The organism is Candidatus Methylomirabilota bacterium (genome assembly GCA_003104975.1).
Classification (GTDB): Bacteria; Methylomirabilota; Methylomirabilia; order Methylomirabilales; family Methylomirabilaceae; genus Methylomirabilis.
The window spans coordinates 115,344-173,014 of record PQAM01000008.1 but is presented as its reverse complement, the minus strand read 5'-3'; the positions used below and the strand labels follow the sequence as shown (position 1 = coordinate 173,014).

General features: G+C 60.7%; 52 protein-coding genes, 1 tRNA gene and 2 pseudogenes (2 of these 55 cut by a window edge). 44 read left to right on the top strand and 11 right to left on the bottom strand.

The genetic code is table 11. The features are described from left to right. The 4 genes from C3F12_04480 to C3F12_04465 form a co-directional block, all read left to right on the top strand. Window positions 1-1,131, top strand: the 3' portion of a protein-coding gene (locus tag C3F12_04480; protein PWB47238.1) for a hypothetical protein. 714 nt of this gene lie to the left of the window's left edge; only the last 1,131 of its 1,845 coding nucleotides appear in the window; its start codon lies off the left edge, out of view; the stop codon is at window positions 1,129-1,131. Window positions 1,132-1,365: 234 nt separating this feature from the next. Next, entirely contained in the window at window positions 1,366-1,755 is a 390-nt protein-coding gene (locus tag C3F12_04475) for a hypothetical protein (protein PWB47237.1), read from the top strand. Window positions 1,756-1,761: 6 nt separating this feature from the next. Continuing rightward, on the top strand, window positions 1,762-2,721 hold the full coding sequence (locus C3F12_04470; protein PWB47236.1) for a peptidase C14: 960 nt from the start codon (window positions 1,762-1,764) through the stop codon (window positions 2,719-2,721). Between the two features lie 381 nt (window positions 2,722-3,102). After that, window positions 3,103-3,795 (top strand): hypothetical protein, encoded by a 693-nt coding sequence (locus C3F12_04465; GenBank protein ID PWB47235.1) that lies wholly within the window; start codon window positions 3,103-3,105, stop codon window positions 3,793-3,795. A gap of 19 nt (window positions 3,796-3,814) precedes the next feature. On the opposite strand, the gene C3F12_04460 is transcribed toward C3F12_04465, so the two are convergent. Beyond that, entirely contained in the window at window positions 3,815-4,498 is a 684-nt protein-coding gene (locus tag C3F12_04460) for a hypothetical protein (GenBank protein ID PWB47234.1), read from the bottom strand. A 2-nt stretch (window positions 4,499-4,500) separates the two neighbouring features. On the opposite strand from C3F12_04460, the gene C3F12_04455 reads away from it, so the two are divergent. Then, window positions 4,501-4,803, top strand: a complete 303-nt coding sequence (locus tag C3F12_04455) for a hypothetical protein (protein ID PWB47233.1) — start codon at window positions 4,501-4,503, stop codon at window positions 4,801-4,803. A 32-nt stretch (window positions 4,804-4,835) separates the two neighbouring features. Here the strand turns inward: C3F12_04455 and C3F12_04450 are convergent, their stop codons facing one another. Then, window positions 4,836-5,351: a hypothetical protein gene (locus tag C3F12_04450; protein PWB47232.1), complete on the bottom strand. Its 516-nt coding sequence runs from the start codon at window positions 5,349-5,351 to the stop codon at window positions 4,836-4,838. An 885-nt stretch (window positions 5,352-6,236) separates the two neighbouring features. On the opposite strand from C3F12_04450, the gene C3F12_04445 reads away from it, so the two are divergent. Beyond that, complete coding sequence (locus tag C3F12_04445; GenBank protein PWB47231.1) at window positions 6,237-7,685, top strand: hypothetical protein; 1,449 nt, start codon at window positions 6,237-6,239, stop codon at window positions 7,683-7,685. 82 nt (window positions 7,686-7,767) lie between these two features. Here the strand turns inward: C3F12_04445 and C3F12_04440 are convergent, their stop codons facing one another. Further along, on the bottom strand, window positions 7,768-7,986 hold the full coding sequence (locus C3F12_04440; protein PWB47230.1) for a CopG family transcriptional regulator: 219 nt from the start codon (window positions 7,984-7,986) through the stop codon (window positions 7,768-7,770). 691 nt (window positions 7,987-8,677) lie between these two features. Then, entirely contained in the window at window positions 8,678-9,280 is a 603-nt protein-coding gene (locus tag C3F12_04435) for a hypothetical protein (GenBank protein ID PWB47229.1), read from the bottom strand. Window positions 9,281-9,753: 473 nt separating this feature from the next. Between C3F12_04435 and C3F12_04430 the strand changes: the two genes are divergently transcribed. The 19 genes and pseudogenes from C3F12_04430 (at window position 9,754) to C3F12_04340 (ending at window position 37,810) form a co-directional block, all read left to right on the top strand. Continuing rightward, entirely contained in the window at window positions 9,754-11,010 is a 1,257-nt protein-coding gene (locus tag C3F12_04430; GenBank protein ID PWB47228.1) for a hypothetical protein, read from the top strand. Beyond that, window positions 11,000-11,875, top strand: a complete 876-nt coding sequence (locus tag C3F12_04425) for a hypothetical protein (GenBank protein ID PWB47227.1) — start codon at window positions 11,000-11,002, stop codon at window positions 11,873-11,875. The genes C3F12_04430 and C3F12_04425 overlap by 11 nt, the downstream gene beginning before the upstream one ends. 421 nt (window positions 11,876-12,296) lie before the next feature. After that, a complete protein-coding gene (locus tag C3F12_04420; protein PWB47226.1) occupies window positions 12,297-15,761 on the top strand; it encodes a helicase in 3,465 nt (1,154 codons plus the stop codon). Then, window positions 15,758-16,951, top strand: a complete 1,194-nt coding sequence (locus tag C3F12_04415; protein PWB47225.1) for a DUF1016 domain-containing protein — start codon at window positions 15,758-15,760, stop codon at window positions 16,949-16,951. The genes C3F12_04420 and C3F12_04415 overlap by 4 nt, the downstream gene beginning before the upstream one ends. 659 nt (window positions 16,952-17,610) lie before the next feature. Then, window positions 17,611-18,633: a hypothetical protein gene (locus C3F12_04410; protein PWB47589.1), complete on the top strand. Its 1,023-nt coding sequence runs from the start codon at window positions 17,611-17,613 to the stop codon at window positions 18,631-18,633. A 27-nt stretch (window positions 18,634-18,660) separates the two neighbouring features. Then, entirely contained in the window at window positions 18,661-21,036 is a 2,376-nt protein-coding gene (locus tag C3F12_04405; protein ID PWB47224.1) for a hypothetical protein, read from the top strand. After that, complete coding sequence (locus C3F12_04400; protein PWB47588.1) at window positions 21,036-24,017, top strand: DNA methyltransferase; 2,982 nt, start codon at window positions 21,036-21,038, stop codon at window positions 24,015-24,017. Before C3F12_04405 ends, C3F12_04400 begins: the two co-directional genes overlap by 1 nt. Next, window positions 23,989-24,426 (top strand): four helix bundle protein, encoded by a 438-nt coding sequence (locus C3F12_04395; GenBank protein PWB47223.1) that lies wholly within the window; start codon window positions 23,989-23,991, stop codon window positions 24,424-24,426. The genes C3F12_04400 and C3F12_04395 overlap by 29 nt, the downstream gene beginning before the upstream one ends. A gap of 53 nt (window positions 24,427-24,479) precedes the next feature. Then, entirely contained in the window at window positions 24,480-27,239 is a 2,760-nt protein-coding gene (locus C3F12_04390) for an AAA family ATPase (GenBank protein ID PWB47222.1), read from the top strand. A gap of 519 nt (window positions 27,240-27,758) precedes the next feature. Then, the gene (locus tag C3F12_04385) at window positions 27,759-28,514 is read left to right on the top strand and encodes a hypothetical protein (protein PWB47221.1); all 756 of its coding nucleotides are present in this window, start codon (window positions 27,759-27,761) and stop codon (window positions 28,512-28,514) included. A 429-nt stretch (window positions 28,515-28,943) separates the two neighbouring features. Next, window positions 28,944-29,516: a hypothetical protein gene (locus tag C3F12_04380; GenBank protein ID PWB47220.1), complete on the top strand. Its 573-nt coding sequence runs from the start codon at window positions 28,944-28,946 to the stop codon at window positions 29,514-29,516. A 31-nt stretch (window positions 29,517-29,547) separates the two neighbouring features. After that, complete coding sequence (locus tag C3F12_04375; protein PWB47219.1) at window positions 29,548-29,733, top strand: hypothetical protein; 186 nt, start codon at window positions 29,548-29,550, stop codon at window positions 29,731-29,733. After that, window positions 29,730-30,890 (top strand): hypothetical protein, encoded by a 1,161-nt coding sequence (locus C3F12_04370; GenBank protein PWB47218.1) that lies wholly within the window; start codon window positions 29,730-29,732, stop codon window positions 30,888-30,890. The genes C3F12_04375 and C3F12_04370 overlap by 4 nt, the downstream gene beginning before the upstream one ends. Beyond that, window positions 30,887-32,746 carry a hypothetical protein gene (locus C3F12_04365; protein PWB47217.1) on the top strand — a complete coding sequence of 620 codons (1,860 nt, stop codon included), beginning with the start codon at window positions 30,887-30,889 and terminating at the stop codon, window positions 32,744-32,746. Before C3F12_04370 ends, C3F12_04365 begins: the two co-directional genes overlap by 4 nt. Before the next feature lie 344 nt (window positions 32,747-33,090). Beyond that, the gene (locus tag C3F12_04360) at window positions 33,091-34,935 is read left to right on the top strand and encodes a hypothetical protein (protein ID PWB47216.1); all 1,845 of its coding nucleotides are present in this window, start codon (window positions 33,091-33,093) and stop codon (window positions 34,933-34,935) included. Between the two features lie 218 nt (window positions 34,936-35,153). Continuing rightward, window positions 35,154-35,879 (top strand): hypothetical protein, encoded by a 726-nt coding sequence (locus C3F12_04355; protein PWB47215.1) that lies wholly within the window; start codon window positions 35,154-35,156, stop codon window positions 35,877-35,879. Beyond that, window positions 35,876-36,421: a hypothetical protein gene (locus C3F12_04350; protein ID PWB47214.1), complete on the top strand. Its 546-nt coding sequence runs from the start codon at window positions 35,876-35,878 to the stop codon at window positions 36,419-36,421. The genes C3F12_04355 and C3F12_04350 overlap by 4 nt, the downstream gene beginning before the upstream one ends. 608 nt (window positions 36,422-37,029) lie before the next feature. Then, on the top strand, window positions 37,030-37,338 hold the full coding sequence (locus C3F12_04345) for a hypothetical protein (GenBank protein PWB47213.1): 309 nt from the start codon (window positions 37,030-37,032) through the stop codon (window positions 37,336-37,338). Window positions 37,339-37,378: 40 nt separating this feature from the next. Continuing rightward, window positions 37,379-37,810, top strand: a pseudogene (locus C3F12_04340) (hypothetical protein). A 174-nt stretch (window positions 37,811-37,984) separates the two neighbouring features. Here the strand turns inward: C3F12_04340 and C3F12_04335 are convergent. The 7 genes from C3F12_04335 to C3F12_04305 form a co-directional block, all read right to left on the bottom strand. After that, on the bottom strand, window positions 37,985-38,356 hold the full coding sequence (locus C3F12_04335) for a hypothetical protein (protein ID PWB47212.1): 372 nt from the start codon (window positions 38,354-38,356) through the stop codon (window positions 37,985-37,987). Between the two features lie 233 nt (window positions 38,357-38,589). Next, a tRNA-Lys gene (locus tag C3F12_04330) sits at window positions 38,590-38,665 on the bottom strand. 41 nt (window positions 38,666-38,706) lie between these two features. After that, window positions 38,707-40,017, bottom strand: a complete 1,311-nt coding sequence (locus tag C3F12_04325; GenBank protein ID PWB47587.1) for an adenylosuccinate synthase — start codon at window positions 40,015-40,017, stop codon at window positions 38,707-38,709. Beyond that, the gene (hisZ, locus tag C3F12_04320; protein ID PWB47211.1) at window positions 40,005-41,309 is read right to left on the bottom strand and encodes an ATP phosphoribosyltransferase regulatory subunit; all 1,305 of its coding nucleotides are present in this window, start codon (window positions 41,307-41,309) and stop codon (window positions 40,005-40,007) included. The genes C3F12_04325 and hisZ overlap by 13 nt, the downstream gene beginning before the upstream one ends. A 115-nt stretch (window positions 41,310-41,424) precedes the next feature. Further along, complete coding sequence (locus C3F12_04315; protein PWB47210.1) at window positions 41,425-43,005, bottom strand: phosphoglycerate dehydrogenase; 1,581 nt, start codon at window positions 43,003-43,005, stop codon at window positions 41,425-41,427. A gap of 10 nt (window positions 43,006-43,015) precedes the next feature. Beyond that, window positions 43,016-44,155 carry an aminotransferase gene (locus C3F12_04310; GenBank protein ID PWB47209.1) on the bottom strand — a complete coding sequence of 380 codons (1,140 nt, stop codon included), beginning with the start codon at window positions 44,153-44,155 and terminating at the stop codon, window positions 43,016-43,018. Between the two features lie 119 nt (window positions 44,156-44,274). Next, a complete protein-coding gene (locus C3F12_04305) occupies window positions 44,275-44,625 on the bottom strand; it encodes an FmdB family transcriptional regulator (protein ID PWB47208.1) in 351 nt (116 codons plus the stop codon). 696 nt (window positions 44,626-45,321) lie between these two features. Here C3F12_04305 and C3F12_04300 point away from each other — a divergent pair. From C3F12_04300 to C3F12_04210, 19 genes and pseudogenes are all read left to right on the top strand, one after another. Beyond that, complete coding sequence (locus C3F12_04300) at window positions 45,322-45,720, top strand: transcriptional regulator (protein PWB47207.1); 399 nt, start codon at window positions 45,322-45,324, stop codon at window positions 45,718-45,720. A gap of 66 nt (window positions 45,721-45,786) precedes the next feature. Next, window positions 45,787-46,005 carry a type II toxin-antitoxin system HicB family antitoxin gene (locus C3F12_04295; protein ID PWB47206.1) on the top strand — a complete coding sequence of 73 codons (219 nt, stop codon included), beginning with the start codon at window positions 45,787-45,789 and terminating at the stop codon, window positions 46,003-46,005. A 117-nt stretch (window positions 46,006-46,122) separates the two neighbouring features. Then, window positions 46,123-46,362, top strand: a pseudogene (locus tag C3F12_04290) (hypothetical protein). 124 nt (window positions 46,363-46,486) lie between these two features. After that, window positions 46,487-46,723 (top strand): hypothetical protein, encoded by a 237-nt coding sequence (locus C3F12_04285; protein PWB47205.1) that lies wholly within the window; start codon window positions 46,487-46,489, stop codon window positions 46,721-46,723. Then, window positions 46,720-47,130, top strand: a complete 411-nt coding sequence (locus C3F12_04280; protein PWB47204.1) for a toxin-antitoxin system HicB family antitoxin — start codon at window positions 46,720-46,722, stop codon at window positions 47,128-47,130. Before C3F12_04285 ends, C3F12_04280 begins: the two co-directional genes overlap by 4 nt. A gap of 286 nt (window positions 47,131-47,416) precedes the next feature. After that, the gene (locus C3F12_04275) at window positions 47,417-48,445 is read left to right on the top strand and encodes a pyruvate dehydrogenase (GenBank protein ID PWB47203.1); all 1,029 of its coding nucleotides are present in this window, start codon (window positions 47,417-47,419) and stop codon (window positions 48,443-48,445) included. Next, window positions 48,442-49,455 (top strand): pyruvate dehydrogenase, encoded by a 1,014-nt coding sequence (locus tag C3F12_04270; GenBank protein PWB47202.1) that lies wholly within the window; start codon window positions 48,442-48,444, stop codon window positions 49,453-49,455. The genes C3F12_04275 and C3F12_04270 overlap by 4 nt, the downstream gene beginning before the upstream one ends. Before the next feature lie 215 nt (window positions 49,456-49,670). Further along, the gene (locus C3F12_04265) at window positions 49,671-50,015 is read left to right on the top strand and encodes a hypothetical protein (protein PWB47201.1); all 345 of its coding nucleotides are present in this window, start codon (window positions 49,671-49,673) and stop codon (window positions 50,013-50,015) included. A 214-nt stretch (window positions 50,016-50,229) separates the two neighbouring features. Then, the gene (locus C3F12_04260; protein ID PWB47200.1) at window positions 50,230-50,811 is read left to right on the top strand and encodes a hypothetical protein; all 582 of its coding nucleotides are present in this window, start codon (window positions 50,230-50,232) and stop codon (window positions 50,809-50,811) included. 69 nt (window positions 50,812-50,880) lie between these two features. After that, the gene (locus tag C3F12_04255) at window positions 50,881-52,224 is read left to right on the top strand and encodes a signal recognition particle protein (GenBank protein ID PWB47199.1); all 1,344 of its coding nucleotides are present in this window, start codon (window positions 50,881-50,883) and stop codon (window positions 52,222-52,224) included. Between the two features lie 27 nt (window positions 52,225-52,251). Beyond that, on the top strand, window positions 52,252-52,533 hold the full coding sequence (gene rpsP / locus C3F12_04250; GenBank protein ID PWB47198.1) for a 30S ribosomal protein S16: 282 nt from the start codon (window positions 52,252-52,254) through the stop codon (window positions 52,531-52,533). A 75-nt stretch (window positions 52,534-52,608) separates the two neighbouring features. Further along, the gene (locus tag C3F12_04245; GenBank protein ID PWB47586.1) at window positions 52,609-52,857 is read left to right on the top strand and encodes an RNA-binding protein; all 249 of its coding nucleotides are present in this window, start codon (window positions 52,609-52,611) and stop codon (window positions 52,855-52,857) included. Between the two features lie 3 nt (window positions 52,858-52,860). After that, entirely contained in the window at window positions 52,861-53,385 is a 525-nt protein-coding gene (gene rimM, locus C3F12_04240) for a 16S rRNA processing protein RimM (protein ID PWB47197.1), read from the top strand. Beyond that, complete coding sequence (locus C3F12_04235) at window positions 53,372-54,112, top strand: tRNA (guanosine(37)-N1)-methyltransferase TrmD (protein PWB47196.1); 741 nt, start codon at window positions 53,372-53,374, stop codon at window positions 54,110-54,112. Before rimM ends, C3F12_04235 begins: the two co-directional genes overlap by 14 nt. A gap of 66 nt (window positions 54,113-54,178) precedes the next feature. Then, window positions 54,179-54,526 carry a 50S ribosomal protein L19 gene (locus C3F12_04230; protein ID PWB47195.1) on the top strand — a complete coding sequence of 116 codons (348 nt, stop codon included), beginning with the start codon at window positions 54,179-54,181 and terminating at the stop codon, window positions 54,524-54,526. Window positions 54,527-54,555: 29 nt separating this feature from the next. Beyond that, window positions 54,556-55,143, top strand: a complete 588-nt coding sequence (locus tag C3F12_04225) for a ribonuclease HII (GenBank protein PWB47194.1) — start codon at window positions 54,556-54,558, stop codon at window positions 55,141-55,143. A gap of 13 nt (window positions 55,144-55,156) precedes the next feature. Continuing rightward, complete coding sequence (locus tag C3F12_04220) at window positions 55,157-55,546, top strand: YraN family protein (protein PWB47193.1); 390 nt, start codon at window positions 55,157-55,159, stop codon at window positions 55,544-55,546. Window positions 55,547-55,556: 10 nt separating this feature from the next. Then, complete coding sequence (locus C3F12_04215; protein ID PWB47192.1) at window positions 55,557-57,089, top strand: ATP-dependent protease; 1,533 nt, start codon at window positions 55,557-55,559, stop codon at window positions 57,087-57,089. 228 nt (window positions 57,090-57,317) lie between these two features. Next, window positions 57,318-57,671: the beginning of a hypothetical protein gene (locus C3F12_04210; protein PWB47191.1), read on the top strand. 405 nt of this gene lie beyond the right edge of the window; 354 of the gene's 759 nt are visible here — the first part of the coding sequence; it begins with the start codon at window positions 57,318-57,320; the stop codon falls past the right edge of the window.

The window sequence follows — 57,671 nt, the reverse complement described above, 5'->3', positions numbered from 1 at the left end:
ACCACCGCTGCTCTCCGCTCCTTCGGCGTAGGGAACAGACAAGTGCTTTACGTGCCCGGGGCGAGCATCTCTGACAGAACTGTCAGCACCAAGGACTTGCTGGAGCAATGCGTGAGCCTCGATACCCTCCTCAGAGATGTTCAGGATTCAGACCAACCTACCTTGTCCCGAATTGCTCGCCCGGTGATCGCTCACATCCTCAAGGACCCTGAAACCCCTATGATCCTAATGATCGATGGCGTTGATGAGTCAGTCTATCTCTGTCGGAGAGGCGGCATCCAGTCGCTTCTGAATCTGCTGCGAGAAGTCCGAGTGCCCATTGTGCTCCTCGCGCGCTCCGAACTCTGGCACGAGCGCCAAGGCGACTTCACAGCTTCATTCGGTGCAATAGCACGACATGGAATACCCCGACGGCAGCGCATACGACTTATCGAACTCCTGCCGTGGTCGGATGATGAGATTCGCACACTCGCCTCGCGGTACCGAACGACCATAGCCGATCCAGAGCAGAGAGCCCGCGTGGACGTTTTTATCCGCGCTATCCAGAGCGGAGACTACACGCGTTTCTATGGAGATATACCTCGCCGGCCTTTGTTTCTTCGCTTCATTCTAGAGACGGTAGCGGAGCGAGACGTTCACGAGGTTGGGCGTGCCGCGTTGTTTCAAGAGTGGGCAGAACTGAAGATACGCCGGGACGTGACGCGACCGATGAACTGGGGAGTTGTTGGCCGACCACCGGTTACCTCGCACGGCGAAAGTATTGACATGGTCGTGTACCTGGCCTTCTGCGCAATGGCTACCGCTGCCTATCGCATGACGCAGGTCCATAATGGAAGTCTCGAGTTAACGCCGTCCTGCTCCCTAGACGAAGTCCTGTCGGCAGAAAGGGGTTTTTCTGGTATCACAGATTCGACCGGACTCTTCCTGAACAGTCTGCTGGTTCCTCTTCCGAGAGCTTCGGTCGGTGAGCGTCTCAGGCTGCGCTTCGCACATCGGGCATACCAGGAATTCTTCCTTGCACGTCACCTCACGGAGCATCCGGACCTCATTGGTCGACTGCAGATACCACGGTCGATCACGATGTGGATGAGCGACATTTCTCGCTTACAGGAGGCAAGGGGGTCCTTCTAATGCGTACGGTAGTGAGTGAACGAGTGGAGCGCGCTTTTAGCCTAGGATGGCACAGAAAAGTGATTTGGAACGGACGAGCGCCTCGTCAGCAATTGATGCTCGCCGCTCAACCCGGTGATCGGCGCACTCGCCCGTCGGCGCATTACAGTGATGGCGGTAAGAGGAGAAACGCTGGTCTTCTGCAATAAAACGGCAGAACAATCGGAACTGTACTTCAATACAGGAGTGATATCAATGGCAAAGAAGCGTGTGTTCATCAGTTTCGATTACGATCACGACGAAGGCGCGAAGACGATGCTAGCCGGGCAGGCCAAGCTACCTGATAGCCCGTTCGATTTCACTGACGCCTCGGTAAAAGACCCTCTAGCCGGAGACTGGAAGGAGAAAGTTCGCCGACGGATGGATAACATTGACCTGGTGATCGTGTTGTGCGGCGAGCGGACTCATACGGCTAAAGGCGTTGCAGAGGAGTTGACTATCGCCCGAGAAAAATCCAAGGACTACTTCCTGCTCGCAGCATATGCTGACAAGAACTGCACCAAACCGACCACGGCCCAAACCTCCGATAAGGTATACAGATGGACTTGGGATAATTTGAAGGCGCTGATCGGTGGGGCGAGGTAACCAGTCATGCGGCGAGCTTTGTGTGTAGGTATCGACTCGTATTCCTTCGGAGCGCTGCGCGGCTGCGTCAGTGACGCGACGCGTATGGCTGCTCTGCTCGAAAAGCACGAGGATGGTTCACCCAACTTCGGGTGCCGCACGATGGTGGCTCCCAACGGCGGGTCAAACGACGTCGCCACACGCGCGTCGCTCAAGCAGGCAATAGAGCAACTATTCAAAGATAAATCTGAATTGGCTGTGCTCCACTTTTCCGGCCATGGCACCGAAAACAACCTCGGCGGCTACCTCGTCACTCAAGACGCCAAAAGTTACGACGAGGGTGTATCGATGACAGACATACTGAAAATGGCGAACGACTCGAAGGCGGATGAGGTTGTGATTCTGCTAGATTGCTGCCACTCTGGCAATCTCGGGAATGTACCTGCGATCGACAACACGAAGGCTCTGCTCCGCGAAGGCGTGTCGATCTTGACCGCCAGCCGTGGCGATCAAGTCTCGGTTGAGGCTAGTGGCGCGGGACTGTTTACCTCGCTCGTCGCGGATGCACTCGAAGGTGGCGCGGCCGATCTTATGGGCAACGTAACAGCACCGGCGATCTATGCGTTCGTCGAAGCTGCCTTAGGCGCATGGGATCAACGACCGCTTTTTAAGTCACACGTCTCAAAGCTCATCGCGCTCAGAAAGTGTACGCCTGCCGTGGAGACTGCGATCATTCGTGAGTTGCCGATCATATTCCCGGTGCCAGCAGAAGACCTGCCACTGTCGCCCGCGTTCGAGCCTAGTTGTGAAAAACAGGAGGCCGCCAAGACGGAAGTCTTCCGCAAACTTCAAATGCTCAGCCGTGTTCACGTAGTCGTACCTGTCGATGCGCCACACATGTACGATGCGGCTATGCAATCTAAGGCCTGCCGACTCACAGCATCGGGACGGTACTACTGGAGACTGGCGAAGAATAATCGAATCTGATGGCCACGAGTTGAGCTTGACCGACGCGCCATTTCTTAAAGTGGTGAAGGGAACGCGGCTTCTCTAATGAGCAGAAAGCTCTGCCGAACCCAATTGCCCCTTTTTACCTGATCATCTGTGTCCCTTGAGGCGATTCCTGGGGGGTGCCGGAATTTCATCTCGAACCTCGCGATCACACACGGGAAGTGAAGATGGCCAAACACATGAACTCCAAAGGAAGTCGTGACCGTTGAGGAACTGCTCCGCAGTTGCCTCTACGAGCAAGAGGCCCTCCGCCGCCTCTCGGTGCGCAAAGGCCTGCTGACGGATCAGGAGCTCCTTGACGGGCTGCAGGCCGTACGTCGAAAGCTGCCGATGCGTCGAGGACGGTAACCCTAACTGATGTGCGGACGCTTCACCCTTACGACTACCCTCGATACCGCGGCCCTGCGCTTCAAGGTCCGGACCGGCCTCGAAGAGGCCGATTACAAGCCCCGCTACAACATCGCCCCCACCCAGGCCGTCATCGTGGTGGGCGACGACGAGCAGCGTTATCTCACTCGGATGCGCTGGGGCCTCGTTCCGTCCTGGGCCAAAGATCCCGCTATCGGTAACCGCATGATCAACGCGCGCGCCGAAACTGTAGCAACTAAGCGCGCATTCCGGGCCGCGCTCCGGAAGCGGCGCTGCCTCGTAGTGGCCGACGGATTCTACGAGTGGCAGAAGCGCGACCGGACGAAACAGCCGTTTCGCATTGTGCTCAAAAACGGCGAGCCGTTCGGGTTCGCCGGGCTATGGGACACCTGGCGCTCACCGGAGGGCGAAGAGGTCAAAAGCTGTACGATCATCACCGTGGACGCCAACGAACTCCTGCGGCCGATCCACGACCGGATGCCGGCGATCCTGACGCGAGAGGCCGAGGCCGTCTGGCTCGATCCCGCGATCCAGGAGCCGGCCAGACTGCTTCCCCTCCTTACCCCTTACCCATCTGACGAGATGGAATGTCACGCGGTGGACGCTTGGGTGAACAACCCGGCCCATGAGACTCCAGCGTGCGTTGCGCCCAGGAAGGACTACCCGCCGAATAGGACGTGACCACCGGAGACCCGATCATTCATCGTATCAATTGCAGACTTGAGCGTGCCGCCTCTTCTTCAGCCTGCTTTCCCTTGACCGCAATCGGCAGCAGAAATCTCACCCGCGGCTCTGTTCTGCCTGGACCGGTCCAATACAGATGCGCATGGGCTCGGCGCATGTGAGGCCTGACCGACCGGTCTGACGAATGGGCGGCGGTCTCCCGCACCTGATCGATCTCCCATCGTTCTAGGGCCTGCCGGTATCCGACGCCGACATCCCATACCATCGGTTCCCGTATGTCGGCCCATCGTTCAGGGTCCTTGCGGCGCATCCTGGCGTCACGATGAGGTTTGGCGCCTGGGTGCATTCTTTTGACCACATCGGGCTCACCGCTCAAGTACAGCAGCAGGATCAAGGTCACACGCGCAAGGTCGGATCGGAATGGAGTACCCACGTTAAGCGATTCGGCCTGGACCTTCCGAGCCGCGTCCAAGGCCGCCGCCTGAGCCTGTTCCAGGGCCGCGCTGAGGGTCGAGGCGTTATTGTACAGGATGGCCAGGGGGACCCATCGGTTCTCATGCAGCCGCTGTAGCCGCAGCTCAAGCTTACCCGTTGCTTCCTGCCCGGTCAGCAGATCGTAACAGGCGGAGACCACGATGGGCCCGTCCGGGCCCTGCCATTCCAGCACGGGACAGCGGCTGGGCAGCCTGATGGCCGCCATGGGTGTCTCGTCCGGCCACGGGCAGAGAGGGCGTCAAGCAGGCAGGGCTCTATCCGCCAGACGGTCTTCGCGTCGCGGTAGGCCGCCCAGACCAGCAGGTCCTCGGCCATGGCAATCTGATCGAGGTCTGGGAGACCAGGCCGTGTGACGGCCAGCCAGTTGAGCAGCAGACTGCCGGGGCAGATGACCTGCGGAGGGAGGCGAGGGAGGTTGAGGTGGGACAGATAGTTCGAGTGCTGCCGCATGGCCTCCTGAAGCGTTGGGGTGATTGCATGGCGGACCTTGCGCCAAGCCGATTCGGCTAGCGGGAACGGGGAGCGGCTTGGCAGGTCGCTTATCATGGCTGGCTCAGACCGGAGAGGTCAACCCGCCACTGCTCTTCCTCAAGGTAGAAGTTGAGATTGATCGGGTACGGCCGCTCCTGTACAGACCTGGGTGAGCCCTTCGTCTCGAAAAGCAGTGTGGCCGACACGACGACATGACCAGGCGAGACCGGTGCGATCTGGAGAGCTCGAAGGCGCTTGTCGCAGCACGCGAGCTTCCACATGCTTCTTTCCATTCTTTGAGCGAGTGCGTCCTTCGAGATGGTAGCGCGGCTCTGGCTCGTACCTTGCTCCCACATCGACCACCATTCATGATAGCCCCACTGATCCAGGAGTTGCTGAAAGCGGTCCCGAACGATGTCTCCGTGGGTCGCACCCTCAGCAATGGACTGGACCGCTGGAAGACACAGCAGCCACAAGGCGAGCGCGACGAGAAAGGCGAGCTTTCGGCGTTGGCGGTAATGAATCCAGACGTGACTGCGAACTAAGGCGTATGTGCGACGCACGGGTTGGGCGGCGTGATCGTTCATGAGCGCCTTTCAGAGACTTTCACAAAAGCCACCAAGAGACCGTTTCCTGAGACAGCCCTTCCAGTTTCACTAGCCGGAAGATGAAGCGACACTATAGAAAGGTCTTAAGGGCTGTGTAGAAGATACGTGTTGTCGGGAGTATAATACCTCCCCGATGTTCAGGAAAGAGCATTACGCGAGCAGACGGATAGCATGCGTCAGGAAGGGGGTGGCAATAGTGAGGGAATCGGTGTTGCTGTTTTTGTTACCATCCTGCCGATACGAAGCCCTACAAGGAAAGAACATTCAGCGCCAGGGCGTGTGGGTCGGCCTCTTCGCTTGCGCAAGCTAAGCGCCGAACAGGATTAGGCTTTCACGTCGATCAACGGCGTCGAGGAGGCCGATCCTCGAACCACTAGATCCAAGCGAGGTAGGCGATCAGTGCCAGCAACCACCACGGCATCGTATCCTTCTCCGTCCTCTTTATAGCCTACCATACACGTTGCAGAGGTGTGGAAAGTTCCGCAGGGCTACCAAGTGGTTTACGTGGCTTGGCCCTTGCCCTTACAGGTTCAGGTGAAATGCCGTTGACAAGTCTTGGAAACGGCAGGAAAATCCCGCATGTCGTGAGGATTCTTGGACTGATGCTATACAAACCAGCGTATGCAGTTTTGTTCGGACGGAACTCGCCATCCTCGTGTGGTCTCGCAACTGTCTGCGACTTGTCTCCGAGATCGAGGCTGATGAGCTTCAACGAATGCGCAACTACCTGGCCCGCAAGTGAAAGGCTGTGGCCCGACAACGGCTTGCTGGACATCGCAAGGCTCCGATGACAAATCGGTTCGAGGACTACCTGGACCAACTCACCAAAGGTAAGGAGCTCGGCAAGGTGCGGATTATCTTGGAATGAAACCACGAATGAACGCAAATCGACACGACATGACTGGGACCGGCCAAGTCGTTACGCTCCAGCAAGTAAAGCTCCTCCTTCGCGAAGGCGAAGGACTCACCGTGGAATTCAAGGAGCGCTACACCCCGCGTATCGACGAAGACATCGTCGCCCTTGCCAACTCCAGGGGCGGCACGCTGCTACTTGGTGTGCGGGATGATGGGACCATCGTCGGCGAGCGCCTGACCAATGACCTGAAGGCCAAAATCAACAGCTTGGCGCGGAACTGCAAGCCGGCTCTGGCCGTAGATCTCTCGCAGGTCGGCGAGGTCGTGGCTATCGTCGTACCGGAAGGCATGGAGAAACCCTATTCCTGCGGTACCGGCTACTATCGACGACTCGACGCGACGACGCAGAAGATGAGTCATGATGAGTTGCGCATTATGTTTGCGGAGCACGAGCCGTTGCCGTTCGAGGAACGGACCGTCCGGGGATGTACCTTCAACGACATCTCGAAAACGAAGATCCGGGCTTTCCTTAAAGAGGCCGGGATCCGCATCGGCGGCATCGCGGTGCCTGAATTCCTGCGCAGCCTCAAGGTAGCGGATGAAGCACGAGTGAAGAACGCGGGCATTCTCTTCTTCGCCAAAGACGTCTATGAACACCTGCATCAGGCGCAGATGACGCTCCTGGCGTTCAAGGGACCGGATAGGCTCCACATCTACGACCGGCGTGATGTGCGAGACGATCTGCTGACGCAGTTCAATGAGGCCGTGGCCTTCCTCAAAAAGCACCTGAACATCCGCAGCGAAATCCGAGGGGTCGATCGGGAGGACATTTACGAGATCCCGCTCGAGGTATTACGCGAAGCCCTTGTGAATGCTCTCATGCACCGCGACTACAGTATCACCGGCACGCAGGTCAGCGTGGAGGTCTACGATGATCGGGTGGAGATCGTGAACCCCGGCGGCCTGCCGAAAGGTCTGTCGGTACGGGATCTCGGCACAGTGTCAATACGACGGAACGAGCTGATCGCGGACCTCTTCTTCCGCCTGCACAAGGTCGAGCGCATCGGCATGGGCATCCGGAAGATGAAGGAGGCCATGGTCGCGGCCGGGCTCCGCGAGCCGACCTTCGAGCCGGACGGGTTCTTCCGGGCGATCTTCCATCGTTCGCCCGAGTTCGCCTTGAAGGAGGGACCGCCCGGTTTGGAGAAAATGTCGGAAGAGATGACACTAAGGTTGGTAGATAAGTTGGCGGAAGGGTTGGTAGAAGTGTTGGCGGAAAATCAGAAGAGGCTACTACAACTGATGCTTCGGAACCCCCGCATTTCAAAGAAGGCTATGGCCGAGACTGTCGGCATCAGCTCTACTGCCGTTGATAACAACCTGTCAAAGCTGAAACAATTGGGCCTACTCCGCCGGGTCGGCCCAGACAAGGGCGGGTATTGGGAAGTGATCCGGTGATGAAGGTGAGATGTGACAACGATCACGCAGCGGGGCAGTCAGTGCGGAGCAGCGGGGGGGAAAGGATAAGCGAGGAAGACCCTCACGAGGCGTCCCGGAACACATCCTCATCAGTCACCCAACCGGCCGCCTGCGCCTTGGGTACCAGTTCTGCACGAATGGTCGTAAGCTGAACCCGAAGTTGCTCATAACGCAGCGCCTCTCGGACGACCTCACTGCGGCTCTCGCCTGTCGCCGCGCACAGCTCCTGAAGCGCCTTCTCGCTTTGGTCGTCCAGGCGGATCGTAAATGTCGTGCTCATAGGAACCCTCCAGAGGTCTGGTTTAATGCCGGACGAAGTATAACATGAGACAGCCGGAGATCCCAACACACGCGATCGACTCTCTCGGCCAATTTGCAACGTGTCCGGCGGCGAGTGATGTTCCCTGCCGTGCGACGGACAGTGATCATGCTCTGGCAGGATGAACAGGTCAGTGGGCGGGTGTTCAAGAGCGGTGAAAGCTTATCCAGAAGCAGGCCAATCAGCGATTCGGGCACTCAGTCCGTCTGCACAAACGTCTGCACTTTTCTACATCCGATCCCGAAATCTGCATGGTGTCTGCATACCTCAAGCGCCGTATGAAATAAGCTAACTATTTGACAATATGGTGACCCGTCCGGGACTCGAACCCGGGACTCCCTGCTTAAAAGTTCTGGACAGAACCTTGACGATTCAATGATGTCCGATAGTTAGCTATGCAGAATGCGGCGAATAACGGTACTGTGAAGCCCGAAAATGCAACCTCCGTGCAACCAAGTGGCAATAAACTACTGGGCCTGGCACTTCAGTGCGCATCACGCTGCATTATCGCACGGGAGTGTCAAGAACCACTTAAATTTTCTTGGGTGTAAATTATCCGATTCTCTACCCTGTAGTCTCCTGCGTCATCGCCGCTGCCCAATATGCTGGGATCTGCTGAGTCACCCGCAAGAAATTGAAGGCCGACCGCGGGTCAGACGAGACCAGGCGGATAAAAGATCCGCCACCGTGAGTCGAACGTCTTCTGCTCCATTCCATGGGCTAGGTAGAAATCGTAGTTGAGACCCATCCGTTGAAACTCGTTCAGCCAGTCAGGCGGGTAGTTCGCCTTTTCCATATAGAACCCGACGGCTTGATGGTATGGATAGACATATTCAAGCGAGTCAAGAGTATAGATGAGCGTGTGAAGCTGGATTCGGGATCTGGCGCGCTTGAAGGCGGCCAGGACCTTTAACACTCCGCCGGCATATACCGGACGCACCACTATGTCGACGAGCGTCCGTTCAAGCCCCGTCATCTCCACGAATTCCCCATGATCAGAGGGAAAGCGAACGACCCCGAGACGATCAGTATGCTTTCCGCTGAGCAGTACGAATCGCCATGCTGCGTAGCGTAGTTCGTAATTCGAGACTCGCTGCGGACGTGCGAACGCCCGATCGATGGCGTCCTGACTGAGAGCGCGTTCGCTCACATGCTTGGCTGATTGTTCGCTGTTTACATAGATCGGGCTCTTCGCTCGCGTTACTAGCCCGTGTAAAGAGGCGGCCGTTCCGTGAGACAGGTAGGCGTCCCGCACGATCGAGAGCGCAAGGGTGTACGGGGAAACGTTTCCGCGGACGAATCGGTGCCTATCGCCGTAGCTCGATTTGAGGATAACCGAACGGACGAGCCCTTGTTTGAGTAGTTGTTCTTTTACCGTATCGCGGGGCTGGCGTACTGATCGCTCCCGTGATCTCAAGAAACGACTAATCAGCGATTCGAGCTGATTGGGTAGAAGAACTGGAGAAGGCAACTGCGCAATGATGTCTCGTAAGCTGGAGGACTGTGCCACGGCTATTCCCCCGACTAATGCGTGAGCTGATTATTATGGTATGTATACCATAATAATCAGAAAGCGAGGCTCTGGAATACACATAACGGATCCCCCGATAAATCTTCTGTCTGGACACCGACCAACGCGATCATCGACTTTTTCCTGTCGGGTATATAGTTACTTGAAATATTATAATATACTTGACAAGTAATAATTATTTCGTAACCATTTGTTATATGGAAGCAGATAAGTCGAAATCTAAGAGATGGCAGCCACGGAGTTCTCTGGATGATGCATCCCTTCGCGGGACGCCGCGGATTCTTCATCTCCTGAAGAAGCGAGGATTCCGGCTACGCGAAGAAGACGTACGCCTCCAGGCCGAAGGTCTGAGTCGTGACCTGCATCTTGACTTTCTTATGAGTTGGGAGGATCGGAGTTTTGCCGTTGAGGTGAAGGAATCTCGGAAGTTCGCAGACTGGGTATTTCACTGGATGGCCCGCTCGATTCTCGCGCTCCAGGCGGCTCATCGGCTCAAGGGGTGGGAACCGATTCTCGCTATCTATGTCGAGTCCATCGACCTGCGGATTGTTCGGCGATTCAGGGATCAGATCGCTCTGTACGCACCGGGTCTGTGGTGGTTGGTGGCCGATGCGTACGGGAGTCTTATCGCGCACCTTCCAAGTGGTGACGAGGAAGAGGTCCGTGATCTTCAGGGGCGAAAAGCCCGACTCCAGCCTCGCATTTCATCTCAGCCCAGCTACGCTTCAGCAAAACTCTCCTTTGGCGATCTCGATCAGTGGCTCTTCAAGGTCTTACTGTTCGCCCGATCGCAAGCGCCAGGGTGGGGTGGACCGCGAGGTTCCATCAGGAATCTGGCCCAACTCGCCAAACTCGCCGCAGTGGCTCCACCCCTGGTCTACCGATGGGCCGCTGCAATGGAGCGCAGTGGCTACTTGGCCAAACAGATGGGAAGAGTCCCTGTTCTTGCCAACACCGACGCCCTGCTGGGGGAATGGCGCGGCCGGTATCGTATCAGCGACAACAACCAGATACCATGTAGTTCGTTATTTGGCGAGCACGCGGATGAATCGTTCTACGATGAATTCGTAAGTCGCCTTCGCCGCCTGCCGGATAACGCGCCTCCTTATGCGCTGACAGGGCACCAGGCCTGCCGACTCTACCGCCTCAAGCATTCTGAGGCTCGCTCGATCCACCTCTACTATGCCGGCGAACCCTCAGTCCTCATGGAAGCCCTGCAGTTGGTGCCGAGCGATAATCCTGCGGCCCCCGTCGTGCTCCTGCAACCGAGGCACCGCCGGAGCGTCTTCGGCGGGATCTCACGCGTGGACAATGTGCCGGTGTGCGACATCCTGCAAGTCTACCTCGACCTCTACCATCTCCCAGATCGAGGTCGTGAGCAGGCCGACTTCGTATATGAGCGGAGCCTGGGACCACTGATGCGCGACGCCATGGAGCTACCGGATGGAATTTAACTCCCCGGATGCGTTCCTGGCTCACGTCCTCTGGACCTTCCGTTCCTATCTCGACAGGATGGTCCTGGTGGGCGGATTCGCGGTACGCCTCTACGAGTTGCACCCTCGGGCGGCTCCGACAGCATTTCGCATGCTGCGGACCTTTGACGCAGATCTCGCCGTGTCGACTGGCCCCATTCCTCTGGCCGGCCAAAGCCTCGCGTCGCTCGCCGAAGCGGCTGGACTGCAGCCTGACTTCCGCGGGGATCACGTTCCACCCGTTATGAAGTTTGTCTCCAAAGGAACGCTCGGCGGGCCGAGTGGGATAAACCAGTACACGGTCGAATTCCTGACCCCAATGACCGGGGCCTCGATCCGCCGCGGCGGGAAAGCGGTCGTCACGAGCGACATCCAGGCAGGTGTGACGGCCCAGCATCTGCGCTACCTCGATCTGCTTCTCGAACGCCCATGGCATGTCCCACTGGTAGCACTTCCGGGAATCCCGGAGGAGGCTCGTACGATTGAGGTGGCCCTCCCACACCCCGGCTTCTTCATTGTGCAGAAGATCTTAATCTCCGAGGAACTCCACCGCCACGACAAGCGTCCAAAAGATATGGCCTATATCTACCAGGTGGTGAGCTTGTTCAGGCGCGAGCTCCCTGCGCTTGCCGATGACGTCCGAGTGCAAATGAGCGGGAACCCCGTCTGGCGCAGGTGGATGGCGCGGTTCCGGCGTCTTACCGACTCCCTCTTCGGTGGCCCGACTGCCCCAGGCGTCACGGAGGCCTACACGGTCCTTCGCGCCGAAATGACAGGCACGGGTTTGGATGTGCCGACTCCGGAAATGATTTACGCTGGAGTCAGTCTGTTCCTCCGGTATTTCTAAGCCTGTTGAGTGCAGACGCTCTCACAAGAGAGCACGTCACGCGCAGGAGGCGCACATTTTCTACCGCTGGATGACGCGCACTTCCTGACACTTCTGAACAACATGCCGAGTTACCGTATATAGGCTTTCTGGCTTGGCAGGCGCTGGCGTTTAGGTTACTATCAGTTTCTCTATAACACGGTGCACCGCAACAAACAGAGCGTCCAAAGTCGTTGCATGAAGAATGAATACATCCTGGGGTTATTGGGGAACTTCGCCACCTTCTCCATCTGACCCCAAAGCTGTTCCTCCGGAAGCGGCGTATCGCCTCGATCATAGTGACCCACTGGGAGAACGAAAACGTCGTCCGCAGCCCTTCCTGGTGCAACGGCTTCTTGAGTCGAAGCAAGAGGTTAGATAGCCAGAAAAGGAAGCGCTCTGAATGAGTGACAAGCAACCGCTGCGGGAGGGGCAGCTTCTCACGGGCTCCCTGTTCAGTGAGCCGATGCGGGTCGAGACCGTGAATGCGAACGGCCCCGACACGTGGGTGGCCGGATTGGTCGGCACGCAGTCGGAGCGCTTCCGCAAGGTCACCCTCACCAGTCGCGATCTCGAAGGCCTCACCATCCTCGACGCGCGGCACACCTACGACGGTGACGGGCGCCTCCTTCGGCTGGGGCTACAAGCCTACTCCCTCGGCATCGCGTACGAGTTCGATCCCTACTTCGGCCTCTCAATCTCCCGCGTCGACCCGCTCCCGCATCAGCTTGAAGCCATCTACGACTATCTTCTCAAGCTCGCCCGGGTTCGGTTCCTCTTGGCCGACGATGCCGGGGCCGGCAAGACGATCATGGCCGGCCTGCTCATCCGTGAGCTTGAACTGCGCGGTCTCGCTGAACGTATCTTGATCGTCTGTCCCGCCAACCTCTCATTTCAGTGGCAGCGCGAGCTGAAGGAAAAGTTCGACGCGAAGTTCCTCGTCCTCAAAGGCGGCGATATACGGGACCAATTCGGCGTCAACCAGTGGCTGGAGCAGAAGAAGATCATTTCCTCGCTCGATCTCGCCAAGCGCAAGGAGATCCTCCCCGGCCTTCGCCAGGTCCACTGGGACCTGGTCATCGTCGATGAAGCTCACCGCATGTCCGCCGCCGACGAGACCCACAAGAGCCTCCGCTACAAGCTCGGCGAACTGCTGAGGGACATGTCGGACCACATCCTCCTGCTGACGGCCACGCCGCACAAGGGCGATCCGCTAAACTTCAGCCTTTTCCTGCAACTGCTCGACGCCGACGCCTACGCGGACGTCCGATCGATCCGTGAGGCGATGGAGCGCCGACGTGCGCCCTTCTACCTGCGCCGGACGAAGGAGGCGATGGTCTACTTCCCGGAGCGCCGGACGGACGGGACCTGGGTGGCCGAGAAGATCTTCACGAAGCGGATCCCGCATACCGTGCAGTTCCAGATCGACGGGACGGAGTTCGACCTCTACCGCGATGTCACCCGCTTCGTCAAGCAACAGAGCTTTAAGGCAGCGGCACAGGGCGACGACCCGCGAGCCCGCGCCGTCGGCTTCTTGATGTCGCTCTACCAGCGGCGGCTGGCCTCAAGCACCTATGCGATGCGGCACTCCCTTGGGAACCGGGCCAAGCGCCTGGAGGAGGGACTCAAACGCGCCCGGGATCTCGCCCAACTGGCCCCACCTGAGCTGCCCGATCCGGAAGAGCTTGAGGAGATGGAGGAGAGTGAGCGCGAACGGCTGGAAGAAACGCTGGAGGCCATTACGCTCGCAGGTAACGCCCAGCAGGTCCAGGAAGAGATTCAGGAGCTCAGGCGACTGGCCGACCAGGCCCAGACAGTCGAGGACTCCGGTTCAGAGGCCAAGCTCTCGAAGCTGAAGGAATTACTCCAACAGGAGGGCTTCTTCGACCATCCCGAGAAGCGGCTGCTGATCTTCACCGAGTTCAAGGATACGCTCGACTACCTGGTAGAACGGCTGAAGTCCTGGGGTTTCCGCGTCGGGTACATCCATGGCGGGATGAAGCCGGGGTCGCGCGACGAGCGCGGGACCCGACTCTACACGGAGCAGCAGTTCAAGGACGGCGGTATTCAGGTCCTGGTCGCCACCGAGGCAGCCGGCGAAGGAATCAACCTTCAAGTGTGCCATATCCTCTTTAATTACGATATCCCGTGGAACCCGAACCGCCTGGAGCAGCGCATGGGTCGCATCCACCGCTACGGCCAGCGGAAGAACTGCCTGATCTTCAACTTCGTAGCCGCCAACACCATCGAGGGTCGGGTGCTGCAGCGGCTGCTGGAAAAGCTCCAGGAGATCCGCGACGCCCTCGATGACGACGCCGTCTTCAACGTGGTCGGGGAGGTCCTCCCGGCCGCGCACGTCGAGCGGGTGCTCCGCGACTACTACGCCGGGCGCCTGGGCGACGCCGACCTTGAGGAGCGGCTGCTCAGGAACGTGGACGAGCGCCAGTTCCGGGCCATCTGCCAGAACGCGCTTGAGGGGCTGGCCTCAAAGCGGCTCAACCTGGAGATGCTGATCGAGCGCCGGGCGCGGGCTCAGGAGCGACGAGTCGTACCCGAAACAATCGCCCGGTTCATCCTGGAGGCGGCCGAATACGTCCCGCTCACCCTCAAGAGCGTCTCGCGCCTTCCACACACGTTCGAGCCGGGACGGACTCCATCGGTGCTGCGCCGGTACGAGAGCGACCCAAGCTGGAAGCTACCGACGCTGGCGGCCAAATACCCCCGCTGTTCCACTGATCGGGAGACGGCGGAGACAAACAACCTGGAGTGGGTCACACCAGGCCATCCCCTCTTCGAGGCGATCCGGCGGCATGCTTATGCCCAGGCGCTCCATGCCTTCGGGAAAGGGGCGACTTTCTACTCGCTCCAGCATGAGGAACCCTCGCGAATCGACTTCTACCGGGGTCGCGTCGTCGACGGCCTCGGCCAGGTGATCCATGAGCGGCTGTTTGCGGTTGAGATGTCCGATCACGAGGAGCCCCGTCTCCGCGAGGCGAGTCTGCTCGGCAACTTCCTGCCTGTATCCCCCTCCTCGTCGCCCCCTCTCCTACTGGGAGAGGGTCGGGGTGAGGGCATTGCCGCGATTCCTGAAGCCACAGCCTGGCTCCATGAGCAGGCGCTGACGCCGTTTCTCGACGAGACCCGCAGAGATCGCCTGGCCGAGGTCGACCGGATCTCGACCCACATCGAGCTCTCGCTCACCGAGCTGCTCCAGCGGGCGGACGAGGAGATCGGCCGGGCAGCCACAGAGGTCGATCGGAGCGTTGTCGGCGCCGAAGGGCGGCTCGCCCAGGCAGAGGCCCGGCATGCCGAATTGCTTCAGCGGCGGGAACGCCGGCGGAAGGAACTCGACCAGCAGCGCTCACTCTCCCTACAAGCCGTGGAACGCATGGCAAGTGTCTTGGTCCTGCCCCATCCCGAGCGTGAGACACCCGAGGTCCAAAGGCTGCAGCCTAACCCGGCAACCGAAGCTACGGCCATGCAGGTCGTCATGGAGTACGAACTCGCGCAAGGTCGGCAGGTCTACGACGTCCACGAGAAAAATCTCGGCTACGACGTCACCAGCCTGGACGTCAATTCGGGTCAACTGCGGCTGATCGAGGTCAAGGGGCTGGCCGACGCGACGGGCACCATCCTGCTCACCCCGAATGAGCGCCGCGTGGCCGAGGACCGCCGCGACTGCTACTGGCTGTACGTCGTCACCAACTGCGGCACAAGCCCCGAGCTGCAGGAGCCGATCAAGGACCCCGCCCGCTTCGAGTGGCACGAGGTCACCAAGGTGGCCCACTACTACCTGTCAGTAGACGCCCTAACCCAACCGATGCAGATCCGGGAGGAACAGCGTCCGTATGGGGAGGAGAGCGAATGACGAAACCGGATCGTAAGCCTTCCCGGGCGGCCGCTCTCAAAGGGTATGCAGATTTTCTCAAAGAGGTGAAGGCGCGTATCCGTGCAGCGCAGATTAAGGCGACGCTATCCGTCAACCGGGAGTTGATCTTTCTTTACTGGGAGATCGGCCGCCGTCTGGATACCGCGCAGAAACGCCAGGGGTGGGGCGCTGCCGTGATTCCTCGTCTGGCGAGGGACCTTCAGAACGACCTGCCTGAGGTAAAGGGATTTTCGGAGCGCAACATCGGCAGGATGTTGGCCTTCTTCAGAGAATATCCCGAGTTGGATTCATTTTTGCCACAGCCTGTGGCAATAATCTCGGCCAACCGGTCCTTGCCACAACCTGTGGCAGAAAGTCCAACTGGCAACCGCGATGTTGCGATGATCGAGTCGTTGTTGCCTGCCCTACCATGGGGACACAACATGCTGCTCATGGAAAAAGCAAAAGACCGCGGTGTGCGTTTATGGTATGCGAAAAAGACGCTGGAAAACGGCTGGAGCCGGAACGTCCTGAGCCTGATGATCAAAAGCCGCGCCCATGAACGGCAAGGAAAGGCGACCACCAATTTCGACTTCAAGTTGCCTCCTATTCAATCGGATTTGGCCAAGCAAGCCCTGAAAGATCCTTATCTCTTTGACTTCCTCACGCTTGAACAGCCTTTCCGCGAACATGAATTGGAAACCAGCCTCGTCTGCCATCTTGAAAAATTCCTCTTGGAACTTGGCTCGGGGTTTGCTTTCGTCGGCAGGCAGGTTCGTTTAGAAGTCGGTAACGAGGAGTTCTATCTCGATCTACTTTTCTATCATCTCAAGCTTCGCTGTTTTGTGGTCATTGAACTGAAGACCGGACCGTTTAAGGCGGATTATGCCGGCAAGATGAACTTCTATCTGAATGTGGTGGATGATCGCTTGCGGCACCCGTCAGATCACCCCAGCATCGGTCTGATCCTGTGCCAGGATAGAAACAAGGTTCTTGCCGAATACGCTCTGCGCGGAATGACTAAGGCTATCGGCGTATCGGAATACCAACTTACCCGCGCCCTGCCCAAAGAGCTCAAGTCCAGCCTGCCTTCGATTGAGGAGATCGAGGCGGAGATGTCAGACGCCAGGCCGATGCGAAACCAGGCACGAAAAAGACGCAGCTCCGGTGGAACCGGGGGACGAGGATGAGGTGTCGCATGTTGGGGGTTCAGAATTGAATGCCTCGGTCGAGGCCAGAACGCCCGATGGCAGAAAACCGCCCAGTGGCAACTGGGTAATACCCAATGAATTGGGTAACGAATTGGGTAACAAGTGAGAAGGACAAGGCCGCTGTTCGAGGAAATGGTGAATTCGCTAGATGCTGTCTGGCATTTTATGTTTTTATGTACTGTGCCAGATGATTAGAAAGGCCGGGCAATTTTCGAGATGACGGCTGGACAAACTACAGACGGTGTTTGCGGAATGCGAGCCATCACAGTATCGCACGGCCCTGTCCAATGAAAGGGAACCAGCAGCGGAAATTCGAGAGAACGTCTAGTATTGGAAGATCGAAAAGATAGTCCTCTCGCTACTCACAAGAAAGCAAGCGTGAAGAGGCGATGAATCTTGAATGGCATGAGGTGACCAGGGTCGCTCACTACTGTTTAATATGGACGCGATGAGCCAGCCGATTCAGGTGCGGGAGGGGCCGCCGCCGTACGAAGGATTCCAATGACATACTACTATCACGATCGATCAGTCGGACGCCATACGGAGTCATTGTTCCGTGCGGGTCGCACAGTGAACTTCAGATGCCATTGGTACACAATGATACAGCTATGCTGTATGTCTCACCCGAAAACAGGAGAATGAAGGTGGCCCGTGGGGAACTGCTCAGAAGGCTGTTTCTTAGCCACAAGCGTGGTGACGAGGAGGAATTCCGGTCCATTGCGCTCGAAGTGATCGCGGAGGAACGGAAAAAGAATAATCATATGCTTGCGAAGGATCTCATGCGAATCTTGGAGAATGGAAGCCTTTATGTGACTAACCGGTGCCAGCCATTCGGGAACGCGGGGCAACCACCCAAGGATCGCGAACGACAGACTCTGCTCGTAGATGTACGCGAACCCGACCGGCGGCTGCAGGACATTCTTCTCAGCAAAGTAGGCTCGGCCGTTGTTGATCGGATCCTCCAGGAGTATCGGCAATCCGAGATTCTTCGACTTCACGGACTCCGGCCCTCCACCAAGCTGCTCTTCTGTGGGCCACCTGGATGCGGTAAGACACTATGCTCCGAGATCATCTCCTCCGAGCTCGGCTTACCACTCCTCTACACTCGTTTTGACGCAATTGTCTCCTCATATCTGGGCGAGACGGCAGCCAACATCCGCAAGGTATTTGACTACGCCGCGAACGGTCGATGGGTTGTCCTTTTCGATGAGTTCGATACCATAGGGAAGGCGCGGGACGACGCCGCAGAGCACGGAGAACTCAAGAGGGTCATCGCCAGCTTCCTCCAACTCCTTGATGGCTTCACCGCCCCAAGCATTTTGATTGCTGCCACGAACCACGAGCAGCTCTTGGATAACGCGCTCTGGCGGCGATTCGACGAGATTCTCATGTTCCCGCGCCCGTCGGTACATGAGATTCGTTCGCTGCTTGCGATGAAGATGAAAAACTTTCCTCACAGTGGGGTAGATCTGAAAGCAGCCGCATCCAGATTCAAGGGCATGAGTCACGCCGATGTTGAACGCGTGTGTCTCGACGCAATCAAGACCACGATCCTTCAGGACAAGGACTCAGTTGACCAGCAGACGTTTGATCAGGCGATAGAGCGCCAGAGAGTGCGTCTGGCAATCACCGAAAACGCGGTAGGGCGCGGGAAAGCGTAAGGGCTAAATGGAAGGGAAACGGACAACATGCCGAATTTGCCACATCTGATCCTGCCCCGCGCCGAGTTCGACCTTCCCCGGAAGAAAACCAGCTTCGGACGTCCGCCGGCAAGAGAGCACGGCTCTCACGGCCGGGTCCTTGCGCGGGAACTGGACGAAGTCCTCGACGGATTCCGAAGCCGCCCGAGGCCGCTAGGGATCGACCCGAGCCTCATACTTCGAGTCCAGCTCAATCCACAGGCGGGTGTGGATGAGGAAACCTGGGAGCGCTGTGGTCTTGTCCTGGTGAGTGTGGATGAGAAAAAGACACTCGTCCTGTTCTCCTCTGACACCGACTTGTCGGAGTTCAAGCGGCGCCTTGACGCGTATCAGCAAGGACCTCCTCCCGAGCAAAAGAGTGCCCCACACCAACAGATATTTGCCTCGATAGACCATATCGGCGATGTTCGTGCCGAGGATCGGATTGGGCGACTACTTCGTGCTAACGGAATAGAGGATCCGGCGGCGATAGATGACGCGACTGAGTACATCATCGACGTGGAGTTGTGGGACCTCGGCAGCCGAGAGGCAAACCGTAGCAAGGTCACAGAGGTCCGGCGCTTTATCGAAGAACAGGCCGGTCGGGTGTCAGATGACCACGTGGGAGAGAGTTTGGTTCTTCTTCGGGCTAGCTGCACCGGCAAGGTCATCAAGGACCTCCTGAAGGTTGACTACGTTGCGGTGGTCGACTTGCCTCCGAAGCCAACGCTCACGGTCAGCGAACTTCTCGACGTCGGGATCGAAGACCTCCCGGAGGTCCCGGCACCAAAGAACGGTGCGCCTGGCGTGGCGGTCCTCGACACTGGACTGACCGCAGCCCACCCGCTGATCGGCCCTGCGATCGGGGAGGCAACCACCGCACCCCGCACGTGGGGAGATGCCTCGGATGGCCACGGCCACGGAACGATGGTGGCCGGCCTGGCTCTCTACGGCAACGTGGAGGAGTGCATCGAGTTGCGATCATTCGTTCCTCGGCTCACCCTCTACAGCGCGCGCGTACTGAACGAGAATTGCAGGTTTGACGATGGGAGCCTCATCACGACCCAGATGCAGGAGGCAATCCAGTATTTCCGCGAGACCTACGGGTGCCGCGTCTTCAATGCTTCGCTCGGAGACGATCGGCTCCCATATCAAGGGGGGAAGGTAAGCCCGTGGGCATCGATCCTCGACACCTTGGCTCGGGAGCTGGATGTGGTCATCGTCGTATCCGCCGGGAACTACAAGCACGATCCCGGCGATGGGAACTCGGCCGACGGTCACGTTCAGGACTATCCCGGATATCTCCTCGACGATGCCGCGAAGATTATCGAACCGGCAACCGGATCGATCGTTCTGACTATTGGCGCTCTGGCACACACGGCGAACGTCCCTTCGGGCGCGGCCGGGAACAACGTGGCGTTTCGCCCGATCGCGCAGGAGCAGCAGCCCTCGCCGTTCACTCGATGCGGTCCAGGTCTCGGCGATGCCATTAAGCCCGAACTCTGTGAAGTCGGCGGCAACCGCGCCTATGACGGGCTAATTCACCGGGTCCGAGACGTTCATGAGCTATCGGTTGTTTCAATGAACCGGCAGTACGTCGAATCCCTCTTCACAACGGATACCGGCACATCCTTAGCCGCACCGAAGGTGGCGCATGCAGCAGCTCGGTTGTACGAGTCGTTTCCGAACGCCTCGGCGAATCTGATCCGTGCCCTCCTTGCCGCCTCCGCAAGCGTGCCGGAGCCCACCGAACGAGCTCTTCGACCGCTGGGAAACGGTGCCATGCTCCGGGTCTGTGGCTACGGCCGACCGGATCTCGATGTGGCGCGGGCGTCTGAGGAAGCGAGAGTCGTGCTCTACGCCGAATCGACACTCGCCTTCGATAACTTTCATATCTACGAGGTGCCCATTCCCGATGAACTCATCGACGAGAACGGGACGCGACGCATCACGGTAACGCTAGCCTACGATCCCCCAGTACGGCACACACGGTTTGACTACCTCGGCGTGAAAATGTCGTTCCGGCTCATTCGCGGGAAGTCTCCAGACGAAATCGCCGAGGCGTTTCGCCAAAGGAACCGTGAGGAGCAGAAAGTCGATCGGCTGACGTCCACGAGCTTCGACTGCCCGATGGAGCCGAAACCGAAAGTCAGAGAGGGTGGCACCCTGCAGAAGGCCATCTTCACGATGATGAGGAAGCCCTCTACGGACTACGGCAACACGTACCACGTCGTCGTGCGATGTGAGAAGAAGTGGGCTCGGGACGAGCACGCACCGCAACGGTACGCCGTGGTAGTCGTGGTGGAGCATTCAGCAGAGGTGAACCTCTACAACAGGATTCGCGAGCGAGTTCGAGAGCGGATTCGCGTGAGAGCGAGATCATGATCCCCAAGGAGTGCAAGCGGCTGGCGGAGGTGGACTTTCCGATTGCCGAGGTCTCGAAGCACTCGGCTCGGGAGAAGTCGATCCGGCACGGGCATCCGAGCACGCTGCACCTATGGTGGGCGCGGCGGCCGCTGGCCGCCTGCCGCGCGATGCTGCTGGGGCTGCTCTGGCCGGATCCCTGCGATCCACTCTGCCCGGAGCAGTTCAAGGAGAAAGCGCGAGCGCTCCTGTCAAGCGTTCAGGGGAAGGTCGGCCCCACGGACCAGGAACTACGCAAAGCACTGTTGAAATTTATCGGCGACTTCGCCAACTGGGACCTATCGGCCAACCGCAACTACTTGGAAGTCAGCCGCTCGTTGGTTAAAGCAGCCCACGGCGAAGAGCCCTCGCTGGTCGTCGACCCATTCGCCGGAGGCGGGTCAATTCCATTGGAGGCGTTACGGCTGGGCTGCGAGGCGTTTGCGTCGGACCTCAATCCTGTGGCCTGCCTCATCCTCAAAGTCATGCTGGAAGATATTCCTCGCCATGGCCCGCAACTTGCGGAAGAGCTGCGTCGTGTCGGCCGGGAGATCAAGACGCAGGCAGAGAAGGAGTTGGCTGAGTTCTACCCTAAGGACCCGGACGGAGCAACGCCAATCGCCTACCTCTGGGCGCGCACAGTGATGTGCGAGTCGCCGAATTGCGGCGCGGAGATCCCGCTGGTGCGATCATTCTGGCTCTGCAAGAAGGCGAATCGAAGGCGGGCGCTCCGGTATACGGTGATCCGTTCCCACAAGGGCACTCCACATGTTGAGTTCGAGGTGTTCGAGCCCGCGAAGGAATCCGACGTCCCGCATGAAACGGTTACGCGGGCGAGGGCGACCTGCCTTTGCTGTGGGAGTGTGCTTCCGCCTGAGCGAGTCCGGGCGCAACTCGCTGAACAACGCGGCGGAGCGGATGCCGTCTTTGACGCCAAGGGCCGCCGGATCGGTGGTGCACTCATGACGGCGGTCGTGACCCTGCAGCCAGGCATACAGGGGCGTAACTACCGATTGCCAACGGAACGCAACTACCATGCCGTCTGGAAGGCACACAAGGAACTCAAGGCGATTCTCGATGACTGGGAACGCAACGGCAAGAAAGGACTATCCCCCGTTCCAGATGAGCCGTTGGATATACGGGGCATTCGTCATACGTGGGTCATGACCTACGGAGTGGAGCGCTGGGGCGACCTGTTCACAGCACGGCAGAAAGTGGCGCTCTTGCGCCTGATCAAAGGATTGCAGGCTCGAGAACCATCTGTCGCCGATGCTTTGATCGCGCTGCACATTGGGAAGGGAGCAGACGGCAATTCGTCGCTCTCCCGCTGGATGGCGGGTTACGAGAATCCGGTGAACTGCTTTTCGCGCCAGGCGATTCCGATGGTTTGGGATTTCTGCGAATCCACCCCGGAGAGCCAATCGCGCGGAGTTTTCCTATCCGGTATCGAGGATGCTGTCCACGTTGTCGAGACCATGCGGGTGAGCGCGCCTGGGCAGATACAGCAAGGTGATGCTACAGAATCGCCGCTTCCGGATCACTCCGCCGGTGCTTGGTTCACGGACCCACCTTACTATGACGCGATCGCCTACGCCTACCTTTCAGATTTCTTTTTCGTATGGTTGAAACGCTCGCTTGCAGGTCGTGGGATCCTGCGAGATCCTAATGCCGAGCGGAATCTTTTGTCGCCAAAAGATCCCGAAATCGTTGTGGACCGCCCGCACCGTCTGAGCAACTCTACGAAAGATGCGGTGTCCTATGAGTCTGGAATGGCGCGTGCTTTCGCTGAGGGCCGTCGGGTTGTAGCAGCCGACGGAGTTGGTTCGGTTGTATTTGCGCACAAGACTACCGAAGGATGGGAAGCGCTGCTCTCAGGCATTATTCGCGGCGGGTGGACCATCACTGGGTCGTGGCCCGTGGCAACGGAGATGGGCTCAAGACTAAATGCGCGCGACACCGCCTCACTTGCCACGAGCGTCCACCTCGTCTGCCGTCCGCGGCCCGACGATGCGCCGGTAGGCGACTGGGCCGACGTACTGCATGAACTTCCGAAACGCGTCGGCAACTGGATGGAGCGCCTCCAGCCCGAAGGTATTCGCGGCGCAGACCTTGTCTTCGCCTGCATCGGCCCGGCGCTGGAGATCTTCAGCCGGTACAGCCGTGTCGAGACCGCCGACGGGCGCGAGGTCAAGCTCGCCGAGTACCTGGAGAAGGTCTGGGAAGTCGTTGCTCGGACAGCCCTCAGGCAGATATTGGGAACCGACTCTCCGGCTGACTTCGGCGAAGATGCACGGCTGACCGCATTGTTTCTCTGGACGCTGCGGACAACCAATGGCTCAAACGGCAATGGCAACGATGAGTACATTGACTATGATAAGGAAGAGGACAATGCAATCTCCGACGAGGACGTTGACGAAGATATTGCGGTAACACGACGTGCTCCGAAAGGCTACGCGCTCCCGTTCGACATCGTTCGCCGAATTGCGCAGCCCCTGGGTATCCGACTCGATCGTTGGAACCGCCGGCTACTTGAGATTGACAAGGGAATGGTTCGACTGTTGCCACTTTCTCGCCGCGCGGACTTTCTGGTCGAGCCAGGTGTCGCGCACGATCTGATGCTCGTGGACTCATATCAGCGCATGAAGTCGACAAAACAACTGCTTCTTTTCGAGGAACCCCTAAAGGCCGAACGTCATGCGGAGGCCGAGACAGCGCGTGGGAGGGTGGAACGGGAGACATGGTCTCAGCTTCACCTCGACTCGATTAGCACGCTGGATCATGTACACAAAGCTATGCTCCTACAGAAGCAGGGGCATACAAACGCACTGAGAGAGCTTCTCTTCTACGAGAAACATTATCGCCCTGAGTTTGTCCGCCTCGCTAACGCGCTCTCTGCCCTGTACCCGAAGGGCAGCGAGGAGGAGCGTCTCCTCGATGCGATGCTCCTGGCGGTTCCGCGATAAAGAACAAGGCAAAAGTAAAAAGGTAAAAGGCAAAAATGGAGCGAAAAGGCCGCGAGACATAAAGGAAAGAACGTTCAGATTTGCCCTGGAGATTTTACGTTTGTGCAAAGAACTGGACGAGAGACCGGACGTAGGAAGAACTTTGGGTAAGCAGTTGTTAAGATCAGGAACGTCCATCGGAGCAAATGCCGAGGAGGCGCAGGCGGGACAGAGCAAAGCGGACTTCGTGAGCAAATATGCCATTGCGTTGAAGGAGGCCAGGGAGACGCTCTACTGGCTCCGCTTACTCAAGGAGTCCGGCTCGTTGCGGGACGGCTCGATTGACATGGTCATACAGGAAGCAGACGAACTCTCCCGCATCATCGGTTCGATCATCGTGAAGGCAAAGCAAGGCTCCGATGACACGTAGCCGTCCATTTTGCCTTTTTACTTTTGCCTTTTGCCTTTCACCCGGAGGTTGACATGGAACCTTGGTACAGGGTGGCCACACCACGAAAGGAGGTCCGGGAGGGACGGTCCTTCAACCCGGACGAGTTCGCCATCGCCCTCGAACAGGTCGTGGCGAAGACGGCGCCGGAGGACTACCGCGACCCGAGACAGTTCTTCGCCCGCACCTGCTTCACCAGGGCACTTAGAGAGCATGCCGGCATGGTCCTCCGACGGCTCTCGGGCAGAACCGACAATACCGCGCCGGTGCTGACCCTGATCACCCAGTTCGGCGGCGGCAAGACGCACACCTTAACGGCCCTGTATCACCTCGGCACGAGCGGCGAGAAGGCGTCCGGCTACTCGGGGGTCTCCGATCTGCTGCGGGACGCCGACCTCTCATCGGTCCCCGAGGCGCGAGTGGGCGTGTTCGTAGGAAACGCCTGGGATCCACAGGATGGTCGAGAGACGCCGTGGATCGATATCGCCCGACAGCTTGCGGACGATAAGGGGGTCGAAGCGCTGGGGCAGGCCGCAAAGACCACCCCGCCGGGGACGGAGTCAATCGCCCGTGTCTTCCAGGCAGCCAACGCGCCGATCCTCCTTCTGTTCGACGAGGTGCTCAACTTCCTCAACCGACATCGCAGCATGGCGGACTCATTTCACGCCTTCATCCAGAATCTGACGGTCGCTACGACAGGGACGACCCACGGTGCGGCGGTCATCAGCCTTCCGCGCAGCCAGGTCGAGATGACCGATTGGGACATGCAGTGGCAGGACAAGATCACCAAGGTCGTCCGGCGCGTTGCCAAGGACCTCATCGCCAACGATGAGACGGAGATCAGCGAGGTGGTTCGGCGGCGGCTCTTCGAGGATCTGGGCGGCGAACGCGCCAGAAAGAATGTGGCCAAGGCCTTCGCCGACTGGTGCTTCGAACGGAGGGCGCAGCTCCCGCCGGAATGGACGGCTACCACAGAGGCCAAGGCCCGAGAGTATCTCCGCGGGCGATTCGAGGCCTGCTATCCCTTTCATCCGGCCGCCCTCTCCGTCTTCCAGCGGAAGTGGCAGGCGCTGTCGCAGTACCAGCAGACACGCGGCACCCTGGCGATGCTCGCCCAGTGGATCGCCATCGCGTCTCAGAAGAGCTTCCGAGAGGCTCGTACGGAACCCCTCATCACGCTCGGCTCGGCGCCGCTCTTCGATCCCGGCTTTCGCAGTGTCATCCTCGGTCAGTTGGGCGAGTCGCGCCTGGTTGCCGCCATCGATGCGGATATTGCCGGCGAGCAGGCCCACGCGAAGGCGCTGGACGCCGACACGAAGGGTCCGCTCGGCGACATCCACCGCCGGGTGGGAACGGCGATCCTCTTCGAGTCCTCAGGCGGGCAGTCCGACAAGGTCGCGCACCTGCCGGAACTGCGGTTTGCCCTCGGGGGGCCGGAGGTGGACACCACCTCGGTGGACAACGCCGCCTTTGCCCTGGAAGATAAGTCCTACTTCATTCGGAAGGTGGGCTCCGATGGGTTCAAGATCGGCCACGAACCGACGATGAGGAAGGTCGTCAACGACCGTCGGGCATCTTTGGATGAAGAGACCGAAATCACGCCTGCGATTCGCAAGATCATAGACGATGAGTTCCGGCGGGAAGCGAGCATTCCGGTCGTAGCGTTTCCCCGCGACGGCGCGGAGATCCCGGACACGCCAAGGTTGACGCTTGTGGTCTCCGAACCGGAGGCCGAATGGACGGGCAGCGGTTCGTTTCGAGCGCAGATCGCGGAGTGGACCAAACAACGCGGTACATCCCCACGACTCTACCCGGGGTCGCTTGTCTGGTGCATCAAGAAGCCGGGCCGGGACCTACGGGACAAGGTCGAGCTGTGGCTCGCCTGGAAACGTGTGGCTCGGGAAGTTGCGGATGGGACGCTCGGGGGCGACTTCGATCGAATGGATCGCGCCGAAATCCAATCGAAGGTTACAGCCGCTGAAGAGACCGCCAGGGAGGAGGTCTGGGGCGATTACCGGTTTACCGTTATTCTCGACCCACGGGAATCAGATGGATTGAGGAGCTTTGATCTGGGAGCGGGCCATTCGAGTAGCGGTACTACTCTGTGCGGCCGCGTGATTACAACGTTGGTTTCGGAAGCTGTTCTCAACGTGGAGACCCCAGGGGCAGGATACCTGGACCGGAACTGGCCGCCTGCGTTGAAAGAGTCCGGGGCCTGGCCGCTTGCTGGCCTTCGACAAAGCTTTCTGAACGGCTCGCTCACGCGGCTGCTCGATCCCGATACAATCCTTCGCGCCAAGATTATCGAATTCGTCGGAAAAGGCGACTTCGGACTCGCCTCGGCCCAGAAGTCCGACGGTACCTACGAACGAATCTGGTTCCAAGAGCCCCTTGGGGCCGATGAGGTCGTCTTCGAATCGGGCGTCTTCCTGCTGACCAAGACCAGGGCCCAGGCGCTCAAGGCGGGTGTTCAAGAGGCCGTTCCGCGACCGGAACCGCAACCCGCTCCTCCGGTACAGCCGTTGGCGCCTAGTTCTGAACTCAGGCTAGACCCTGAGCCCACCCCACGGGTTCAGACGAAGACCATTCGCCTCGTCGGCGCTGTCCCCCCAGAAATGTGGAACCGGCTAGGGACGAAGATCCTGCCGAAGCTCAGGTCGGGCTCTGACCTTCGGGTCGGCGTCGAGTTCTCCGTGACCGTGAATAGCGACGTTGCCGGGAACCTGACCTCGGATCTCCGGCAGATCCTGGATGATCTGGGGCTGGCGGGTACGGTGCAGATCCGAGATTCTTGATGAAGTCTGCACGAGCAACCGATTTAAACAATGGGGCGGCGTACAGAAGAAGCGGAATAGCCGGATGCTTGACGGTCGGACGTGGGATGAGATGCCGAATGGCCATGTTGCCGACATAGAATGAGGTGACATCGGTTTCACTCAATCCGCCTTAAGCTCGCAGCGCACCGTCTGAAGTCAGAATACCTATCCCGTTCCTCACCCCTCTTGGTAGGAGTCAGATCAACTGACACTACTTGTAGGCTTCGAGCCGTCCCTCCCGCTCAGGGAATCAGCAGCAGACTACCGATGAGCCCCGCCAGGCCGCACTACTGACCTTTTCTACTCAATCACGCCGTCCATAATAGGCTCTTTCTGCCTGTCAGTGAATAGAGCGTCACATCACGATACAAGTCACCCTCGGCTCGACGGGATCGAAAACGATTACACGTACAAACACCCCCGTTGGGCCGCCAACCAGGCTGTGGGTGCCACTAAGCGGCCCCAGCGCGTCACCTCTCTCACGAAAGGAGCTTTGCTATGGCTAATCCTACACGCACGATTCATCTCCCCGAACCCGGCGATCTGCGGACATGCACTCGGTGGGCCTGTCTGCAGCGGATTCCCGGCACTGGGCCGGATCCAACTGTCCTCACCAATCAGGTCCAACGCGCAGTCGCTACGGTGGCCGCGACGGTGATCGCGACGGCAGAAGCAGACGGGAATCTCCAAGCGACCGATCAGTACATCCACGCCTTCCTGCAGCACTTCTGGGCGGGGATTGAGGCCTTACCCGGTCCTCGATACCCACTGCCCCTTCTGGCCGTTGCAGAGGAGCGGGGCACTCGGTGCATCGAGACCCTCGTAGAACGGGTCCTGCCGCGACTGCAGTACCGGGAGCAATTACTCACCCACATGCTGCCTTTTGAGTGGCAGATTCCGGATGGTACGGGCGGGGAGTTGCTCTTCCCGGGGGTGATTGCCAGGTTGGGAGAAGACCGCTTGACCGGCGCCATCCGGATCTACGACTGGCAGGTTGAGGAAAGCCACTTCCCCACCATGAATGCCGGCCTCCGTTATCAACGGATCGGCGTGGCACTGGGATGGCTACAGAATCAGTATCCCGGGCGAGAGACCGCGTATGTCGAGGTCTTCCTGCTCAGGGATATCACCTGGGAGTCGATCCGGACGCCCCAGGAGCTGTGCCTCCTTGAGGAGTTGCTTCGGAAGCAAGCGGACGAGGTCCAGCACCCGTTGCCGTTCGGGCACCCACCGCTTCATCTACTTGGGAACTGACCGGACTCTGAAGAAGCTGCACCAGCGCACAGAAGGCCTCGATTCGCACCATGGCGAAGAAAGGCAGGAAATGGGCTCTCTGGATTGATCTGTAGAATCGGCCGATTCGCCGGTCCATTAACGGCGCGAAGGATCATCTGTTTGTTACCTCCCGATTGTACGCTCCACGACTGAGGCGCATATCTTGCGCCCTTCTTTCTCAAAATCGAAGATTTTTCTGAAAATTGGTCTCGCTGCTGCCTCTATATATACAGAAGGGCATCCGCGTCCCCCGGGTCCGGCGTTCACAGCCCGGCTACGTCGTCAAGGAGAGACAGGCGTGGCGCTCTCATCCAAGAAGGACAACGATGGTCCCAGTCGGGACCCCAAGGATGGGTGGAGGAATCGATGTGTTCACTGATCTCTCCGCTGATCCGCCAGGAGCTACGCATGGTCAACTGGAATCGAGACGCGACCGATCAGGAAGTCTGCATCGCACATAGCCTCTTCATCGCACTCGCGCTGTACGAAGGCGTGGACGCGACGGTTCAGGGCCTATATCTTTGGATGCTCGCCTTCTTGACGCTGGCGTGGAGCCTGTGGTGCCGCTCGGGATACGGCCTTCTCACGCGGCTCTTGGCTGTCCTCCTGGGACTCGTGGACCAGCAGTTCGGGCGCAGGTATATGGCTAGAGCGCAGTGCTGGCGGCACCGCGTGGATCGCGGATCGAGGCGTATGCGCGTGATCGCGAGGATGGGCGCACGGTGGCGTAGGATTGCTCTCTGCATCACCCGGCGCCACTGGAGCCCACAACGCTTCCGGCCAGGCCATCGATCCCGAAGAGGTAAGGGCCGGCGTACCGGGAGGGCCTCTTCCGGCGGCGCGAATGGGGACGGCCCACCGGATCTAGTTGGGCAACCCCTCTCACACGGCCCGGCTACCCCGCTGCTCCCCGCGGCTGAGCTACCAGGTTGGTTCTGCTCCTATCCTCTCTGTCGGCAGGCGATGCCTCATGCCAACTGATACCCCTCCTGACAGCCTCACTGTGTCCCCCGTGGTCCCCAAACCGGATGAGTCCGATGCCCAAAGCGACGCTGTATGCCGCATCAGTCCTGATGTCCTCCGGGCCTTCGCGCACTGGGTGCAGCGCGTGAAGACTCAACGCCTGCAACCGCCGGGGGACCAGCAGGACCTGATCGGCGGCAGCGACCCGCTGGTCGGGAAAGAGCGGGCCCCATGACGTCGTGGGGGATTGTACCTACTGAACTTCCAGAGGATGTAGCGCACAGAAGGACGAAAGAGATGAGGCGGAATCGACGAGCAGCAGTGATCCTCTCCAACGGCAAGATCGCGGGAGAGCGGCCACTCCCATTCTGTGTCGGGACACCCATGATGCAGGTTGGGATGGGGCGTGTCGTGGCGTCGAATGATCGCGCAGCACCTGGTGGTGGCACCTGCAGGATCGGTCATGCGGCATCCCAGGGGTTCCAGTACTCAGCTCTTGCTCGTACCCTGTCTCCGAAGCGTTCGGCCGAGGTGGGGACCCCGACCTTGGTGGCGCTCCAGTCAACCCGTGCCATGCAGCACGGCAATTGCCGTGGACAGGCATCATACCCCACCCATGTGGGGATTCCCCTCTCGCGCGTCGTGGGTTCTGTGATCGGCCTCCACTACGCGGCTGAAGCGCTCCGGGCAGGCCTCCACTGTACGAAAGCATGCATGTTGTCCGTACATCGACATGGGCTGACAGGATGCATGCTATGGATGCCACGCCCCACCATTCACGATCGAAACTCGTCGCAGACCCGCCGCCTGAGCAAGTACCCCTCGCCCAGCCGCAGCAACCGGACCAGGGCCTGGAGAGAGCGTACGGCCCAACACCGAGTCCAGACATCCCTCACCCAGTACCGGATCCGCAGCGGGTGGCTATGCTGCTTGCCCGTCTGGCGGTCCGGCGGTACCTTCAACAAAAGGAGCAGGCACATGAGTAAACAACGTCCACCCCAGATCACCCCGGTTCACCTCGCCGAGGTCGCCGCCATCTATGTCCGCGTCGCCACCAAACCGCAGGCGCACGAGAGCACCGGCAGCATCGAGTCCCAGCGCAACCAGCGGCTTTATGCCCTCGCTTGGGGGTGGAGCGCGGACCAGATCCAGCTCTACGAGGACCTCGGGCGAAGCGGCACACGCGCCGACAACCGCCCGGCGTTCCAGCGGCTCCTGACGCGGGTGCGGGGCGGGCAGATCGGCGCGATCTTCTGCCTCGACGCCGCCCGCTTGAGCAGAGCCCCACTGGCCCTCGAAGAACTGGTCGCTCTCTGTCACCTCCAGCGCACGCTACTCGTGCTCGACGGGACGCTCGAGCTCCAGCAGGACGGCCCGGGAGGTGAGCTATGACGGAGCCACGTCCACCCCAGATCACCCCGGTTCACCTCGCCAAGGTCGCCGTCGTCTATGGCCGCGTCTCCACTCCGCGGCAGGCGCGCGACAGTACGGGTAGCATCGAGCATCAGCGCAACCAGCAGGCCCATGCCCTCGCCTGGGGGTGGCGCGCGGACCAGATCCGGCACCACGAGGACCTGGGACGGAGCGGCACACGCGCTGACAACCGCACGGCGTTTCAGGAGCTTCTAAAATTAGTGAGCGATGGGCGAGTCGGTGCCGTATTGGTCGCGAACGCCGCACGCCTTAGCCGCGCCGTCCAGGACTTCGAGGCGCTAGTCGCACTGTGTCGATTCCGGCAAACGTTACTCGTCATCGAGGGCCGCGTCCTAGATCTCAATGACCCGGCCAGCCGACTCATGGCGCGAATCGAGGGAGGGGTGGCCGACTACGAGAACTCCCTCCGTATCAAGAACTCGGTCGACGGCAAATACGCGAAGGCGCGGCTGGGACACGCCGTGAGCTTGCCGCCGACGGGCTATGTGGTGACAACGAAAGGCCAGTGGGCGAAAGATGCCGATCAGGCCGTCCAGCAGGCGATCGAGCAGGTGTTTCGGCTCTTCCGGCAACTGGGTTCCGCCCCCCAGGTCCTGCGGGCGTTGGCCCGGGCTAAGGCGATGCTCCCCATCCGGACCGGCACGGGGGAGCCGCGTTGGGTGCGTCCCAATATCTCCCGCCTGCACCTGATCCTTAAAAACCCGGCGTACGCCGGCTTCTATGCCTTCGGTCAGCGGCGGGCCGTCACGGGTGGCCGCCGGGGGGCCACGCGGTCGGTCCCGCCGTCGGAGTGGATCATGGTCCCGCACCATGAGGGCTATATCACGCCGGCGGAGTGGCGGGCCAACCAGGAGCGGCTTCAGGGAAACCGCTTTCCCGCCACGCAGCCGGTTGGCCGGGGGACGGCGCTCTGTCAGGGCCTGCTGTGGTGCGGGCGATGCAACCGCCGCATGCGCGTCACCTACTACCGGCTCCGCGTCGGCAGAGAGATCAGAATCCGGTACGCCTGCGTGGCGGCCTACGCCGAGTACGCCGACCCGATCTGTTGGGTGATCCCCGGCGGGGCCCTCGACTCGCTCGTCGCGCAGGAACTGCTCCGCCACTTGCAGCCCGCGGACCTCGCGGCAGTCTTCGCGGCAGGGCGGGAGGTCAATCAGGACTATGAAGCGGCGCAGCGTCGGCGAGCGCACGACCTAGCAGACGCCGAGTACCAGGCCGATCTCGCCAAGCGGCGCTACGAGTACGTTGTCCCCGAGAACCGACGCTTGGTCGCGACCCTAGAACAGGCGTACGAGCAGGCGCTCCGACGGTTGGAGGAGGTCCGATTCCACCAGCGGCAGGAGTTCCTCGCCCCGCCGCTTACCCTGACCCCAGAGGAGGTGAGTGCCATCTGTCGCGACGCACGGGATCTGCCCGGCCTCTGGTCGGCCCCGACGACCACCCCCCACGACCAAAAGGAGTTGCTGCGCCTGTTCGTGCAGCGGATCCGCCTGACCGCCCTCTCGGCCAGCGAGTTTACCGTCGAGATCCTCTGGGTGGGCGGGGAGGTGACCGCCCACCGCATCCCACGCCCCCGCAAAGCGGCGCTCGTCGCCCATGAACTGAGGACCCAGGGATGGCGCCCAGCGATGATCGCGGCCGAGCTAACCCGACGAGGCTTCAGGACGGGCACCGGTGAGCCCTTTACCAACCAGCACGTCTACCGGCTCTGCACGTATGCGACCCAACGCGCCGCGCGGGGACGGGGGAAGCACGCACGGGCTGCTGCCGCCGAGAGCAACGCGCCAGGACAGAAGACTGCGTGTGCACCGTAACCGTACACCGAGATCCCAGCGTCCCGTTGGCCAGGCCGGCCAACGCGCACACCCGTGGTCCGTGGACGGGGTCCGTCGGCCCTGCTGCCGAGGCGCGGCGTCGCGAGCGAATCCGACGGCCTGGTGGGGTGCGCGAGGCACAAGCGCGCCCGCTCGCGCCGAGCTTGATGACGTTAGCGACCCAGTAAGGGGCGCAGGCGCGGTCAGTGTTGGCCTCACAAATCGCGCCCATACCCGCGCCATATCCAATGAGCCTGCAACCCCGGCCTGGTTCGCGGCAGGGGCCCAAGACGGCGCACTCTCCCGCGACCAGGCACTATCTCTGAACCGATAGGAGAAGCCACATGATGACCCAACGCCCCCCTCAGATCACGCAAGATCATCTCGGCCGACCTGCCGCGACCTATATCCGCGTCTCCACCGGACCGCAGGCGCGCGACAGCACAGGCAGCATCGCGCATCAGCGGGATCAGCAGGCCTATGCGTTCCACTGGGGATGGGGAGCCGATCAGGTCGAAGCGTACGAAGACCTCGGCCAGAGCGGTACGCGCACGGACGGTCGCGTCGCCTTCCAGCGACTCCTCACCAGAGTGGCCGCCGGCCACGTCGGTGCCGTCTTTTGCGCCAACACCGCCCGCCTCACCAGGGCCCCGCGCGACTTCGAAACGCTGGTGGCCCTCTGCCGCCTCCATCGCACGCTGCTCGTCGTCGAGGGCAACGTCCTTGACCTCAATGACCCGGCCAGCCGGCTCCTGGCGCGGCTACAGGCAGGAGTCGCGGCGTACGAAAACGACCTCCGCACTCGCACCTTGGTCGCCAGCAAATACGCGAAGGCGCGGCTGGGACACGCCGTAAGCCGGCCGCCGGGTGGCTTTGTGGTGAGCACGAAAGGCCAGTGGGTGAAAGACCCCGATCACGCCGTCCAGCAAGCGATCGAGCAGGTGTTAGGGCTCTTCCGGCAACTGGGTTCCGTCCCCCAAGTCCTGCGGGCGTTGGTCCGGGCGAAGGCGATGCTCCCCGTCCGGACCAGCGCGGGAGAACTGCGCTGGGTACGGCCGTGCATGGCCCGCCTCCACATGATGCTCCGACACCCAGCCTACGCCGGCTACTACACGTTGGGCCGGCGGCAGGTCATTCCAGGGGATCCTGACGGGCGTGTACGCTGGACCCCGCAATCCGAGTGGATTATGGTCCCACACCACGAAGGCTACATCACGCCAGCGGAGTGGCGGGCCAACCAGGAGCGGCTGCGGGGAAACCGCGTCCCCACCACGCAGCCGGTTGGCCGGGGGACGGCGCTCTGTCACGGCCTGCTGTGGTGCGGGCGGTGCAATCGCCCGATGTACACCCGATTACGGAACTTGGTCCGCGGGAACGAGGAGATCCGATACGCCTGTTTGGCAGCCTACCAGCAACATGGCGAGCCACGCTGTTGGAGTATCGATGGTCGGACCTTGGACCGGGCTATGGCCGCGGCACTCCTGGGGCGTCTGCAGCCCGCGGACTTCACGGCGGTTCTCGCGGCAGGGCGGGAGCTCAACCAGCAGTACGAGGCGGCGTGCCGGCGACGGGCACAGGAACTCGAGGATGCCGACGATGCGGTCAACCTCGCCAAGCGGCGGTACACGTGCGTCGACCCGGCGAACCGGCGCCTGGCCGCGACCCTAGAGCGGCACTACGAGCAGGCGCTGCAACGCCGTGAGGAGATCGAGTTGCGGCACCGGGAGGAGGGCCTCAGCCCACCGCTGACCCTCACCCCCGAGGAGGTGAGCGCCATTTGCCGCGAGGCACAGGACCTGCCCGGTCTCTGGTCGGCTCCGACGACCACGCCCCAGGACCGGCGAGAGTTGCTGCGCCTGTTCGTGCAGCGGATCCGCCTAGTCGCGGTCTCGGCCCGTGACGTTACGGTGGAGATCGCCTGGGTGGGTGGTGCCACGAGCACCCATTGCGTGGCCCGCCCCAAAAAGGGGGCGCTCGTCGCCCTGGAACTCAGGACCCAGGGATGGCGCCCCGCCGCGATCGCGGCGGAACTGAACCGCCGGGGATTCATCAGGAGCTGCGGTAAGCCGTTTACCGCCAGAGACGTCCACCACTACTGTTGGCAAGCGGCTCACCGGGCTCGGAAGAGAGGAGGGAAGCGGCCGCGCGGCGACGGTACCGAGGACAATGCGATGCTGGCTGAGTGGTGAGGTTCGAGTTTTTTACACCCAATACCTCATGCCGGTCACAACATATCGAACATATCGAAAAAAGACCTTGACTCGATGGGAGGCAATATGATTTACTCCACTAGTTTTGCGAGTTCGACTTCGATCACCGATGGCGCGCGATGGCGCATCGGCCTGCGACTAATCGCTGACCTGCAATCCTCGTTCACGCTGCAACGGTTATTGTCACGTCTACAGGGATGATGATGCGGCACCTCCGTCTCACGTGTAACATTGCACTCGCTGGCTTGGCATTCATGAATCCAGCCATCTTCCTACGGGGTGCCGTACTCCTGGCATCCGTGGGCCCAAGTATGGCCCTGGCCACAGTGCCGAGCGAGTTCCTGCTGTCACGACGCCGGATGAATCGCGTCGATAGCGAGTTTATCGCCTTGGTATGCATGCTTGCGACGCTCGGTCTCGCGGTGGCCGTTGGCAGCGTGCCGCTGTCGTCGCTTGCCGCGATAGCATCGGTCTTAGCCCCGGCGGTCGTGGGCTTTTTGTGGCGGACCAGCTCGCCGTACCATGCAGAGCGAGGGTTGCAGTTTGTCGAGAGGTGGTTAAGCTGGGTCCCCTGGCTGGTGCTCCCCGCAGAGGAGGCTCGTTGGCTCGTCAGGGACATCCGCCTATGGCACGAACGTCCCCGATGGTCGTTCGGCCGCACAATCAGGTGCCTCATCCGGGTTCGCCAGAGTCGTCTCGGCGTTCGCTCCCGTACCCATCGCCGTACCCCTGGCCGTCGATCGGCGGCTTCGAGAGGCAGCAGGGACGGCGGTGCAGACGGTGACGGAGGTGGTGACCCTCCCAGCCTCAACCCATTAGTTCTTCCCATCACCTTACGCCCCGTGCTCCCTCCCCTCAAAGAGGAGCTGGGGCGCTCGTATTTTCTCCCCTTCGCAAGTGTCCGGCACGGGAGCCGGCCATGACTGATCTTACGCCCTCCCACGCCGCGATCCTGGAATCCATCCTGTGCCAGTGCCCGTATAATGTGCTCCTGACCCTCATCCCCTCCCGCGTGTGGGTCGGTGGAGTGTGGCGCACCCTGGATCCCCGCGGGGAAGGCGTCGACCTGCTCCACGGGGCCCTGCTGCGGATCGCGAAGAGCGGGGTGGTACCGACTCACCCGAAAACCTATATCGCACAGGCCATCCGGTTCCTCGTGCAGGAGCGCTATGGTGTTGGGCGGCCAGGGACTAGGGACATGGGCTGGCCTGAGCTCGTAGCAGGCGCGACCGTTGAGGAGCCGGGCTATACGGAGTTCGAGACCCGCCACGACCTCAACCGGCTGCTCCCGCAGCTGCCTGCGGCCGATCGCATCGCAGTCGACCAATTTCTGGCGGGGCAACGCAGTCGGCTGCCCCGCGCAACGGTGCAAGGGCTGTCCACACGCGTCAGCGGACGCCCCCGCAGAAAAAAGAGGGACGTATCGTCACAACCACCTGCCAACGAATGTAAGTTCGCGAATTGAGCTACGAAGTGAGTCTTGATCGAGAGTTAGCTGGAGGCGGTGCTTACATGAAGTGGTACTGGGTCTTACCTTGTGCCAGGGTCTACTGGCATCACTACTGCCCCATGCGGTGTTGCCTCACAGTTCGCTTCCGAGACGTTGGGCACAACAACCGGCCCCACGTTTTCAGATACCATAGAGACCGCACCCGACCAACCCTAAAGGGCACCGCGCGCTCCAGCAACTTTCATGATCCGTTTGGCGGCGTGTCGTAATTTTCTCCTGAAAAATTTCGAGGGGCAGCGTGAACGTGTAATAGACAAGGTGGCTGTACAAAACGAAGATAGCCAGGAGACAATAGCAAACTGGCAAGTCGAGATCTGACGGTTGGCCTGGTAACGCAAGCCTTCAGTTTTCTTGGGTACCCGAGTTGGTGAGCGCATGCAGGAGCCACGAGGCGCGCACTAATCAGGAATTACCTGCGAACGGTGCTTCAGACTCATTGTTAAACGATGCTATGTGTCATCGATTGCCAACACCGCAGCCCCATTCGACGTGGCACCACCCTGTATGTTCCGGCAGGATAGCTCGAATGCGAACTCGAACACACCTTGAGGAGTTCTGAGCGGATGTCCCTTCGGGCGCTTCTCCCATCGCGGCAAAAAACGAGCCAGTCGGATCTTTCCGATCTGCGCGACGATTCTTATCTCACCCTGCAAGAGGCGGCGAGCTACACTCGGCTATCAGTTCGAACCCTCCGGAAGTGGGTTCGCCATCCCTATCGGCCCCTCCCGCATTACAAGTGTGGAGGGAAGCTACTATTTCGCCGAGACCAAATTGATGAGTGGCTCCACGGCTATTTTTTTCGGCGAAGCCCAACGGCCATTGATGTCGTTGACGCCTTTGCCAATCACATTCTCCGGGAGTTGAAGGCGTGAGCGATGCGTAGTACAATCACCCACTCAGTAAGGAGACACAATGGGCGTAAAAGTTCGATTTTGGCATGGAAAGTGGTACATCTTTATCAATGTGGGGGGCCGACGCAAGGCCAAGGCGATCGGCGACCGAAAAACTGCTGAGCTCGTGGCGGAAAAGATCCGGGCACGGCTCGCCTTGGGTGACTTCCAGATCGACCAGCCTCAGCGGACGGCATCCCGGACATTCGAACAAACCGCTGAAAATTGGCTTGACCGCTATGCCCGCCGACACTGCGCCCCGGCGACGTACGCGGGCTACCGCTACTACCTCCGCACCCACGCCTATGCGCTTCTTGGACCAAAGCCATTCGACGACGTCACGCGGGACGATGTCGAAGATGTCATCAATGCGATGATCGACCAAGGCTTAGCAAAGGGCACGATCAAATGGTGCGTTAACGCCATCCGGGCGATTTACAATCACGCCATCGACCACGGAGCGAAGTTGATCAACCCCGCGGCCCGCATGGGACGCTTCCTCAGTGATAAGACGGCCCCCGCCGTTAAATTCATTCCATTGACCGCTGAAGAGGTTCAGTGTCTGCTTGATGGTGCGGAGGCGATTGATCTACGACGTGCAGGCCAACGCTTGCAGGAAGTTGCGCCCTCATTCTACCTGTTTCTCCTCACGGCGGTTCGAACGGGGCTTCGACTCGGTGAACTGATGGGGCTTCAGTGGGGCGACCTGGACTTCCAAGGCCGATTTATCGAAGTGCGCCGCCAGTGGAATCGGGGTCGTCTCATCCTCACGAAGAGTCGTCGCGTTCGGCGCGTCGACATGTCGCTCCAACTTCGGAATGCCCTGCGGGACGCCAAGGAAAGCCGCCGAACAGAACTCGCTATCCAGGGCCGCGAACTCGACCCCCAAGAGCCGATTTTCCGAAACGCGGTTGGCGGCCGTCTCCAAGAAAGCAATGTGCGCCGACGGCTGGTCCACCCATGCTGTCAAGAAGCCGGGCTCCGACAGATCCACCCCCACCTACTGCGCCATACATTCGCGAGCCTGCTTCTCCAGAATGGAGAGAGCATCGCCTACGTGAAAGACCAGCTCGGCCATGCGTCGATCCAGTTGACCGTAGACACCTACGGCCATCTGATTCCCGGCGCAAATAAGGCCGCGGTAGACCGCCTCGACACCGCAACAATCCGCAACCCCCGCGCAACCACGCGAGACGTTCACTCAATTGATGCGTTGGAAGTGATTGAAAAGATTGGTGACCCGTCCGGGACTCGAACCCGGGACTCCCTGCTTAAAAGGCAGGAGCTCTGCCGACTGAGCTAACGGGTCGTCGTGCGGCGCGCTGGAGATGCAGCGAACCAGCGGAAAGTTTAGCGCAGAAGCCCCCACTGTCGCAAGGCCGGTATCGAGCGAAGGATTGTCTGGTCGCGTCGCGGCCCCGTCGAGATGAGCCCGACCCGGACCCCGGTCAGCCCCTCAATCCGTTCGATATAGGCCCGGCACCTGGCCGGTAGATATTTGTATGAGGTGATGCCGGCAATGCTCTCATTCCAACCCGGCACCTCTTCATAGATCGGTTCGCACGCCTGCAGCACGCCGATTTCGTTCGGAAATTCCCGCAGGGTCTCGCCGCCCCACCGGTAGCCCGTGCAGATCCGGACCGACTCGCAGGCATCCAGGACGTCCAGCTTCATGAGGGCGAGGGCGGAGAGACCGTTGATCCGGGCGCTGTACCGGACGGCCATGGCGTCGAACCAGCCGCAACGCCTCGGACGCCCCGTCGTGGCCCCGAACTCCTGTCCGCGCGTTTGCAGCATCTGACCGATGCCGTCCGTCAGCTCCGTCGGCATCGGCCCCTCGCCGACACGCGTCGTGTAGGCCTTGGTCACGCCGAGGACGCCGTCGATGACCAACGGGCTCACCCCGGTCCCGATGCAGGCGCCTCCGGCCGTCGCGCTCGACGAGGTGACGTAGGGGTAGGTGCCAAGATCGACATCCAGCAGGGTCCCCTGCGCCCCCTCGAACAGGACACGCTTGCCGGTTTTGATCAGGTCGTGAATTACGAGGGAGGTATCCGTCACAAAGCCGCGCACGCGCTCGAACTGTTCGAGTTGCTCCGCCGCCATCTTTTCGTGATCCAACTCCTGCAGTTCCTGATGGTGAGGGAACTGGGCCCGTTTCTCCTCAAGGTTGGTGCGGAGTCGGCCCCGGAACAGTTTCTGGTCGGTCAGATCACCCACCCGGATCCCTGACCTCGCCATCTTATCGACATAGGCCGGCCCGATCCCGCGCCTGGTCGTTCCGATCTGCCGGCCCTCGCGGAGCCGCTCCTGTTCGGCGTCCAGGATCCTATGGTAGGGGAGCACCAGATGGGCGTTCTTGCTGATGAAGAAATTCTCCTCGATCTTGACGTGCAGCGTGCTCAGTTGATCCATCTCCTGAATCAGCGCGGTCAGATCGATCACCACGCCGTTCCCCAGGATGCAGACCCTCCCCTTCCTCAGGACGCCCGACGGGACCAGATGCAGGACAATCTTCTCCTCCCCTACCACAACCGTGTGGCCCGCATTGGTCCCACCCTGATACCGGGCCACCGCGTCGAAATACTCCGAGAGGAGATCAACGATCTTCCCCTTCCCTTCGTCGCCCCACTGCGTCCCGACAACGATTACGTTAGCCATTGCTGATCTCCACGTTCGATCCGGCTGCACAACTGTTCGACCGGGACCCGCTGCTCGGTTCCCGAGTCGATATCCTTGATGAGCAACTCATCGTGAGGCAGATCAGGTAAGCCCAATACGATCGCCCGCCCGATCCCGGACGCTACCGCATACTCAAATGAGCCCTCCAGATCCCGCGTGATGATGTCTCGTGCCGCCGTGTAGCCCTGTTCCCGCAGCAGCCGGGCAATCCGCAGGGCCTGCCGCTTATCGGGATTGAAGTCGATGATCAGGAATCTCCGGCCGGTCGCAGGGGAAGGCCGGTTCTCGGTCGTGATCGCCTCCATGACCTGATCCAGATCGAAGGCAAACCCGGTGGCGGGGCAGGGGTAGCCGAACCCACCGATCAGATCGTCATACCGGCCGCCGCGTGAAATCTCGGAGCCCAAGCCCTGCGCAAAGGCCGCAAAGGTCACGCCGGTGTGATACTCAAACGCCCTCGCCTCGCCGAGATCGATGATCACCTGATCCGCCAGGCCGTACTGCTCCAGCACCTCATAGACCTGGGTCAGGTTGCCGAGCGCCTCTTGCGACCGCCGGTTGGGCGCCAGGTCCCGCGCGCGCGCCAGGACCTCCTTACCTCCATAGAGCATCGGCAGCTCCAATACCGCCCGCTTCGACCTCTCGTCCGCGTCCAGATCCCGCAGCAGCAGCTCGATCTCGACGGTGTCCTTCCTGTCGATGGCCGAAACCAGCGGCCGGCGTCGATCGGCTGTCAGCCCCAGGGCATCGACGAGTCCGCGCACATATTCGATCTGGCCGACATCGATCTGAAAGCGTTGCAGGCCGAGCGCGCGGCAGCCCTCCACCGCCATCGCCACCATCTCGGCATCGGCCTCCGGCCGCTCCAGTCCGATCAGTTCCACGCCAAGCTGGACACACTCGCGCTGTCGACCCGCCTGGGGGGCCTCATCGCGGAAGATCGTGGTCACGTACGAGAGACGTAACGGAAGGGGACGGTGTCGAAGCGTGGTCGCCGCGAGACGCGCCACCTGAGGGGTCGGGTCGTATCGTAACGCGAGCAGGCGACCGGTCTGCCGATCGACAAACTTGACGACCTTGTCGCCGCCCTCCCGGTCCGGCTCGCCCGAGAAGACCTCCAGGTATTCAAACGTCGGGGTGATAACCTCTTGGAATCCCCATCGTTCAAAGACCGTCAGAATGCGGCGCTCAGCCCAACGGCGTAACGCAACCTCCTCCGGCGGGAAGACTCGAACGCCCTTCGGAATCGCGGTCTTTGAAGAGTATTCCATGGGAAGTCAGCGCTCAGCTTTCAGCGGCACCGTAGGGGCGCCGCTTGCTGCGTCCTCGATGGGCAGGGCAAGCCCTGCCCCTACCACACTGACGGCTGGCAGCTGATCGCTGCACTCAGGCCTTCACCAGCTTCACAAAGACGATATTAGGGAGCCGTCGGATTTCATCGATGACATGGGCGGGCACCGGGTTGTCCACATTCACCACCGATACGGCCCGACCGCCCGGCTGCTCACGCCCCAACTGCATGCCGGCGATGTTGACCCGGTTCTTTCCGAGCAGGGTGCCGATCGTCCCGATCACGCCAGGGACATCCAGGTTGGAAAAGATCAGCAGATACCCTTCCGGGATCGCTTCCAGCCGGAATTCGTTAATCCGAACGACCCTGGGCTCCCGACGGCTGAAGAGCGTCCCCGCCACCTCGCTTGTGCCGCGGTCGCCCTTGATCGAGACGGTGATGAGGCTTGTGTAGTCGGCCTCCTCGAGCACCTTGCTTTCAATGAGTCGGATGCCGCGCCCTTTCGCAATGGCCAAGGCGTTGACGTAGTTCACCTCGTCGCCCAGAAACGGATCAAGCGCGCCCTTGACCACCGACGCCGTCAACGGCGCCGGGTCGTAGCCCCCGATTTCTCCGCGGTAATCGATCCGGATCTGCCGGATTCCCCCCTCGGCAAGCTGAGAGGCCAGGCGGCCCAGCTTCTCGGAGAGGGTGAGATACGGCTGAAGCATCTTGTACAGCCCGGGGTCGATCGATGGCGCGTTTACCGCGTTTCTGATCAACCCCTTCTGGAGGTACTCGACGATCTGCTGGGCGATCTCGACGGCGACGTTCTCCTGTGCCTCCTCGCTGGCCGCGCCGATGTGCGGGGTGCAGATGAAGTTGTTGAGCGTCAGTAAGGGGCTACTGGTGGTCGGCTCCTGTTCAAAGACGTCAAAGGCCGCTCCCGCTACCTTGCCCGCCTTCATCGCCTCATGCAGGGCGTCTTCGTCGACGATCCCGCCCCTCGCGCAGTTGACGATCCGTACCCCCGTCTTCATCTGCGCGATAGCCTCGCGATCGATGAGATGGTAGGTCTCCGGGGTGATAGGGGTGTGGATCGTGATGAAATCGGATCGCTGATACAGATCCGGAAGCTCCACCAACTCGACCCCCAGCGCGGTTGCGGTCTCCTCAGAGACAAAGGGATCCGAGACGATGACGCGCATGGCGAACCCCTTGGCGCGTCGGGCCACCTCGCTGCCGATTCGTCCCAGGCCGATGATCCCCAATGTCTTACCGCCCAACTCGACGCTGAGGAACGCGCCCTTCTCCCACCGGCCATCCTTCATCGAGGCGGTGGCCTGCGGGATATTCTTGGCGAGGGACAGCAGGAGGGAAAAGGCGTGCTCAGCCGTGGCCAGGGTATTGCCGCTCGGGGCGTTCATCACCAGGACGCCGCGAGCCGTCGCCGCCTCGACGTCGATATTGTCGACCCCGACGCCCGCCCTCCCGACCGCCTTGAGCCGGTGCGCGGCCCGCAGGATCGGCGCCGTGACCTTGGTGGCGCTCCGGACGATCAGGGCATCGTAGTTGTCGATGCACTCCTGCAGCGCCTCGGGGCTCAACTTGCGCCGTTCGTCGACCTCGAACCCCTCAGCCTGGCGCAGCACCTCAATGCCGCGCGGCGAGAGCCCATCACTGACAAGAATCCGCATCTGTGTTCTCTTAACCGGCCTGAGCCAGCACCTCTTGGGCTGCCCGCACCCCCTCGCCCAACTTGACCGGATAGCCGAGATCGGAAAGGGTCCGTTCCAGCGCCGCCAGGCAGAGGACGACGTCGGATTCGTCGGCATACCCCAGGTGGGCAAGGCGGAAGATCTTCCCCTTAAGCTGTGCCTGCCCCCCGGAAATGGTGATGCCGTGGACGTTCCGAAGCGTCTTCACGATAGCGCCGGCCTCGATACCCTGCGGGGCGGCCACCGCGGTCAGCGCCGGGGTGGGCGGGTCGGCGAACAGTTCAAGCCCCAGCGCCCTGACGCCGGCGCGGGTCGCGCGCGCAAGCCGGTCGTGTCGCGCGAAGAGCGCCGTCAGGCCCTCCGTCCTGATGGCCGCCAGGGACTCGTGAAGCGCCATGACCAGTGAGACCGCCGGGGTGAAGGTGTTCTGGTTCTTCTCCAGACTCTTTCGCTCCGCCTGGAAGTTGAAATAGAACTTCGGCAGGCGGGATTGTCGCACCATCGCCCACGCCTTCTCGGAGACGGCGCAAAAGGCGAGGCCGGGCGGGATCATCAGCCCCTTCTGGGAGCCGCCCACGACGATATCCACCCCCCAGGCATCCATCGGCAGGTCCGCCACCCCCAAGCTCATGATGGCGTCGACGACCAGGATAGCGGGTGTCTTTCCGACGATCCGGGCGATGGCCTCGATGTCGTGCAGGACCCCCGTTGAGCTCTCGGTGTGGGTGGCAAAGACCGCCTTGATGGCCGGATCGGCGGCGAGGGCCGCGGCTACCGTGTCGGGCTCGACCGCCCTCCCCCACTCCACATCGATATACTGCGGCTGCAGGCCGTAGGCCTCGCAGATCTCCCCCCAGCGCTCGCCGAACTTTCCACTTCGGATGACCAGGGCCCGGTCGCCGGGCGAGAGCGTATTGATCACTGCGCCCTCCATCCCGCCGGTACCCGATGAGGTGAACAGCAATACCTCGTTCTTGGTCTGAAAGAGATACCTCAGCCCCTCTCGGACTCGACCCAGCAGGACCTCGTACTCCGGACCACGATGGTACAGGATCGGCCTGGCCATCGCCAGCAGGGCATCCGGAAAGACCGGGGTCGGGCCGGGTGCCAACAGATGTCGCTTTTTCATTATTACCTCTACTATTGTAGGAAAGCCAATACGTCCCGTGAATCCGTGCCGACTATAGCCAATACGGCGCGCGACTGTCAAGGTGAAACCCGGTTCGGGACAGCCGGGCACGCAGCCGCCTACTCCTCCGCCTCCGCCCCTCCCCCGGCGGCGCCCTCCTCCTCCATCGCCTGGTCCATCATCTCATCAAAGTCCTCGCCGACATCCTCGCCCATCTCCTTCCCCATCCGCTTGGCCCAGCGGGCGATACTCTTCGGATCGTTTTCGTCCAGATCGCCGAAATTGCCGGGATCGGCCATCCGCTCAAAGCGACTCTCCTCGGACTTAACCACCGCAAACCGCGACAGCAGCCGCGTCAGCTCCTGACCCCCGCAGCGGGGACACGCAGGCGTCTCGGGATTATTGATATTCCGGACCAGCAGACTCACCCGCTTCCGGCACCCGTTGCAGGCATATTCATAAATCGGCATCGCGCACCCCTATCTTTCCCTTCACACTCATCACCACCCAGCATCGCCAGCGATGGCGTTCCGTAGGGGCGGATTTCACCTCCGCCCCACCGTCTGCCGTAAGCTGTTATCAAATCGCCCCACCCCTGTCAAGCCCCGCCCGCTTCGCGCGGGTTGCGTCATTGCGAGCGCAGCGAAGCAATCTCACCGTTTTGATTTGTTTTTCCCCTCGCCCCCCGATACCCTCTGGGTGCGGAGGCCCTGTGTCCCGTCCAACCTTGACAACTCCTTGCAAAGGCAGGACAATTACCGCGTTTGTTACATAAGTCACGAGCCGGAATAGGCAGACCTGTCTAATCACAGTTAGGTTTCATCATGGCCACGATAGCGAAGCCGTCCGTTCAGTCTCTTCTGATTGAGATGCAATTCAACGGACAACCTTTGTCGACGGGTACCGCGTTTGTTGTGAACACCCCAACACGCGGGCCGCACTTGATAACCAACCGACACAACGTTACGGGACGTCATCAAGAAACTGGCGCTCCACTGTCTAAGACTGGCGGTGTTCCAAGCGACATCGTCATTATCCACAATCGCAAGGGAGCACTAGGCCAATGGGTTCCACGCACGGAATCCCTCTACGTCAACGGAAGCCCTCGGGGGGTCGAAATCCGGGAGGGGCTGCGGCCTGGCAGGAGTATAAGGAAGCTGGAAGCAATGAGCACTCTCACGAAAGACCTCCAAAGTCATTGGGCCAATATCCGCCCCATCCTTACGATTCGCAATGAGCGCGAATACGACCCAGCGATCAAACGGCTCAATGAATTACTGGATGAAATCGGTGATAACGAGCGCCATCCCCTGTTTGGTCTGTTGGATACGCTGGGCACGTTGATCCACGTGTACGAGGAAACGCATCATCCGATGCCTGAATGTACTGGCGCTGAGATACTTCGGTTTTTCATAGAAGAGCATGGATTGAACCAATCGGACTTGTCAGAGATCGGCTCTCAGGGGGTCGTGTCCGAAATCCTGAACGGCAAGCGGGAATTGAATATTCGCCAGATTCGTCTTTTGGCAAAGCGGTTTCAGGTGTCACCCGCCGTGTTCATCTGAACTACACGCCTTTGGCGTCGCTCAACGCCGCGTTCGGAGGTATAATCTGACACTGGGAGAACACGCATGAAGGATTACCACATCAACATCTTCTACAGTGATGAAGACGGCGGCTATATCGCTGATATCCCCGACTTGAAGTTCTGCTCTGCGTTTGGCGAAACCCCGAACGAAGCGCTGGCGGAAGTCCTGAAGACGAAAGCAGCTTGGCTCAAGGCGGCACGAGCAGCCAAGAAGCCCATCCCCAAACCATCCTTTCGACCGGCGATCTATCAGGTGGCGTAACCGGACAGCCCCTGGCGAAATCGCTAGACGAGTTGGTGCAGTATCGCTCGGGGCTGCTGCGCCGTCCCTACGCGTTCTCAATGCGCCTGTGAAGACGACTATTAAGGAGTCTCAACGATGAAAGCGAGCGCTCGGTACGTCAAAATCGTCGAATGGTCGGATGAAGATCAATGCTTTGTTGGGAGTTGTCCGGGGCTGTTGTATGGAGGCTGTCACGGGACCGACGAGTAAGCGGTGTTCGCCAAGTTGTGCGAGATTGTGGACGAAACGATAGAGCTGTACAGGCAGGACGGCAAGCCGCTGCCCCCCGTCACCAGTGGGAAAGACTACGCCAACAAGATGCTCAACGTTGCCTGACTAGACTTCCACACCTGACTGCCGACCACTTGCGATTCGAATTACAGGCCGACCACCTGGCCGACCGATTGTTCCTGCCGAATTGTACGTTGCGGTATAGTGTCACCTGTAGTATCATTTTATTGTGACCACGGCCGCCAAGATTCTCGAGCAAATGAAGGCCAATCCTCGCGATTGGCGAATCGAGAGTCTCAAATCGGTCGCGCACGCGCTTGGGCTTGCCCATCGTCAGCCCCGCGGCAGTCACGTGATCTTTCGTCATCCGAATGGAGCAATGCTCAGCGTGCCAGCCCGACGACCGATCAAGCCCGTTTACGTGAAGAAGTTCGTGCGTTTGATTGAGGAAGGTGTTGCCGAATGAAAAAGTCCGTGATCGAGTACCCATTTGAGATCCACCCTCTCTCGAAGGACGAAGGGGGCGGCTACGCCATTCTTTTTCCAGACCTCCCGGGCTGCCGGTCCGATGGCGCCACACCGGAGGAGGCCATCAAGAATGGGCGTGACGCCCTGGCGTCCTGGCTGGCAGTCGCGCGCGAATTCGGGGACAAGATTCCCAGCCCCTTCTCTGCCGCGAGCGGGCGTTTTGTCCAACGCGTACCGCGTTCGCTGCACGCGCAACTGATTGCGCAGGCCGAGACCGAGGGCGTCTCACTGAACACACTCGTCGTGTCGCTTGTATCTCAAGGTCTTGGACGTCGCCAAGTCACACCCCGTCGTCTAACTGCGCGCTCATCCCAGGCGCGCGCGAGAGCGGTTCGCGCCGGTTAGTACAGGTCAGTAAATGCCTATCTCATGGCATGGAGCATGATCGGCTCATAGGCTCACCGGCCGCCGCCCCTCGCCCTCTCGTGTAACAGAAGATCATCTGATGCCCTGTGCTCATGCTGGAGATCAATCAGCTGAAAATCTAAGGGGTCGAAATGAGGAAGGGGACCCGGTGGGGGCTGATCGCGGGATTGGGCGCGCTGTGTATCGTCGCACAGGTCGGCGCCCAGGATGAGGGCTGGGGCACCCATACCTCTGAATCGGTCCGAGCCTTCCGGAAAAGGTGATCATGTCACCCGAATTGTGGTCGCTCTATGCCCTTATGCTGAAAAGTCGTCTGTTCGAAGAGGCCATTGCCAAGCTCTGGCATGACGGCCTGATCTCGGGCGAGATGCACCTGGGAACGGGCGAAGAGGCGATCATCGCAGGCGTTGTGAGCCAACTGCAGGACGGCGACGCCATGGCATTGGATCATCGGGGCACTGCGGCGCTGCTTATGCGCGGCGTCGACCCCGTCTTGATCCTGCGTGAACTGCTCGGTTATCCTGACGGACTGTGCGGCGGCATGGGCGGGCATATGCACCTGTTGTCGAAAGCGCACCTGGCCGCTTCTTCCGGAATCGTCGGCGCAACCGGACCGGCCGCCGTTGGTTTCGCACTCGCGGCGCAATACCAGCGCCCAGGCACGATCGCCGTGGCCTTCTTCGGCGAAGGGGCGGTGAACCAGGGGATGTTGATGGAATCGATGAACCTGGCATCAGTCTGGCAGTTGCCGGTGTTATTTATCTGCAAGGACGACGGCTGGGCCATCACCACTCAATCCGACACCGTGACCGCCGGTAATGTGATCGAACGCGCCCGCGGATTGGGTATCCCCGCCGTCGACGTTGACGGCGGCAATGTATCGGACGTGTGGGAGGCTGCCCATTCGGCCATCGAACGCGCCCGTTCCGGCCGGGGACCGACCTTCTTACACGCGCGATGCGTGCACATCGAAGGGCACTTTTTGGGCTTTCATCTGTTGAGGGTCGTGCGCGATCCGCTCAGAGAACTACCCACTATCGTTAGCCCGCTTACGCGTTCGTTGTTGCGTCCCGGCGGGGCGGCGTGGCGCGAACGACTGGCAGGTCTGAAGGCCGTGTGCGCAGCGGTACTCTCAACATTGCGCGATCCGCGTCGAGATTCGGCGCATGATCCGGTCTGCCGGGTACGCACCACCATGCAGTCCGACCCGCCACACCTACAGGAGCTGGAAGAGCGGGTTGAACAAGAGATCGGCGATGTACTCTCGACTGCGCTGGCGCAGGTACCTCCATGAGGACCATGTGTTTTACACAGGCCATTGATGATGCGCTTACCCAGGCCATGGCAGACGACCCGCGCATTCTCGTGTTTGGCGAAGATACCCCATTGCTGCGACGTGACCTGCTGGCGCGATTCGGCCCCGCACGGGTTCGAGGAACCCCCATCAGCGAAGGCGCCTTTCTGGGGGCCGCCGTGTCTGCGGCCATGGCCGGTTTACGTCCGGTGGTAGAGGTCTATATGGTGGATTTTCTCGGGGTCTGCATGGATGCCGTGCTCAACCATGCCGCCAAGATCAAGACGTTTTCAGGCGGCACATGGACAGCGCCGGTCGTGGTGCGTGCACCGTGCGGCGGCGGGTACGGCGACGGGGGACAGCACGAGCAGTCGCTATGGGGCTGGCTGGCACATATCCCGGGGCTCACCGTCCTGGTTCCATCCACGCCAGCCGATGCTGGGGGGCTGATGCTGGCTGCGCTGCAGCACGATGGGCCGGTGATCTTCCTCGAGCACAAACTCCTCTCGGAAACCTGGCTGGAGTTTCTCGGTTCTGGTGGCCGACGGACGGTTCAGTACGAAGTTCCTGTAGAGGGCGCAAAAGGGGCTGTGCCTCAAAGGTGGGAGCCCCTTCCCATCGGGAAGGCCGTGCTGCGCCGGACAGGGAGCGACATCGCCATCGTCAGCGTGGGCGTGGGGGTACATCGCGCAACAGAGGCGGCACGGGCCCTTGAGTCGGAAGGTATCTCCGCGGCTGTACTGGACCTGCGCACCGTCTCTCCGTTGGACAAGACAGCCGTTCGTGATATGGTCGCACAAACCGGGCGTTTGTTGGTTGTAGACGAAGACTATGAGGGCTTTGGCCTTTCGGGGGAATTGTCGGCAGTGGTGTTGGAGGCGGGTCTCACCTGCACGTACGCGCGTGTCTGTACGCAGACGACGATCCCCTATACCCGCCGTCTGGAAGACCAGGTACTGCCAAATTCGTCGCGCATCTGTGCCGCCGCCAGGCAGCTTGTGTCGTCATGATCACAACCGCATGTCGACAAGAAAAGATCGGCGGTTGCCGTCATGGCGGCCGGTCACTACGAGGTCATCGCACACCTTGACAACTCCCCCCAAAGACGAGAGAATCGCCATGATCCTTCGATATTTCACGGGTCGCGATAATATTGATATACAGAACGGTCGAGCGACCGTTACGCCCATCCCACCTCATACTGGAGTGAAGGAGGCATGCCCTGATGGAAGTGCTTCGTTGGCTGGTCCCGTTACTGGCACTGATAGCGATCGTAGTGGTGGGCGGGCGCGCCCTTTTATCGTTACGGTCGTCAAGACGCTCTGAGCAGCCTTTGATCTGCACCGCCTGCGGCGCGCAGACCGACACACCTCAAACCAAGACCAGAGGCTTATTCGCGATCGAGATTGTGTTGTGGTTGGCGCTCGTCATTCCGGGCCTGCTCTACAGCCTGTGGCGTCAAACAACTCGCCAGACAGTGTGCCCCACATGTGGAAGCGCGACGCTGATTCTGGCGAACTCGCCGGACGGACGCAAGCTCGCCGCGCGGTTTTCCGGGGGAAAGGGCTGAGGGCTCGGAACCGCAATCATACGAACCAGCACGGTATACTGACACATTCGGCCGATTTATTGTAAGGAGTGGCTGATGGCGATCCACTGCCCCAAGTGCAACCAGGAACGGGAGTTTCCGCCGAAGACGTCGTTCATTTACTCTATCATGTACTCTATCGTGACCTCGGGACCCTTCGGCGAGATGCTCAAACCCCTACCCCTCTTCCGCCGGTGTGAAGGTTGCGGACTCAAGTTTACGGACGCGCTGGCAACGCTCCAAAGACAGGGGGGTGGTGAGTAACGTTGAGTGCTGCGATCCTGCCGCACCGATTGACAGCGGACAGATTATCGCAGAGCCTGAGGTGCGCAGGGCCGGATTCTGGATTCGGCTGGCTGCGTGGGTTGTCGATTGTGTCTGCCTCTTTCTGGTCACTACCGCACTGACCTTTGCCGCACTGACCACCATCTATCTCGGCGGTCAGTTGGGTGGCGAGATCAATGATCAGGTGATCGCGTTGGCGGGGTATACCAGCGCCGCCATCGTCCTGTTGAGCGGGGTGGCCTATTTTACCCTCTTTATCGGATCGTGCGGCCAGACCCCTGGCAAGATGCTCTGCCGCCTCAAGGTTATCCGACTTGATGGTCTGGAGATGACCTATGGCAGGGCATGGCTTCGCGCGCAGGGATGGATGCTTTCGTTTCTGCTGTTTGGCCTCGGCTTTCTGCTGATTGCGTGTAGCCGCCACAAACGTGCCCTGCACGATATCCTGGCAGGGACGGTCGTCATCCGACTCCCACACGCGTCCTCATCGTGATGCAGTTTTAACCTTGACAAGGGGCGGCAAGGGGGCTATTTTTAAGCGCTACGAAGGGAGTTGTATCAAGTGTTTGAAGGACTTACAGAACGTTTAGGTCTGGTCCTGAAAAAGCTTCGTGGCCACGGGCGGCTCAGCGAGGAGAATATCGCCGAGGCGCTTCGAGAGGTGCGGCTCGCGCTGCTCGAGGCCGATGTCAACTTCAAGGTGGTCAAGGGGTTCATCGAGCGCGTCCGTGAGCGGGCTGTCGGCCGTGACGTCTTAGAGAGCCTGACCCCCGGACAACAGGTCGTCAAGGTCGTCTACGAAGAGTTGGTCGAGGTGCTCGGCAAGACACGCGCCCCGCTGACCTATGCGTCCGAGCCCCCGACGACCATCATGCTGGTCGGACTGCATGGCTCCGGCAAGACGACGACGTCGGCCAAGCTGGCCCGATGGTTCGTGTCGGAGGGGCGGTCGCCGCTCCTGGTGGCGGCAGACACGGTCAGGCCGGCGGCCAGGGAGCAGCTTCAGACCCTGGGACGGGCCCTCAGCGTCCCGGTCTACGCCGGACCCGGCTCTGCGCTGCAGGTCTGCCAGGAGGCGAGGCGGCTGGCGAAGGAGCGCGGGCACAATCCGGTCATTCTGGACACCTCCGGGCGGCTCCATATCGATGAGCCGCTGATGCAGGAGCTGGTGGCGATCGCAGCGGCCACCGCGCCGACCGAACGGCTGATGGTGGCCGACGCCATGACCGGACAGGATGCGGTCAACTCCGCCCTCCGGTTCAACGCGGATCTGGACCTGACCGGGTTCATTCTGACCAAGTTGGATGGTGATTCCCGAGGCGGCGCGGCACTCTCGATCCGGTCGGTGACGGGAAAGCCGATCAAGTTCATCGGCGTCGGCGAGAAACCGGACGCCCTGGAACCGTTCCACCCCGAACGACTGGCGTCCCGGATCCTCGGGATGGGCGACATCCTGACCCTTGTGGAAAAGGCGCAGGCGAGGGTCGATCAGAAACAGGCCCAGGAGTTGGTCAGGAAGGTTCGCGCCGAGGGCTTTACGCTGGAAGACTTCCGCCTGCAGCTCCAGCAACTGAAGGACATCGGACCCCTCGATCAGGTCATGGAGATGATCCCGGGGTTGTCGCGGCACAAGGGTCTGGCTGATAGCGTTTCGGCAGAGCGGGAGTTCAAGCAGGCCGAGGCGATTATCAACTCCATGACGCGGAAGGAGCGGGAGGTTCCCGAGATTCTGAATGGGAGCCGCCGCCGCCGGGTTGCCGCCGGAAGCGGGACATCGGTGGCGGACGTGAACCGTATGCTGAAACAGTTCACCCAGGCCAGGAAACTGATGAAACATGTCATGCCTGGGGGTAGCGGGGCGAAGGCAAGAATGGCGAGGCGCCTTCGGTCCTTCATGGGTGTATGAAGTCGGATCGATGAGAGGGAGATAACGATGGCAGTCAAGATCAAATTGCGGCGGATGGGGGCAAAGAAGCACCCCTTCTATCGCCTGGTGGTGGGAGACGAGCCCGTCGCGGCGGGCGGCAAGGCGCTGGAGACCCTGGGCACCTACGATCCTCACGGAGAGCCGCCTGCGCTCTCTGTGCAGGCCGAACGCGCACTACATTGGCTGCAACGGGGTGCGGAGCCGACCGACAGCGCCCGGCAGCTCTTACGGCGCGCCGGTGTCATGCGGCAACTGGCCGAGCTGAAGGGCGCAGCCAAGGGTCGGTAACGCAGAAGTCGTGAGGCCAACGCGCCGGAAGGAGGACACATGGAAGGCGGTCCGTCGGTTCCGAATCAGAGTTCCATGGAGGAAGCACTGGCGCTGAAAGAGCTGGTGGAACGGATGGCCAAGGCGCTGGTGGACAGTCCGGATCAGGTGACCGTCGAGACGGCAGAAGAGGACAACGCAATGGTCCTCCGCCTGCGGGTCGCCTCCTCCGACGTCGGCAGGGTCATCGGAAAGCAAGGCCGGACGGCCAAGGCGATGCGCACCGTACTGCACGCCATTGCCGCCAGGTCAAAGCGCCGGGCGATTCTGGAGATCCTGGAATAGCGAATGGCCGAACAGCACCTCGCGCTGGGCAAGGTGGTCAAGGCGTGGGGGCTCAAGGGGGAATTGAAGGTCCAGCCGTACGCCGACTCGATCGAGATGGTCGCCGAGATCTCGCCCCTGTACCTCAAGCGCGCCGGGGGCGATCTCGCTGAGTACGCTGTCGAGCGGGTGCGGCGGTCCGGCCCGGCCTGGATCGTCCAGTTGCGAGGCGTGCAGACCGTTGAGCACGCGGAGCAACTGGTCGGGCGTGAACTGCTCATTCCCAGATCGGCTGCCCCAACCCTTCCAGAAGGGAGTTATTATCACGCCGATCTCATCGACCTTCGAGTCGTGACAGAAGAAGGGCGAGAGCTCGGACAGATCGCCGAAATCCTGGAGACGGGCGCCAACGACGTGTACGTCGTCCGTGGCGAAGGTTCGGAATGGCTGCTGCCTGCGACCAGAGAGGTTGTGAGACGGGTTGATCTTGCACAGGGGATGATGGTGGTCCGTCTCCTGGAGGGGATGATCGAAGCTGAGGCGGTATGATATCCTGACCCTCTTCCCTGGTTTTTTTCAGGGGCCGCTGTCGGAAAGCATCCTGAAGCGAGCGCAGCAGCGCAGCATCGTACAGATCACCGTTCACGACCTTCGAAGCTATGCCCATGATCGCCACGCCGTTGTGGACGATCGGCCGTACGGCGGCGGCGCCGGGATGGTGCTCAAGCCCGAGCCGATCCTCGAGGCGGTTACGAGCGTGCGCCAAGGGTCAGAGACCCATCTGATTCTCCTAACCCCGCAGGGTCGGCCATTCAAGCAGGCGATTGCCCAGGAGCTTGCCGAGCACCAGCGCCTGCTGCTGATCTGTGGCCGGTACGAGGGGTTCGACGAACGGGTGAGAGAGCTCCTGACCCCCGATGAGATCTCCATCGGTGACTACGTCCTGACGGGTGGGGAGCTGCCGGCCCTCGTGCTCCTGGATACGGTGATCCGGCTGCTACCCGGCGTACTGGGCGATGAAGACTCGGCTCGGTATGATTCATTTGTGGACGCATTGTTGGACTTTCCCCACTACACGCGGCCGCCGAGTGTGCAGGGGCGTACGGTTCCGGACGTGCTGCTGTCCGGCGACCACGAGCGGATCAGGCGCTGGCGTCGGAAGGAGGCGCTTCGGCGCACAAAGGTGCGGCGGCCCGATCTTTTGCGGCACGCACCCTTGAGCGAAGAGGATCTCAGGCTTCTGGAGGAGATCGAAAAAGAGGACGAGTTCGGTTAGGTAACTGAAGGTGTAACGGGCGCGATGTGCGCACCTCGTATATCCTGATATGTTGGAGGCTGAATCATGAATGTCATCAGAAGCGTCGAAACACCCTCGTTGAAGGGGGAGATTCCCAGCTTTTCGCCGGGCGATACGATCAAGGTGCAGGTGAAGGTGCGGGAAGGGGATAAGGAACGACTCCAGGCATTTGAGGGGGTCGTCATTCGTAAACGCGGGAGCGGCTTGGGTGCCACGTTTACGGTCCGCAAGGTGACCTACGGTGTCGGGGTCGAGCGTATCTTCCCTGTCCATTCCCCCATGATCGAGAAGGTCGAGTGCGTCAGACGGGGTCGTGTTCGTCGGGCCAAGCTCTACTACCTGCGAAAGCTGAGGGGCAAGGCTGCGCGTATCTCCGAGCGCAAGCTGACGTAACGAAGATCGCCGCGTCGCCGCCTGGAGAGGTGGAAGCCTGCCTTCGCGCTGACGGACATCGGCTTATCGCGGGGGTTGATGAGGTTGGGCGCGGGTCGCTGGCCGGGCCTGTCGTCGCAGCCGCAGTGATCCTGCCCCCGACCTGTGCGATTCAGGGGGTGCGCGACTCCAAACTTCTCAGCGCGCGACGGCGCGAGCAGCTCGATGCCGCGATCAGGGCCGAAGCGACGGCCGTGGGCTTCGGCGTCGTTCAGGAGGAGATGATCGATGCCCTTAATATCCTCCAGGCGACCATGCTGGCGATGCAGCTCGCCATCGACGCCTTGAATCCACCCCCCGGTTTCGTCCTGATCGACGGCAACCAATCCCCCTGCTGCGCCATTCCTCATCGAGTGATCCCTTCCGGAGACCGTCTCTGTTTCTCTATCTCGGCAGCATCCATTCTGGCCAAGGTGGCCCGAGACCGGATTATGCTGGCGTACGATCTGGCTCTTCCACACTACGGTTTCGGCCGACATAAAGGGTACGGGACCTCGGAACATCTGTCGGCTGTTGCGCAATTCGGCGTGAGCCCTATTCACCGGAAGAGCTTCAAGGGCGTTCGGGAATACGTATGACGGAGACCCAACGATGACAACCGGGCGATCGGCGCTTGGAACGGAAGGGGAGCGCGCGGCAAAGGCGTATCTGCAGACCAAAGGGTTCCGCATCCTCCACGAAAACTACGTCACCCCGCTGGGCGAGATCGATCTGATTGCGCAGGAGAAAGACGTACTGGTGTTTGTGGAGGTGAAGACCCGCACCTCCAACGAGTTTGGTCCGCCGCAGGCCTCGGTCACGCCACGGAAGCAACATCAGATCGTCAAGGTGGCGGAACTGTTCTTGCAGCGCCATCGATCGTCCGGGTCCGCCTGCCGCTTCGATGTCGTCGCGGTTACGTTTCCCGGGGGCCAGGCAGGAGCGCCTGAGATCCTCCTGATCCGGGATGCCTTCAGCAGCGAGGGGACCACCATCTTTTAAGGGAGAGACGATGCTGGCCAAGGTGCTATCGAGCGCAGTAACGGGCGTCGAGGCCTACCTGGTGGACGTCGAGGTCGATATCGCCCAGGGACTGCCCAACTTCAACATGGTCGGACTGCCGGACGCCGCGGTCAAGGAGAGCCGAGACCGAGTCAGGGCGGCTATCAAGAACTGCGGATTCGACTTTCCCGCCCGGCGGATCACCGTGAACCTGGCGCCGGCCGACGTCAAGAAGGAGGGCGCCTGCTTCGACCTCCCCATCGCCTGTGCCATTCTGGCGGCGATGGGCCTGATCAAGCCCGACCGCCTCCAGAGCCATCTGCTGTTGGGTGAGCTGGCGCTGGACGGCAGTGTCCGAGGGATCACCGGCGCCCTGCCGATGGCGGTCGCGGCCGCGCGCAGCCGACTTGCCGGGATGATCCTGCCGACAGAAAACGCCCCCGAGGCGGCCGTGGTAGAGGGGCTTGAGGTCTTCGGGGTCGAGACCCTTCCGCAGGTGGTGGAGTTTCTGAACGGCGCACAGCCGATTCCGCCCACATGTGTCGACCTGCAGGAGGTCTTTGCCCAGCACGCCAGCTACGGCGTCGATCTGGCCGATGTGAAGGGACAGGCGCATGCGAAGCGAGCGCTGGAGGTGGCGGCGGCCGGCGGCCACAACATCCTCCTCATTGGCCCACCAGGGTCCGGCAAGACAATGCTCGCCAAGCGGCTGGCCACCATTCTGCCTGACCTGATTTTGGAGGAGGCGATCGAGGTGACGAAGATCCACTCCATCTGCGGCTTTGTGCCGTCCCGGACGGCTTTGGTGGCGACGCGACCCTTCCGATCGCCGCACCACACCATCTCGGATGCCGGGCTGATCGGCGGCGGAACGAACCCGCGCCCCGGCGAGGTGAGCCTGGCGCATCACGGTGTCCTCTTTCTCGACGAGCTACCTGAGTTCAAGCGGTCGGTCCTGGAGGTGTTGCGCCAGCCGCTGGAGGACGGTAACGTGACCATCGCGCGCGCCGCGACCTCCGTCACCTACCCGGCCCGCTTCATGCTGGCCGCCGCCATGAACCCCTGCCCATGCGGCTTCTTCACCGACCCGCAACGGCCCTGTACCTGTTCCCCCCAGCAGATCCAGCGGTACCGATCCCGGATCTCCGGCCCGCTGTTGGACCGGATCGACCTGCACCTCGACGTCCCGCCGCTTCGGTATCGGGAGCTGACCACCGATTCGCAGGGGGAGTCCTCTGAGCAGGTCCGGACGCGGGTCAAACAGGCGAGGGCCGCGCAGCAGGAGCGATTCAGACGAACCCGGACCTTCTGTAACGCCCAGATGGGTGTGAAGCAGATTCGACGACACTGTACGATCGGGTCCGACGGCCAGGCGCTCCTGGAGGCCGCCATCGAGCGGCTCGGACTGTCCGCGCGGGCGCACGACCGGATCCTCAAGGTGGCCCGCACCATCGCCGACCTCGAAGGCCACGAGACGATCCGGACCGACCACCTGGCCGAAGCGATCCAATACCGGACCTTGGATCGTCGCACCGGGTGGTGAGCCTTTGATCCTGTCACCTCTTTTGACTTTCACATCGAATCTGATAAGGTGAAAGTCGTGTTCAGCGTTTGTCCTTGGTACTCGTCTGAGACTCGCTTCATAAGATGTGGAAATGGTGCTGCGATTGCCGGGGGTGCGAGGTGTTGTTTATCGGGGATCGGCTGATAAAGTCTGGCACAAGGTCGACCAGTGTGCGCAAACGATGGACAGCTTCAGGAGGAGACTGGCGTGGCGGAGACGTTCGAGGAGCTTCCCATGATTGACAAGCGCCGCATCCTGGCCGCCGGAAAGACCATAGGCCAGTTCGTCTTTCAGCGTACTGCAGCCATACTCGTTGGCCCACCTGCCGCTACCGATGGTGTCATCCAAAACGGAAGCTGTTTCATCCTCCGAGTTCACGGTAAGGCATATCTCGGTACGGCTCGACACGTCGTACGGTTCTGGATGGACCGCAGGGCTACCGGCGAAAGCGTGGTATTCCAGATTGGCCGCGCCAGCCTTGAGCCCGCGCACCGTATCGTGTGGGAGGACGAACAGGCTGACATTGCGTTCCTTCGACTTGAAGAGGCGGAAGTGGCGCTA

Coding starts and splice junctions, on each gene's coding strand:
- C3F12_04475 (PWB47237.1), top strand. CDS start 1,366: ATGGCAAAGAAGCGTGTGTTCATCAGTTTCGATTACGATCACGACGAA.
- C3F12_04470 (PWB47236.1), top strand. CDS start 1,762: ATGCGGCGAGCTTTGTGTGTAGGTATCGACTCGTATTCCTTCGGAGCG.
- C3F12_04465 (PWB47235.1), top strand. CDS start 3,103: ATGTGCGGACGCTTCACCCTTACGACTACCCTCGATACCGCGGCCCTG.
- C3F12_04460 (PWB47234.1), bottom strand. CDS start 4,498: ATGGCGGCCATCAGGCTGCCCAGCCGCTGTCCCGTGCTGGAATGGCAG.
- C3F12_04450 (PWB47232.1), bottom strand. CDS start 5,351: ATGAACGATCACGCCGCCCAACCCGTGCGTCGCACATACGCCTTAGTT.
- C3F12_04445 (PWB47231.1), top strand. CDS start 6,237: ATGAAACCACGAATGAACGCAAATCGACACGACATGACTGGGACCGGC.
- C3F12_04440 (PWB47230.1), bottom strand. CDS start 7,986: ATGAGCACGACATTTACGATCCGCCTGGACGACCAAAGCGAGAAGGCG.
- C3F12_04430 (PWB47228.1), top strand. CDS start 9,754: ATGGAAGCAGATAAGTCGAAATCTAAGAGATGGCAGCCACGGAGTTCT.
- C3F12_04425 (PWB47227.1), top strand. CDS start 11,000: ATGGAATTTAACTCCCCGGATGCGTTCCTGGCTCACGTCCTCTGGACC.
- C3F12_04420 (PWB47226.1), top strand. CDS start 12,297: ATGAGTGACAAGCAACCGCTGCGGGAGGGGCAGCTTCTCACGGGCTCC.
- C3F12_04415 (PWB47225.1), top strand. CDS start 15,758: ATGACGAAACCGGATCGTAAGCCTTCCCGGGCGGCCGCTCTCAAAGGG.
- C3F12_04410 (PWB47589.1), top strand. CDS start 17,611: ATGAAGGTGGCCCGTGGGGAACTGCTCAGAAGGCTGTTTCTTAGCCAC.
- C3F12_04405 (PWB47224.1), top strand. CDS start 18,661: ATGCCGAATTTGCCACATCTGATCCTGCCCCGCGCCGAGTTCGACCTT.
- C3F12_04395 (PWB47223.1), top strand. CDS start 23,989: ATGCGATGCTCCTGGCGGTTCCGCGATAAAGAACAAGGCAAAAGTAAA.
- C3F12_04390 (PWB47222.1), top strand. CDS start 24,480: ATGGAACCTTGGTACAGGGTGGCCACACCACGAAAGGAGGTCCGGGAG.
- C3F12_04385 (PWB47221.1), top strand. CDS start 27,759: ATGGCTAATCCTACACGCACGATTCATCTCCCCGAACCCGGCGATCTG.
- C3F12_04380 (PWB47220.1), top strand. CDS start 28,944: ATGGTCAACTGGAATCGAGACGCGACCGATCAGGAAGTCTGCATCGCA.
- C3F12_04370 (PWB47218.1), top strand. CDS start 29,730: ATGACGTCGTGGGGGATTGTACCTACTGAACTTCCAGAGGATGTAGCG.
- C3F12_04365 (PWB47217.1), top strand. CDS start 30,887: ATGACGGAGCCACGTCCACCCCAGATCACCCCGGTTCACCTCGCCAAG.
- C3F12_04360 (PWB47216.1), top strand. CDS start 33,091: ATGATGACCCAACGCCCCCCTCAGATCACGCAAGATCATCTCGGCCGA.
- C3F12_04355 (PWB47215.1), top strand. CDS start 35,154: ATGATGATGCGGCACCTCCGTCTCACGTGTAACATTGCACTCGCTGGC.
- C3F12_04350 (PWB47214.1), top strand. CDS start 35,876: ATGACTGATCTTACGCCCTCCCACGCCGCGATCCTGGAATCCATCCTG.
- C3F12_04345 (PWB47213.1), top strand. CDS start 37,030: ATGTCCCTTCGGGCGCTTCTCCCATCGCGGCAAAAAACGAGCCAGTCG.
- C3F12_04325 (PWB47587.1), bottom strand. CDS start 40,017: ATGGCTAACGTAATCGTTGTCGGGACGCAGTGGGGCGACGAAGGGAAG.
- hisZ (PWB47211.1), bottom strand. CDS start 41,309: ATGGAATACTCTTCAAAGACCGCGATTCCGAAGGGCGTTCGAGTCTTC.
- C3F12_04315 (PWB47210.1), bottom strand. CDS start 43,005: ATGCGGATTCTTGTCAGTGATGGGCTCTCGCCGCGCGGCATTGAGGTG.
- C3F12_04310 (PWB47209.1), bottom strand. CDS start 44,155: ATGAAAAAGCGACATCTGTTGGCACCCGGCCCGACCCCGGTCTTTCCG.
- C3F12_04305 (PWB47208.1), bottom strand. CDS start 44,625: ATGCCGATTTATGAATATGCCTGCAACGGGTGCCGGAAGCGGGTGAGT.
- C3F12_04300 (PWB47207.1), top strand. CDS start 45,322: ATGAGCACTCTCACGAAAGACCTCCAAAGTCATTGGGCCAATATCCGC.
- C3F12_04295 (PWB47206.1), top strand. CDS start 45,787: ATGAAGGATTACCACATCAACATCTTCTACAGTGATGAAGACGGCGGC.
- C3F12_04280 (PWB47204.1), top strand. CDS start 46,720: ATGAAAAAGTCCGTGATCGAGTACCCATTTGAGATCCACCCTCTCTCG.
- C3F12_04275 (PWB47203.1), top strand. CDS start 47,417: ATGTCACCCGAATTGTGGTCGCTCTATGCCCTTATGCTGAAAAGTCGT.
- C3F12_04270 (PWB47202.1), top strand. CDS start 48,442: ATGAGGACCATGTGTTTTACACAGGCCATTGATGATGCGCTTACCCAG.
- C3F12_04265 (PWB47201.1), top strand. CDS start 49,671: ATGGAAGTGCTTCGTTGGCTGGTCCCGTTACTGGCACTGATAGCGATC.
- rpsP (PWB47198.1), top strand. CDS start 52,252: ATGGCAGTCAAGATCAAATTGCGGCGGATGGGGGCAAAGAAGCACCCC.
- C3F12_04245 (PWB47586.1), top strand. CDS start 52,609: ATGGAGGAAGCACTGGCGCTGAAAGAGCTGGTGGAACGGATGGCCAAG.
- rimM (PWB47197.1), top strand. CDS start 52,861: ATGGCCGAACAGCACCTCGCGCTGGGCAAGGTGGTCAAGGCGTGGGGG.
- C3F12_04230 (PWB47195.1), top strand. CDS start 54,179: ATGAATGTCATCAGAAGCGTCGAAACACCCTCGTTGAAGGGGGAGATT.
- C3F12_04220 (PWB47193.1), top strand. CDS start 55,157: ATGACAACCGGGCGATCGGCGCTTGGAACGGAAGGGGAGCGCGCGGCA.
- C3F12_04215 (PWB47192.1), top strand. CDS start 55,557: ATGCTGGCCAAGGTGCTATCGAGCGCAGTAACGGGCGTCGAGGCCTAC.